General features: G+C 66.0%; 53 protein-coding genes (2 of these 53 only partly in view). 38 read left to right on the top strand and 15 right to left on the bottom strand.

Features of this window, described 5'->3' with window-relative positions; all coding sequences use genetic code 11:
- The 12 genes from BTH42_RS01075 to BTH42_RS01020 form a co-directional block, all read left to right on the top strand.
- Window positions 1–187 carry the final stretch of a ferredoxin--NADP reductase gene (locus BTH42_RS01075; protein WP_075294876.1) on the top strand. 584 nt of this gene lie to the left of the window's left edge, so 187 of the gene's 771 nt are visible here — the last part of the coding sequence; its start codon lies off the left edge, out of view; the stop codon is at window positions 185–187.
- Between the two features lie 414 nt (window positions 188–601).
- A complete protein-coding gene (locus BTH42_RS01070) occupies window positions 602–1468 on the top strand; it encodes a sensor histidine kinase (RefSeq protein WP_075294875.1) in 867 nt (288 codons plus the stop codon).
- Window positions 1469–1478: 10 nt separating this feature from the next.
- Window positions 1479–2135, top strand: coding sequence for a response regulator transcription factor RqpR (gene rqpR / locus BTH42_RS01065; protein WP_075294874.1), 657 nt, complete (start codon window positions 1479–1481; stop codon window positions 2133–2135).
- A 342-nt stretch (window positions 2136–2477) separates the two neighbouring features.
- Window positions 2478–3869, top strand: a complete 1392-nt coding sequence (locus BTH42_RS01060; RefSeq protein WP_075294873.1) for an amino acid permease — start codon at window positions 2478–2480, stop codon at window positions 3867–3869.
- A gap of 348 nt (window positions 3870–4217) precedes the next feature.
- Entirely contained in the window at window positions 4218–4751 is a 534-nt protein-coding gene (locus BTH42_RS01055) for a (2Fe-2S)-binding protein (RefSeq protein WP_075294872.1), read from the top strand.
- Between the two features lie 10 nt (window positions 4752–4761).
- A complete protein-coding gene (locus BTH42_RS01050; protein WP_075294871.1) occupies window positions 4762–7146 on the top strand; it encodes a xanthine dehydrogenase family protein molybdopterin-binding subunit in 2385 nt (794 codons plus the stop codon).
- Between the two features lie 20 nt (window positions 7147–7166).
- Window positions 7167–7964 (top strand): xanthine dehydrogenase family protein subunit M, encoded by a 798-nt coding sequence (locus tag BTH42_RS01045; protein ID WP_075294947.1) that lies wholly within the window; start codon window positions 7167–7169, stop codon window positions 7962–7964.
- Between the two features lie 11 nt (window positions 7965–7975).
- Entirely contained in the window at window positions 7976–8857 is an 882-nt protein-coding gene (locus BTH42_RS01040) for a MoxR family ATPase (protein ID WP_075294870.1), read from the top strand.
- A gap of 11 nt (window positions 8858–8868) precedes the next feature.
- Window positions 8869–10140, top strand: a complete 1272-nt coding sequence (locus BTH42_RS01035) for a VWA domain-containing protein (RefSeq protein WP_075294869.1) — start codon at window positions 8869–8871, stop codon at window positions 10138–10140.
- Window positions 10131–10724 (top strand): CoxG family protein, encoded by a 594-nt coding sequence (locus tag BTH42_RS01030; RefSeq protein ID WP_075294868.1) that lies wholly within the window; start codon window positions 10131–10133, stop codon window positions 10722–10724. The genes BTH42_RS01035 and BTH42_RS01030 overlap by 10 nt, the downstream gene beginning before the upstream one ends.
- Window positions 10697–11719, top strand: coding sequence for an XdhC family protein (locus BTH42_RS01025; RefSeq protein ID WP_075294867.1), 1023 nt, complete (start codon window positions 10697–10699; stop codon window positions 11717–11719). Before BTH42_RS01030 ends, BTH42_RS01025 begins: the two co-directional genes overlap by 28 nt.
- Window positions 11720–11897: 178 nt before the next feature.
- Window positions 11898–13802, top strand: a complete 1905-nt coding sequence (locus BTH42_RS01020; protein ID WP_075294866.1) for a DUF3857 and transglutaminase domain-containing protein — start codon at window positions 11898–11900, stop codon at window positions 13800–13802.
- Window positions 13803–13847: 45 nt separating this feature from the next.
- On the opposite strand, the gene BTH42_RS01015 is transcribed toward BTH42_RS01020, so the two are convergent.
- The gene (locus BTH42_RS01015; RefSeq protein ID WP_075294865.1) at window positions 13848–14894 is read right to left on the bottom strand and encodes a serine/threonine protein kinase; all 1047 of its coding nucleotides are present in this window, start codon (window positions 14892–14894) and stop codon (window positions 13848–13850) included.
- 37 nt (window positions 14895–14931) lie between these two features.
- Window positions 14932–15144 carry a hypothetical protein gene (locus BTH42_RS01010; protein WP_075294864.1) on the bottom strand — a complete coding sequence of 71 codons (213 nt, stop codon included), beginning with the start codon at window positions 15142–15144 and terminating at the stop codon, window positions 14932–14934.
- A gap of 380 nt (window positions 15145–15524) precedes the next feature.
- On the opposite strand from BTH42_RS01010, the gene BTH42_RS01005 reads away from it, so the two are divergent.
- Window positions 15525–16799, top strand: coding sequence for an MFS transporter (locus BTH42_RS01005; RefSeq protein WP_083654637.1), 1275 nt, complete (start codon window positions 15525–15527; stop codon window positions 16797–16799).
- Window positions 16800–17229: 430 nt separating this feature from the next.
- Window positions 17230–17412 (top strand): hypothetical protein, encoded by a 183-nt coding sequence (locus tag BTH42_RS01000; protein WP_008923386.1) that lies wholly within the window; start codon window positions 17230–17232, stop codon window positions 17410–17412.
- Window positions 17413–17544: 132 nt separating this feature from the next.
- Here BTH42_RS01000 and mgrA read toward each other — a convergent pair whose 3' ends face one another.
- Window positions 17545–18588, bottom strand: a complete 1044-nt coding sequence (gene mgrA / locus BTH42_RS00995) for an L-glyceraldehyde 3-phosphate reductase (protein ID WP_075294862.1) — start codon at window positions 18586–18588, stop codon at window positions 17545–17547.
- A 262-nt stretch (window positions 18589–18850) separates the two neighbouring features.
- On the opposite strand from mgrA, the gene BTH42_RS00990 reads away from it, so the two are divergent.
- The gene (locus BTH42_RS00990; RefSeq protein ID WP_075294861.1) at window positions 18851–19057 is read left to right on the top strand and encodes a DUF3185 family protein; all 207 of its coding nucleotides are present in this window, start codon (window positions 18851–18853) and stop codon (window positions 19055–19057) included.
- A 107-nt stretch (window positions 19058–19164) separates the two neighbouring features.
- Here BTH42_RS00990 and BTH42_RS00985 read toward each other — a convergent pair whose 3' ends face one another.
- Window positions 19165–19926 (bottom strand): phytanoyl-CoA dioxygenase family protein, encoded by a 762-nt coding sequence (locus BTH42_RS00985; protein ID WP_075294860.1) that lies wholly within the window; start codon window positions 19924–19926, stop codon window positions 19165–19167.
- Between the two features lie 471 nt (window positions 19927–20397).
- Between BTH42_RS00985 and BTH42_RS00980 the strand changes: the two genes are divergently transcribed.
- Window positions 20398–20760 (top strand): hypothetical protein, encoded by a 363-nt coding sequence (locus BTH42_RS00980; RefSeq protein ID WP_075294859.1) that lies wholly within the window; start codon window positions 20398–20400, stop codon window positions 20758–20760.
- Window positions 20761–20922: 162 nt separating this feature from the next.
- Here the strand turns inward: BTH42_RS00980 and metK are convergent, their stop codons facing one another.
- Entirely contained in the window at window positions 20923–22113 is a 1191-nt protein-coding gene (metK, locus tag BTH42_RS00975) for a methionine adenosyltransferase (protein ID WP_075294858.1), read from the bottom strand.
- A gap of 286 nt (window positions 22114–22399) precedes the next feature.
- Between metK and BTH42_RS00970 the strand changes: the two genes are divergently transcribed.
- From BTH42_RS00970 to hslU, 9 genes are all read left to right on the top strand, one after another.
- Window positions 22400–23284, top strand: coding sequence for a lipid A biosynthesis lauroyl acyltransferase (locus BTH42_RS00970; protein ID WP_075294857.1), 885 nt, complete (start codon window positions 22400–22402; stop codon window positions 23282–23284).
- 170 nt (window positions 23285–23454) lie between these two features.
- Window positions 23455–24378 (top strand): diaminopimelate epimerase, encoded by a 924-nt coding sequence (gene dapF, locus BTH42_RS00965; protein WP_075294856.1) that lies wholly within the window; start codon window positions 23455–23457, stop codon window positions 24376–24378.
- A 58-nt stretch (window positions 24379–24436) separates the two neighbouring features.
- Window positions 24437–25186 carry a DUF484 family protein gene (locus tag BTH42_RS00960; protein WP_075294855.1) on the top strand — a complete coding sequence of 250 codons (750 nt, stop codon included), beginning with the start codon at window positions 24437–24439 and terminating at the stop codon, window positions 25184–25186.
- Between the two features lie 36 nt (window positions 25187–25222).
- On the top strand, window positions 25223–26146 hold the full coding sequence (xerC, locus tag BTH42_RS00955; protein WP_075294854.1) for a tyrosine recombinase XerC: 924 nt from the start codon (window positions 25223–25225) through the stop codon (window positions 26144–26146).
- Window positions 26147–26252: 106 nt separating this feature from the next.
- Entirely contained in the window at window positions 26253–27455 is a 1203-nt protein-coding gene (locus BTH42_RS00950) for a class I SAM-dependent rRNA methyltransferase (protein ID WP_075294853.1), read from the top strand.
- A gap of 194 nt (window positions 27456–27649) precedes the next feature.
- A complete protein-coding gene (locus BTH42_RS00945) occupies window positions 27650–28753 on the top strand; it encodes a GTP-binding protein (RefSeq protein WP_075294852.1) in 1104 nt (367 codons plus the stop codon).
- A gap of 693 nt (window positions 28754–29446) precedes the next feature.
- Window positions 29447–29866, top strand: coding sequence for an RNA polymerase-binding protein DksA (gene dksA / locus BTH42_RS00940; protein WP_075294851.1), 420 nt, complete (start codon window positions 29447–29449; stop codon window positions 29864–29866).
- Between the two features lie 350 nt (window positions 29867–30216).
- Window positions 30217–30753, top strand: coding sequence for an ATP-dependent protease subunit HslV (hslV, locus tag BTH42_RS00935; RefSeq protein WP_013088078.1), 537 nt, complete (start codon window positions 30217–30219; stop codon window positions 30751–30753).
- A gap of 9 nt (window positions 30754–30762) precedes the next feature.
- Window positions 30763–32109, top strand: a complete 1347-nt coding sequence (gene hslU, locus BTH42_RS00930; protein ID WP_075294850.1) for an ATP-dependent protease ATPase subunit HslU — start codon at window positions 30763–30765, stop codon at window positions 32107–32109.
- A gap of 109 nt (window positions 32110–32218) precedes the next feature.
- On the opposite strand, the gene BTH42_RS00925 is transcribed toward hslU, so the two are convergent.
- Together BTH42_RS00925 and BTH42_RS00920 are read right to left on the bottom strand one after the other, a co-directional pair.
- Window positions 32219–32761: a response regulator transcription factor gene (locus BTH42_RS00925; RefSeq protein WP_075294849.1), complete on the bottom strand. Its 543-nt coding sequence runs from the start codon at window positions 32759–32761 to the stop codon at window positions 32219–32221.
- A complete protein-coding gene (locus BTH42_RS00920) occupies window positions 32758–34065 on the bottom strand; it encodes an ATP-binding protein (RefSeq protein ID WP_075294848.1) in 1308 nt (435 codons plus the stop codon). The genes BTH42_RS00925 and BTH42_RS00920 overlap by 4 nt, the downstream gene beginning before the upstream one ends.
- Window positions 34066–34185: 120 nt before the next feature.
- Here BTH42_RS00920 and BTH42_RS00915 point away from each other — a divergent pair, with 120 nt between their 5' ends.
- Window positions 34186–35832: a tetratricopeptide repeat protein gene (locus BTH42_RS00915; RefSeq protein ID WP_075294945.1), complete on the top strand. Its 1647-nt coding sequence runs from the start codon at window positions 34186–34188 to the stop codon at window positions 35830–35832.
- 123 nt (window positions 35833–35955) lie between these two features.
- Here BTH42_RS00915 and BTH42_RS00910 read toward each other — a convergent pair whose 3' ends face one another.
- Window positions 35956–36180, bottom strand: coding sequence for a cysteine-rich CWC family protein (locus tag BTH42_RS00910; RefSeq protein ID WP_075294847.1), 225 nt, complete (start codon window positions 36178–36180; stop codon window positions 35956–35958).
- A 264-nt stretch (window positions 36181–36444) separates the two neighbouring features.
- Between BTH42_RS00910 and argB the strand changes: the two genes are divergently transcribed.
- The 7 genes from argB to BTH42_RS00875 all read left to right on the top strand — a co-directional run bounded on the left by argB (window position 36445) and on the right by BTH42_RS00875 (window position 43858).
- The gene (gene argB / locus BTH42_RS00905) at window positions 36445–37344 is read left to right on the top strand and encodes an acetylglutamate kinase (RefSeq protein WP_075294846.1); all 900 of its coding nucleotides are present in this window, start codon (window positions 36445–36447) and stop codon (window positions 37342–37344) included.
- Between the two features lie 120 nt (window positions 37345–37464).
- Window positions 37465–38232 (top strand): pyrimidine 5'-nucleotidase, encoded by a 768-nt coding sequence (locus BTH42_RS00900; protein ID WP_075294845.1) that lies wholly within the window; start codon window positions 37465–37467, stop codon window positions 38230–38232.
- A 41-nt stretch (window positions 38233–38273) separates the two neighbouring features.
- On the top strand, window positions 38274–39044 hold the full coding sequence (gene slmA / locus BTH42_RS00895; protein ID WP_075294844.1) for a nucleoid occlusion factor SlmA: 771 nt from the start codon (window positions 38274–38276) through the stop codon (window positions 39042–39044).
- A 308-nt stretch (window positions 39045–39352) separates the two neighbouring features.
- On the top strand, window positions 39353–40498 hold the full coding sequence (locus BTH42_RS00890; protein ID WP_075294843.1) for a homoserine O-acetyltransferase: 1146 nt from the start codon (window positions 39353–39355) through the stop codon (window positions 40496–40498).
- Window positions 40495–41103 (top strand): methionine biosynthesis protein MetW, encoded by a 609-nt coding sequence (metW, locus tag BTH42_RS00885; RefSeq protein WP_075294842.1) that lies wholly within the window; start codon window positions 40495–40497, stop codon window positions 41101–41103. Before BTH42_RS00890 ends, metW begins: the two co-directional genes overlap by 4 nt.
- Before the next feature lie 14 nt (window positions 41104–41117).
- Window positions 41118–42512 carry an AmpG family muropeptide MFS transporter gene (locus tag BTH42_RS00880; protein WP_075294841.1) on the top strand — a complete coding sequence of 465 codons (1395 nt, stop codon included), beginning with the start codon at window positions 41118–41120 and terminating at the stop codon, window positions 42510–42512.
- A gap of 2 nt (window positions 42513–42514) precedes the next feature.
- On the top strand, window positions 42515–43858 hold the full coding sequence (locus tag BTH42_RS00875; RefSeq protein ID WP_083654636.1) for a M48 family metallopeptidase: 1344 nt from the start codon (window positions 42515–42517) through the stop codon (window positions 43856–43858).
- A 75-nt stretch (window positions 43859–43933) separates the two neighbouring features.
- Here the strand turns inward: BTH42_RS00875 and BTH42_RS00870 are convergent, their stop codons facing one another.
- The 5 genes from BTH42_RS00870 to gatC all read right to left on the bottom strand — a co-directional run bounded on the left by BTH42_RS00870 (window position 43934) and on the right by gatC (window position 49177).
- Window positions 43934–44713, bottom strand: a complete 780-nt coding sequence (locus tag BTH42_RS00870) for an exodeoxyribonuclease III (protein ID WP_075294839.1) — start codon at window positions 44711–44713, stop codon at window positions 43934–43936.
- A 52-nt stretch (window positions 44714–44765) separates the two neighbouring features.
- Window positions 44766–45605, bottom strand: coding sequence for a PPK2 family polyphosphate kinase (locus BTH42_RS00865; RefSeq protein ID WP_075294838.1), 840 nt, complete (start codon window positions 45603–45605; stop codon window positions 44766–44768).
- A gap of 145 nt (window positions 45606–45750) precedes the next feature.
- Window positions 45751–47226, bottom strand: a complete 1476-nt coding sequence (gatB, locus tag BTH42_RS00860; protein WP_075294837.1) for an Asp-tRNA(Asn)/Glu-tRNA(Gln) amidotransferase subunit GatB — start codon at window positions 47224–47226, stop codon at window positions 45751–45753.
- A gap of 5 nt (window positions 47227–47231) precedes the next feature.
- Window positions 47232–48728, bottom strand: coding sequence for an Asp-tRNA(Asn)/Glu-tRNA(Gln) amidotransferase subunit GatA (gene gatA / locus BTH42_RS00855; protein WP_075294836.1), 1497 nt, complete (start codon window positions 48726–48728; stop codon window positions 47232–47234).
- A gap of 149 nt (window positions 48729–48877) precedes the next feature.
- Window positions 48878–49177 (bottom strand): Asp-tRNA(Asn)/Glu-tRNA(Gln) amidotransferase subunit GatC, encoded by a 300-nt coding sequence (gatC, locus tag BTH42_RS00850; RefSeq protein WP_075294835.1) that lies wholly within the window; start codon window positions 49175–49177, stop codon window positions 48878–48880.
- 384 nt (window positions 49178–49561) lie between these two features.
- Between gatC and BTH42_RS00845 the strand changes: the two genes are divergently transcribed.
- The 5 genes from BTH42_RS00845 (at window position 49562) to rodA (ending at window position 56193) form a co-directional block, all read left to right on the top strand.
- The gene (locus tag BTH42_RS00845; RefSeq protein ID WP_004189550.1) at window positions 49562–50605 is read left to right on the top strand and encodes a rod shape-determining protein; all 1044 of its coding nucleotides are present in this window, start codon (window positions 49562–49564) and stop codon (window positions 50603–50605) included.
- Between the two features lie 154 nt (window positions 50606–50759).
- Complete coding sequence (gene mreC, locus BTH42_RS00840; protein ID WP_075294834.1) at window positions 50760–51956, top strand: rod shape-determining protein MreC; 1197 nt, start codon at window positions 50760–50762, stop codon at window positions 51954–51956.
- Window positions 51953–52465, top strand: coding sequence for a rod shape-determining protein MreD (gene mreD, locus BTH42_RS00835; protein WP_075294833.1), 513 nt, complete (start codon window positions 51953–51955; stop codon window positions 52463–52465). Before mreC ends, mreD begins: the two co-directional genes overlap by 4 nt.
- A 163-nt stretch (window positions 52466–52628) precedes the next feature.
- Window positions 52629–55034, top strand: coding sequence for a penicillin-binding protein 2 (gene mrdA / locus BTH42_RS00830; RefSeq protein WP_075294832.1), 2406 nt, complete (start codon window positions 52629–52631; stop codon window positions 55032–55034).
- A 10-nt stretch (window positions 55035–55044) separates the two neighbouring features.
- Window positions 55045–56193 carry a rod shape-determining protein RodA gene (rodA, locus tag BTH42_RS00825; RefSeq protein WP_075294831.1) on the top strand — a complete coding sequence of 383 codons (1149 nt, stop codon included), beginning with the start codon at window positions 55045–55047 and terminating at the stop codon, window positions 56191–56193.
- A 96-nt stretch (window positions 56194–56289) separates the two neighbouring features.
- Here the strand turns inward: rodA and BTH42_RS00820 are convergent, their stop codons facing one another.
- Window positions 56290–56943 (bottom strand): tetratricopeptide repeat protein, encoded by a 654-nt coding sequence (locus BTH42_RS00820; RefSeq protein WP_372237235.1) that lies wholly within the window; start codon window positions 56941–56943, stop codon window positions 56290–56292.
- 77 nt (window positions 56944–57020) lie between these two features.
- A protein-coding gene (locus BTH42_RS00815) for an HpcH/HpaI aldolase/citrate lyase family protein (RefSeq protein WP_075294829.1) crosses the window boundary here: on the bottom strand, window positions 57021–57208 show its final stretch. Its footprint extends 595 nt past the window's final position; only the last 188 of its 783 coding nucleotides appear in the window; its start codon lies beyond the right edge, outside the window — the gene reads right to left on this strand; its stop codon occupies window positions 57021–57023.

Below are 57208 nucleotides of genomic sequence, written 5' to 3'. Positions count from 1 at the left end.
CGAAACCGAAAAGCTGTTCGCCGACCTCGGCGTGCCGGGCTTCTCGCTCGAGAACGACCGCATCATGCTGTGCGGCAGCCCGCACATGCTGCGCGACACGCGCAAGCTGCTCGACGACATGGGCTTCAAGGAAGGCAGCAACAACGACCCGGGTCACTACGTGGTCGAAAAGGCCTTCGTCGGCTGAGCGACACACCCGTTTTCGCGGCCCGCGCGCCGCGAATCGCAGAAAGGAGCCTACGGGCTCCTTTTTTGTTGCCGGTTACAAATTGCCCTCGTCCGCTTGACATTCGGTGTCGGCATTTTTCTGACACGTCGGTCATGCAAAATACATCAAGCGATTTCTAATAAACCGTCGCTAAGCCTTGGTGTGACTGCACTTTTCTTTTTTTTTGAGATATCATCGCGCCGCAAGTTAGGACGAATTCGATGCCTCTCGTGGTCCGCCCGACTTGTTACTGAATGTAAATTTCGTTACCTTGAACCGTAGCAATTATCCGTCGCGCCGCGCCCGCGACGATCAGCTCGGAAAGGTTCGAAATTCGTGTTTTGCCATCCCGCCCGCTTTCGTCATCCACCCCGTTTCCTGAGAGGAATCTCCATGGATACGTCGACTGCCGTCCCATTCGACGCGCTGCTGGCCTCGCCGGCGCCGCGTGATGGCTTCGACGCCCCGTTGCGCGCCGCGCAGCGCGAGTTGGAACAATTGCGTGCGCGCGTGCGCGAGTTGTCGGCCGAACTGGTCGATGCGCAGGAGAGCGTGCGCCGCCACATCGCGCGCGAGTTGCACGACGGCGTCGGCGCCGAGCTGACCGCGACGCGCTTCGCGCTCGCCGGCGTCGAAACCTGGCTGGCGGCCGACGCGCCGCCGCAATGCACGACCGCGCTCGCGCTCGCCAATCGGTCGCTCGATGCGGTCTGCGCGGCCAATCGCGGGGCCGTCGCGCAGCTGCACGCGCCGTCGTTCGAGCTGGGCGTCGGTGTGGCGTTGCGGCAGTGGATCGATGAATTCGCCGGCCACACCGGCTTGCTCACGTCGTTCAGCTGCGCCGACGACGCGCGGCTCGCGCGCCTGTCCGGCGACGCGGCGCTCGCGGTGTTCCGGGTCGCGCAGGAAGCGCTGAACAACGTCGCGAAGCATGCGCGGGCGAACAACGTCGAGGTGCGGATCGAAGCCGGCGCGCGCCATCTGAAGCTGTCCGTTAGCGATGACGGAATCGGCATGTCACGCGGCGCGCAGAAAAAACAGGGCGGCCGGGCCGGCGGTCATTTCGGCCTCACCGGCATGCAGGCGCGCTGCGCCGCATTCGACGGCACGCTGCGCGTAAGCGCGCGACGCGCCAGCCGCGCACCCGATGCGCCCGATGCGCCCCAGCGCGGCACGCTGCTCCAGGCCCGCTTCGCGTGGGACGCGCTGCTCGCCCCCCTTCCCGCGCCGCGCGCCGCCCGGCGCGCGCTGCAAGCGTGAGCCGGCGATCATGAGCCTGCGCATCCTGATCGTCGAAGATCACGCGGTGGTCCGCCAGGGCGTGCGCCAGCTGCTGCTCGATCGCGGCATCGCGCGCGAGGTGGCCGAGGCGCAAAACGGCGGCGAAGCGCTCGAATCGGTCAGCCAGCAAAACTTCGACGTCGTGCTGCTCGACATTTCGCTGCCCGACATGAACGGCGTCGAGGTGCTGAAGCGCCTGAAACGCAAGGCGCCGCGCGTCGCGGTGCTGATGTTCTCGATGTACCGCGAGGACCAGTACGCGGTGCGCGCGCTGAAGGCCGGCGCGTCCGGCTATCTGTCGAAGACCGTCGACGCCGCGCAGATGATCCGCGCGATCCAGCAGGTCGCCGCCGGCCGCAAATACGTGAGCCCGGCGATGGCCGAGGCGCTCGCCGACTACGTGTCGTTCGACGGCGAGCAGCTGCCGCACGAAAAGCTCTCCGACCGCGAATACCAGACGCTGTGCATGCTCGCGTCGGGCAAGCGGCTGACCGACATCGCGGCGACGCTGTCGCTGTCGGTAAAGACGGTCAGCGTGTATCGCACCCGGCTGCTGGAGAAGATGAAGCTGCGCAACAACGCGGAGCTGACGTTCTACGTGATGAGCAATCGCCTCGTCGATCTGAATCCGGCGATGGCCGGCTGAGCACGCCGCTTCGGCTGTGCCGCGTGGCGCAGGCGGCCCGGCCGAAGCAGCCGCATCGCGCCACCCCGGCTGCGGCAACGCGCCGCCGAACGGCCGGCGTGGCGCGCGCGCCACGCGAGCGATTCCCTCCCCGTTAATCGCTTATCTCGGTAATCTTTATCGCCAGCTGCGGCCCGGAACCGCAAGGCCACCCCGAACGCCCGTCCTGGCGGGAGTTTCCGCCCGTCGTCGGCCCCCCGAAATCGCGTTAAACGGGCAGCCCGATCGCACGTATCCGCTAGAATTGCGGGTTTTCCCGACATTCGGCGCGCAACACGCGTGCACTACTGGAGACCCACGCCAATGTCCCTGTTTCGTAAAAAGAGCGTCGAGCATCTGCTCGCGACCAGCGCTCAGACCGTCGGCCTGAAAAAGGCTCTCGGCGGGCTGGACCTCACGTTCCTCGGCGTCGGCGCCATCATCGGCACCGGCATCTTCGTGCTGACCGGCACCGGCGCGGTCCAGGCCGGCCCCGCGCTGATGATCTCGTTCGTGATCGCGGCGATCGCCTGCGGCTTCGCCGCGCTCGCGTACGCGGAATTCGCATCGACGATCCCGGTCGCCGGTTCGATCTACACGTACTCGTATGCGACGCTCGGCGAACTGGCCGCGTGGATCATCGGCTGGGATCTGATGCTCGAATACGGGCTCGCCACCTCGGCGGTGTCGGTCGGCTGGTCCGGTTATCTGCAGTCGCTGCTGTCGGGCTTCGGCGTGTCGCTGCCGGTTGCGCTGTCCGCGGCGCCCGGCGCGATCCCCGGCGTGCATACGCTGTTCAACCTGCCCGCGTTCCTCGTGATGATGGCGATCACCACGCTGCTGTCGGTCGGCATCCGCGAATCGGCGAAGATCAACAACATCATGGTCGCGATCAAGGTCACCGTGGTGCTGCTGGTGATCGTGGTCGGCGTGTTCCACGTGACCCCGGCCAACTGGCATCCGTTCATGCCGAACGGCTGGAGCGGCGTGTTCGGCGCGGCCGCGGTGATGTTCTTCGCGTTCATCGGCTTCGACGCGGTGTCGTCGGCGGCCGAGGAAGTGAAGAATCCGAAGCGCGATCTGCCGGTCGGCATCATCGCGTCGCTCGGCGTGTGCGCGGTGCTGTACGTCGCGGTCGCGGCGGTCGTCACCGGCATCGTGCCGTCGAGCAAGTTCGTCGGCATCTCGCACCCGGTGTCGTACGCGCTGCAACTGGCCGGGCAGAACTGGGTCGCCGGCTTCATCGATCTGGGCGCGGTGCTCGGCATGCTGACCGTGATTCTGGTGATGGCCTACGGCCAGACCCGCGTGATCTTCGCGATGTCGCGCGACGGCCTGCTGCCGGCGAAGCTGTCGAAGGTGCATCCGCGCTTCTCGACGCCGTTCTTCACGACCTGGCTGGTCGGCATTTTCTTCGGCCTGATCGGCGCGCTGGTGCCGCTCAATGTGCTGGCCGAGCTGATCAACATCGGCACGCTGGCCGCGTTCTCGATGGTGTCGATCGCGGTGCTGGTGCTGCGCAAGACCCACCCGGACCTGCCGCGCGCGTTCCGTTGCCCGGGCGTGCCGGTCGTGCCGGTGCTCGCGGTCGCGTCGTGCCTGTTCCTGATGCTCAATCTGCAAGGCATTACCTGGACCGCGTTCGGGATCTGGCTCGCGATCGGCATGCTGGTTTATTTCGGTTATTCGCGCCGCCATTCGAAGCTGGCGAAGTGAGTTTGCCGGTTCGGGCCGGCGGCCTGAACCCGGTTTTCCGCTGATCTTTCGATACGCCCCGTCATGCGCCGCATGACGGGGCGTTGTTCTTTCTGCTCGCCGCCTGGTGCGCTCGCGCGCACCGACACACTTCCCCTCATAGCGCGCTCGCGCAATTTGTGATTTACTTTTCGGCAGCCTTATAAAACCCGTAGCACCCTCATCGGACCTTGCGAAAGAAGTCAGCAGGCAGTCGAAGGAAAGCAGGGGCAATAAAAATCACAGGTCCGGTCTTACCCACAGCGATACACGCATGGGACCGCAGCGAGCGTTGATGCGCCGACTGCGGTCGACAACGGAGACACCTTCATGGCGATCAGCATCAGTCTGACGGTCAACGGCGCACCCGTGAGCGCCTCGATCGATCCCGGCACCCTTCTAGTCCAGTTCCTGCGCGACCAGCTGCGCCTGACCGGCACGCACATCGGCTGCGATACCGCGCAATGCGGCGCCTGCACCGTGCATCTGAACGGCCGCGCGATCAAATCCTGCAACATCCTCGCCGCCCAGGCGGACGGCGCCGAAGTCACCACGATCGAAGGGCTCGCCAACAACGGCGCGCTGCATCCGATGCAGGCCGCGTTCAAGCACTGCCACGGTCTGCAATGCGGCTTCTGCACGCCGGGGATGGTGATGAGCGCGGTATCGCTGGTCGAGCGTCAGCCCGACCTCACCGGCGACGACGTGCGCGCGCAGCTCGACGGCAATCTGTGCCGCTGTACCGGCTATCACAACATCGTCAAGGCCGTGCTCGAAGGCGCCGAAGGAATGAAGGGCGCAGCGTCGGGCGCAAATGCGGGCAGCCCCGCCAATGCCGGCGCGGCCAACGCGCCCGCCGCCTGAGGAGCCGACGATGAACGCCCCCGATACCCAGAGCCTGATCGGCGCCGCCGTCGAACGTAAGGAAGACTATCGATTCCTGACCGGCAAAGGCCAGTACACCGACGACATCGTGCTGCCGCAGCAAACCTACGCGGTGTTCCTGCGCTCGCCGCACGCGCACGCGAAGATCAACAGCATCGACACCACCGCCGCGCGGCAGTCGCCGGGCGTGGTCGCGATCTTCACCGGCGCGGACCTCGCCGCCGAGAAAGTGGGCGGCCTGCCGTGCGGCTGGCTGATCCACAGCACCAACGGCAAGCCGATGAACGAGCCGCCGCATCCGGTGATCGCGCACACCAAGGCGCGCCACGTCGGCGACCAGGTCGCGCTGGTGATCGCCGAGTCGATCAAGGCCGCGAAGGACGCGGCCGAGTTGATCGACGTCGATTACGACGTGCTGCCGGCGACGGTCGACACCGCGCACGCGTCCGACGCGGGCCAGGCGGCGGTGCACGACGAAGTGCCCGACAACGTCTGCTACAACTGGGGCCACGGCGACAAGGCCGCGACCGACGCCGCGTTCGCCAAAGCCGCGCACGTGACCACGCTCGACATCGTCAACAACCGGCTCGTGCCGAACGCGATCGAACCGCGCGCGGTCAACGCGAGCTTCTCCGCGCAGGACGACAGCTACACGCTGTACGTCGCGAACCAGAACCCGCACGTCGAGCGCCTGCTGATGGCCGCGTTCGTGCTGTCGCTGCCGGAATCGAAGCTGCGCGTGATCGCGCCGGACGTCGGCGGCGGCTTCGGCTCGAAGATCTTCCTGTACGCGGAGGATGTCGCGCTGACGTGGGCGTCGAAGAAGATCGGCCGGCCGGTCAAGTGGACCGCCGAGCGCTCGGAAGCGTTCCTGTCCGACGCGCACGGCCGCGACCACGTGACCAAGGCCGAACTCGCGATGGACGCCGACGGCAAGTTCCTCGCGATGCGCGTGCATACGATCGCGAACATGGGCGCGTATCTGTCGACCTTCGCGTCGAGCGTGCCGACCATCCTGTACGCGACGCTGCTCGCCGGCCAGTACGCGACGCCGGCGATCTACGCGGAAGTGAAAGCGGTGTTCACCAACACGGTCCCCGTCGATGCATATCGCGGCGCCGGCCGGCCGGAAGCGACCTTCGTGGTCGAACGTCTGGTCGAAGCGGCCGCGCGCGACATGAAACTCGATCCGGCGGAAATCCGCCGCCGCAACTTCATCACGCAGTTCCCGTACGCGACGCCGGTCGGCCTCACCTACGACACCGGCGACTACAACACGCTGCTCACGCGCGCGCTCGAACTCGCGGACGTCGCGGGCTTCGCCGCGCGTCGGCAGGAATCCGAACGAAACGGCAAGCGCCGCGGCCTCGGCTACTCGTGCTACATCGAGGCCTGCGGGCTCGCGCCCTCGAACATCGCGGGCGCGCTCGGCGCGCGTGCCGGCCTGTTCGAAGTCGGCCAGATCCGCGTGCATCCGACCGGCTCGGTGACCGTCTTCACCGGCTCGCACAGCCACGGCCAGGGGCACGAAACGACCTTCGCGCAAGTGGTCGCGGACCGCCTCGGCATTCCGCTCGACAGCGTCGAGATCGTGCACGGCGACACCGGCCGCATCGCGTTCGGGATGGGCACCTACGGCTCGCGTTCGATCGCGGTCGGCGGCTCGGCGATCTCGAAGGCGCTCGACAAGATCGAGGCGAAAGCGAAGAAGATCGCCGCGCATCTGCTCGAAGCGTCGGCGGAAGACATCGAGTTCAAGAACGGCGTGTTCCGCGTCGCCGGCACCGACCGCACCAAGGCGTTCGCGGAAATTTCGCTCGCCGCGTACGTGCCGCACAACTATCCGCTCGACGTGCTCGAACCGGGCCTCGAAGAAAGCGCGTTCTACGATCCGACCAACTTCACCTATCCGTCCGGCGCGTATATCTGCGAAGTCGAAGTCGATCCGGACACCGGCGTGTCGCGCATCCAGCAGTTCACCGCGGTCGACGACTTCGGCAACGTGATCAATCCGATGATCGTCGAAGGTCAGGTGCACGGCGGCCTCGGGCAAGGGATCGGCCAGGCGATGCTGGAGCGCTGCGTGTACGACAACGACAGCGGCCAGCTGCTGTCCGGCTCATATATGGACTACGCGATGCCGCACGCGTCCGACCTGCCCGACTTCACCGTCGAAACCGCGAAGGGCACGCCGTGCACGCACAATCCGCTCGGCGTCAAAGGCTGCGGCGAGGCGGGCGCGATCGGCTCGCCGCCGGCGGTGATCAACGCGATCATCGACGCGCTCGCGCCGCTCGGCGTGACCGATCTGCAGATGCCGGCGACCCCGCATCGCGTGTGGTCGGCGATTCACGCGGCCAAGCAACCCAACTGATCCTGAGCGGAGCATTCGACATGTATTCATTCGAGTATCAACGCGCGACGGATCCGCAAGCGGCCGCCGCAGCCCTGTCCTCCGACCCCGAAGCGAAGTTTCTTGCCGGCGGCCAGAGCCTGTTGCCGACGATGCGGCTGCGGCTCGCGCAGCCGTCGCAACTGGTCGACGTGACGCGAATTCCGGCACTGAAGTCGATCACGGTCGACGCGAACAAGGTGACGATCGGCGCGGCGGTCTGTCATGCGGACGTCGCCGATCATCCTGACGTGCGGCGCGTGTTGCCGGCGCTCGCCGATCTCGCCGGCCATATCGGCGATCGCCAGGTGCGCGCGCTCGGCACGATCGGCGGCTCGCTCGCGAACGACGACCCGGCCGCATGCTACCCGGCCGCGGCGCTCGGGCTCGACGCGACGATCGTCACCGAACGGCGGCGCATCGCCTCGGGCGACTTCTTCGTCGGCATGTACGAGACCGCGCTGGAGCCGGACGAGCTGATCGTCGCGGTCGAATTCCCGGTGCCGGAGCGGGCCGCGTACGAGAAATTTCGCAACCCGGCGTCGCACTTCGCGCTGGTCGGCGTGTTCGTCGCGAAGTTCGCGAGTGGCGTGCGGGTCGCGGTGACCGGCGCGGCTTCGTCGGTGTTTCGCGCGACGGAGCTCGAAACCGCGCTGTCGGCGAACTTCACGCCGGACGCGGCGCGCGCGGTCAGCGTGCCGGCCGACGAGCTGAACGAGGACATGCACGCGAGCGCCGAATACCGCGCGCATCTGATCCCCGTGCTGGCCGCGCGGGCAGTGGCGAAAGCAACTGCTTAGCGGTCCTTGCGATGCAGCCGGCCTCGATCGACGACACCCTCGCGCAGCTCGCCACGCAACGCTATTTCGCGAGCCGCGAGCTCGCGACCGCGTTGTATCTCGCGCTGCGCATGGAGCGGCCGCTGTTCGTCGAAGGCGAACCCGGGGTCGGCAAAACCGAACTCGCGAAAGCGGCCGCCGGCATGCTCGGCACCACGCTGCTGCGGCTGCAATGCTACGAGGGACTCGACACCGCCAGCGCGCTGTACGAATGGGACTACCCGCGCCAGATCATGGCGCTGCGCCTCGCCGAAGCGAGCGGCGAGCGCGCCGATAACGACACGCTGTATCGCGGCGAATTCCTGCTCAAGCGCCCGCTGTTGCAGGCGTTGCTGCCGGACGAACACCATCCGGGCGCGCGCCGCGTGCTGCTGATCGATGAAATCGACCGCGCCGACGAGCCGTTCGAAGCGTTCCTGCTCGAACTGCTTTCGGACTTCCAGGTATCGATTCCCGAATACGGCACGGTGCGCGCCGCGCAACCGCCGCTCGTGATCATGACGTCGAACCGCACGCGCGAAGTGCACGACGCGCTGAAACGGCGCTGCCTGTATCAATGGATCGGTTATCCGGATCGCGAGCGCGAACTGGAAATCGTCGCCGCGCGCGCGCCGCAGACGTCCGAACAATTGCAGCGGCGCGCGGTCGATTTCGTGCACCGGCTGCGCGGAATGGATCTGTTCAAAGCGCCCGGCATCGCCGAGACGATCGACTGGTGCCGCGCGCTCGAAGCGCTGTCGGTGACCGAACTCGATCCGCAATCGGTGCAGAACACGCTCGGCGTGCTGCTCAAGTATCAGGACGATCTCGCGCGCGTCGACGCCGCGCAGATCGCGCAGTGCCTGTCCGCGTGAGGATCGTTCGGATGACCAGGCAAAGCGGCCCCGACGACAGCGACGACACCCACCCGCATCCGCCCGCCGCGCCGATGCTCGCGCGCAACGTGGTCCATTTCGTCCGCGTGCTGCGCGGCGCCGGCCTGCCGATGTCGCCCGCGCAGGCGGTCGACGCGCTCGCCGCGCTGCAATGGATCGACCTCGCCCGCCGCGACGACGTGCGCGCGGCGCTGGCCGCGCTGCTGGTCACCGCGCCCGACGAACGCGACCTGTTCAACGCCGCGTTCGAACTGTTCTGGCGCGACCCCGACTGGGAGGGCAAGCTGCGCGCGCTGCTGCTGCCGAAAGTGCGCGACGGCCTGCCGCCGCCCAAACGCAACAACCGTCTCGCCGACGCGCTCGCGGTCCGCATGCCGCCATCGCCGCAACACAATCCGGCGCCGGAAACCGAGCAGCACGAGTTGCACGCGCAGCTCACATTCAGCGCGGAAGAACGGCTGCGTCAGCGCGATTTCGACACGCTCAGCGCCGACGAATGGCGCACGCTGCGTCATCTGATTCGCGGCCAGCGTCTGCCGCTCGCGACCGAACCGACGCGCCGCCTGAAAGCGGCATCGCACGGCACCCATGCGGACCTGCGCGCGAGCGCGCGCCACGCGGTGCGTGCGGGCGGCGACTGGACCGTGTGGAAATATCGCGCGGTGGTCGAACGCAAACCGCCGCTGGTGCTCCTGCTCGACATCTCCGGTTCGATGAGCAACTACTCGCGCGCGGTGCTGTACTTCTGCCACGCGCTGCTGCAATCGCGCGAACGTCTACAGGTATTCCTGTTCGGCACCCGGCTCACCAATGCGACCCGCGCGCTGCGCGAGCGCGACCCGGATGTCGCGATCGCGACGCTCAGCGATCAGGTGGTGGACTGGTCGGGCGGCACCCGCATCGGCGCGGCGCTCGCCGAATTCAACCGGCGCTGGGCTCGCCGCGTGCTCACCGGCCGGGCCACCGTGCTGCTCGTCACCGACGGGCTCGACCACGACGCGATCGACGTGCTCGACACCGAAATGGCCCGCCTCGCACGTTTCGCACATCGAATCGTCTGGCTCAATCCGCTGCTGCGCTTCAGCGGTTTCACCCCGAAAGCGCGCGGCGTGCAGGCGATCCTCCCGCATGTCGATGCGCATCGTCCGGTTCATAATCTAGACAGTCTCGCCGCGTTCGGCCGCGACCTCGCGCAACTCACGCGCGCGCCCCGCCACGCCGTCGCCGCGACGACACCCGCAGGAGCAAGCTCATGGAATTGACCGAAACGCACACGCTGCCGGTTCCGCAGCAGCAAACGTGGGACGCGCTGAACGACACCGAAATTCTGCGCGCGTGCATCCCCGGCTGCGAAAGCATCGACCCCGACGGCGAGAACGCGTACCTCGTCGCGCTGAGCGCGGCGGTCGGGCCGGTCAAGGCGCGCTTCAAGGGACGCATGCAGTTGACCGACATCGACGCGCCGCGCACCTACACGATCGTGTTCGAAGGCCAGGGGGGCGCGGCCGGCTTCGCGAAGGGCAACGCGCAGGTGGTGCTCGAAGCCGACGGCGAGGCCGCGACCAAACTCAGCTACACGGCCAACGCGCAGGTCGGCGGCAAGCTCGCGCAGATCGGCTCGCGGCTCGTCGACGGCGCCGCGCGCAAGATTGCCGGGGAATTTTTCAGGCGCTTCGGTGCCCAGCTCTCGGGTGACAATAGCGCCGGCCCGGCGGACGGAGACACGGCAACCGAAGCCGCGTCCGCGGACACGCAACCGGAATCGAACGAGGCCGCGGACGGCAAGTCCGACGGCGACGCAAAGAAAGGGAAGAAATCATGGACAGCGTGGATCTCGAAGTCCTGAAATCCAGCGCTCGCTGGCTGGAAGACGGACATCGCGCGCTTCTCGTCACGGTCGTGAAGACGTGGGGCTCGTCGCCGCGCCCCGAAGGCGCGATGCTCGCGGTGCGCGACGACGGCCTCGTGGTCGGCTCGGTATCGGGCGGCTGTATCGAAGACGATCTGATCGAGCGGGTGCGCCAACGCGGTATCGAGCAGACGCACCCGGAGGCGGTGAAGTACGGCATTACAGCCGAAGAGGCGCATCGCTTCGGGCTGCCGTGCGGCGGCACGATCCAGCTGGTGCTGGAACCGTTGACGCCGGCCAGCGGGGTCGCCGAGCTGTGTCACGCGGTCGAGAACGGCCGGCTGCTCGCGCGCGAACTCGACATGGCGACCGGCGCGGTCCGGCTCGACGACGCGCAGGCGACCGACGGCGTGCATTTCGACGGCCAGCGCCTGCTGACGATCCACGGGCCGCGCTACCGGATGCTGGTGATCGGCGCGGGGCAGTTGTCGCGCTACCTGTGCCATATCGCGGTGGGGCTCGACTATCAGGTCACCGTCTGCGATCCGCGCGAGGAATACACCGAGGAATGGGACGTGCCGGGCACGAAGATCGTTCGCACGATGCCGGACGACACCGTGCTCGACATGAAGCTCGACGAACGCTGCGCGGTAATCGCGCTCACGCACGATCCGAAGCTCGACGATCTGGCGCTGATGGAAGCGCTGAAAACGCCGGCGTTTTATGTCGGCGCGCTCGGCTCACGGCGCAACAATCACGCGCGCCGCGAGCGGCTCAAGGAGTTCGATCTGAACGACGCCGAGCTGGCGCGGCTGCATGGGCCGGTCGGGATTTATATCGGCAGTCGCACGCCGCCGGAGATCGCGGTGTCGATACTTGCGGAAGTGACCGCGGCGAAGAACGGGGTGTCGCTGCCTACTTTGTTGCAGGTGGAAGGCGCGAAGGCCGCGCGGGAGATCGCGGCGTCGGGCGGGGCGGCTTGCAGCGTGTAGCGTTTGCGTAGAACCGGGCCGCTTGCCGCGGCAGCGGCTGCCCGACTGCACGACTAAGCGGCCGAGCCGCACCAATGCACGCGAATGCGCGGCAGCCGCTTGACATCCGCGCGGCGCGAACCGACGCTAGCTGACGATCCCCGATCCCGCCAACGTCATCGTTCGGATACCACCTGTCATGCGCCTGCACGTTCTGGTCCGCGTTGCCTCGCTCGGCTGGCTCGCCGGCATCCACGCCGCGAGCGCGAGCGTGGCGCTCAAGCTCGACGACCCGTACACGAACGAAGGCGAAACGCAGACCTTCACGGTCAACGCGGACGGCTCGTACGCGAAGCTCGATTCGATGACGCTGCGCGTGAACAACGAAGCCGGCGTCGGCCGGGTCGCGCAGCAGTATGTCTGGTTCAACCGCAACATGGCCGACGTGCAGATTCTGGAGGCCTACACGCTGGGCGCGGACGGCAAGCGTCACGACGTGCAGCCCGAACAGATTCGCGACGTGCAGGAAGCCCGTTCGTTCGACGCGCCGATGTTTCAGGACATCCAGGAAAAAGTGATCGTGTTTCCGGCGGTCGAACCGGGCGCGCGCGTGCATCTGACCTACCGCAAGACCCAGCGCCAGCCGATCGTCCCCGGCGAATTCAGCGACTTCACGCCGCCCGACCTCGCGCCGACCCGCAACTTCCGGCTGATCTACGACCTGCCCGCCGACAAGCCGCTATACGCGGACGCGCGCGGCTTCAGCGCGGTATCGCCGGTCACTCGCGACGGCCGCACGCGCTACGAATTCCGCTACGACAAGGCGCATTTCGACCGGCTCGAACGCGGCTCGATCGCGTACGTGTCGTATGGCGACCGGCTGATGGTGTCGACGTTTCCGAGCTATGCGGCGTTCGCCGCGTCGTATCGCGTGTCGGCGGCCGCGGACCCCGGCGCGCACGATACCGCGCTCACGCAGCTCGCGCGCCAGCTCACCGCCCACGACCGCACGCCGCGCGACAAGGCCAAAACGCTATACGACTGGGTGCGCCGCAACGTGCGCTATGTCGCGATCTACGTCGGTCGCGATGCGGTCGTGCCGCACAGCGCGAGCGCGATCCTCGCGAACCGCTACGGCGACTGCAAGGACCACGTCGCGCTGTACGGCGCGCTGCTCGACGCGGTCGGCGTGCGCAACGAGCCCGCGCTGATCAGCAACGGCACGATCTACACGCTGCCGAGCGTGCCCGGCTACGGCGTGATCAATCACGCGATCACGTGGCTGCCCGAGCTACAGCTATACGCGGATTCGACCGCGTCGAACGTCGAATTCGGCTATCTGCCCGCATCCGATATGAACCGACCGGTGGTGCTGGTCGACACCGGCGTGCTCGCGCAAACGCCGGCGACCGCGCCGATGACGCGCAGCACCGACCTCGCGATCAAGGTCGCGGCGGACGGCTCCGCGAGCTTCACCTATCGGCTCGAAGACGCCGGGCCGTACGCGGAACAGACCCGCGCGCGACTGCGCACGCAGACACCCGCACAGCGCGAGGAATCGATCCAGGCCGAGTTGCACAACGCGAATCTGCGCGGCACCGCGACGCTCACCACCAGCGACCTCGCCGCCACCGACGGCCCGCTCACGTTGACGATGCAAGGCACGCTCGAAGACCTCGTGGTGACCGGGATGACCGCATCGATTCCGGCGCTGACGAGTTTCGGCGGCGGCGTCGATGCGGACACCCGCTACTGGCTCGGCGAGCGCAAACGCACGCAGCCGTTCGTGTGCCACAACCTGGTGATCCACGAACGCGCGCGGCTGGAGTTGCCGGCTAATTTCCGCGTGCTCGACATGCCGGAAGCGCAGCGCACCGCGGACCGCTTCGTCGATTTCACGTCGCAGTACGCATACGATCCGCACGCCAACGTGGTGACGATGACGCGCGACGGCGCGACCCATTTCGACAGCGACGTCTGCACACCTGACGATTTCGCGCGGATGCGTCCCGCGATCGAAGCGATCGGACGGGACGTGCGCGCGCAGGTGATTGTGAGATCGACGCTGGTGGAGTCGTCGAGTGTGGCGTCGAAGGCGCCTTGAGAATTTAGGGCTATCTGAAACGACACGCGTACGCGTGGCGGGCCGTTACACCGGCCACAACGGCCCTTCCTGCATCGCGCCGATCTGCTCGCGCATCTCGAGGATGCGCTCCTCCCAGTAACGCTGCGTGTTGAACCACGGAAACGCGGCCGGAAAAGCCGGATCGTCCCAACGACGCGCAAGCCACGCCTGATAGTGAATCAGCCGCAGCGTACGCAGCGCTTCGACCAGATACAGCTCACGCGGCTCGAAGTCACAGAAGTCCTCGTAACCGGCAAGCAGATCGGCGAGCGCACGCGATGCTTCCACGCGCTCGCCCGGCAGCAGCAGCCACAGATCCTGAATCGCGGGGCCCATGCGGCTGTCGTCGAAGTCGACGAAATGCGGACCCGCGTCGGTCCACAGCACGTTGCTCGGATGACAGTCGCCATGCAGGCGCAGCGCGCGAATCTCGCCGGCCCGCTCGAACGCCTGCTCGACGCCTTCGAGCGCGAGATTCACCGCGGTTTCCCACGCGGTGCGCAAATCGTCCGGCACGAAACGATGCGTGAGCAGAAACTCGCGCGGCTCGTAACCGAAGGTCTCGATGTTCAGCGTCGGCCGCTCGGCGTAGTTCTGCGTCTGCCCGATCGCATGAATGCGGCCGATAAACCGCCCCAGCCATTCGAGCGTATCGCGCCGGTCCAGATCGGGCGCGCGGCCGCCGCGCCGCTCGAACACCGAGAAACGGAAACCGTCGAAGCTGTGCAGCGTGCGGCCGTCGAGCACCCGCGCGGTCACCACCGGAATTTCGCGCGCGGCGAGTTCGGCGACAAACGCATGTTCTTCGAGGATCGCCGCATCGCTCCAGCGCGCCGGCCGATAGAACTTCGCGACCACCGGCGGACCGTCTTCGACGCCGACCTGGTAGACGCGATTCTCGTAGCTGTTGAGCGGCAGAAGCCGGCCGTCGGTACGCACGCCGGCCGTGGCGAGCACGCCGTCGAGTGCGTCGAGCACGGTTTCCGGCGTGAGCCGCGCGAACGGCACGGCGCCGCCGGCGCCGGCCTCGGGATGGGAAGGATCGGGAATGGTGTCGTTCATGCCCCGCATTGTGCGCCGCGTCGCGGGGAAAGACGAGTCGGCATCTTCAATGCGTCTGCGCGCCGGCCGGACGTATCACGTCGCCGGTATCGATCAGATCTTCGAGGAAAAAGGGTTCGGTGTTCAGTAGCTGCGACGCGCCGGGCTCGCCGGCGTACCACGCGACCATCGCCATGTCGCCAAGAATGCGCATGACGATTCCGCGCGCGCCTTGCGGCACGGCGATATGTACCGAGCGGACAATGGAACCGACTTGCATGATATTTCCCCGTTTCCCTTAGCCGGCTTAGTGATATTTCCGCCGGTCGAGGTGATGATAAAAACGCCGCTTCGCATTGAACGTTGCCAGCGCACCTAAGCTACAGCGCCCTTTGCGCGTGTAAGGTTCGAACCATTGTTGCTGTTTTACGGGGCTTTGGGAAGCGCGAACAGAAGGCGCTTCAGCCGTCGTTTCGCGGGTTTCCTCGCGTGATTCAAACTACCCGGCGCACGGCGCCGATCGCGCCGCAACGCCTCGTAATGCGGACCATCATAAACCCTGCGCATGACACGCATCAAAAACAGGGAGCCGGCCCGAGTTCGTTTTTCAGCGTATCCTTCACACTTTTGCGCTTTTCGTGTGACCCAAGGAGTTCTGTTGTGAACCTGCCGCCGCAATCCCAGCGGACTGCATCTGCCGTTCCCTCCCCTGCTGTATCGACTGTTGCCGCCGGCGCCTCCGCCGTGTCGGATATCCCGTATCTCGAACGTGGCTCGCGCGCCTACTGGCGGGCCAGCGTCGCGTTGCTGTTCGCCGGCTACGCGACCTTCTCGCTGCTTTACTGCGTACAGCCGCTGTTGCCGTCGTTTTCCGAAGCGTTCGGCGTGACGCCCGCGCAAAGCAGTCTGTCGCTGTCGCTCTCCACCGCGGCGCTCGCGCTGGCGATTTTCGTCGCCGGTTTCGTCTCCGAAGGCTGGAGCCGGCACAAGCTGATGACGCTGTCGTTGACGGTGTCGGCAGTGCTGACGATCGGCGTGTCGATCGCGCCGCACTGGCATCAGCTACTGGTGCTGCGCTTTCTCGAAGGACTCGCGCTCGGCGGCGTACCGGCCGTCGCGATGGCCTATCTCGCCGAGGAAGTGCATCCCGACGGTCTCGGTCTCGCGATGGGGCTCTACGTCGGCGGCACCGCGATCGGCGGCATGGCCGGACGGGTGATTACCGGCGTGGTCGCGGATCTGTTTTCGTGGCGCGTCGCGATCGGCACGATCGGCGTGCTCGGGCTGCTGTCGATGCTCGCGTTTCGCGCGCTGCTGCCGCCGTCGCGCCATTTCGTGCCGCGCCGCGGACTCGGCTTCGCGCATCACCGCAAAGCGCTGCTCGCGCAGTTCAGGCGACCCGGCCTGCCGCAACTGTTCCTGCTCGGCTTCGTGCTGATGGGCAGCTTCGTCACGCTGTACAACTACATCGGCTACCGGCTGCTCGCGCCGCCGTACCAGTTGACCCAGACGGAGATCGGCGCGATTTTCGTCGTCTATCTGACCGGCGTGGTCGCGTCGCCGTGGTCCGGCCGCATGGCCGACACGTTCGGCCGCGCGCGTGTGTTGACCGCGAGCCTGCTGCTGATGGTGGGCGGCCTCGCGCTGACGATGCTGCATCCGCTCGCGGCGATCGTCGCCGGCATCGCGTGCGTGACGTTCGGCTTTTTCGCCGGGCACTCGGTCGCGAGCGGCTGGGTCGGGCGGCTCGCGAAAGAAGCGAAGGGCCAGGCCGCCGCGCTGTATCTGCTCGCGTACTACATCGGCTCGAGCGTGGTCGGCTCGTATGGCGGTCACGTGTGGGCCGGACATGGGTGGAATGGCGTGGCCGGACTCGTCGGCCTGTTGCTCGTGATCGGCCTCGTGGCGGCGACGCGTCTGCGCGGACGCGAATAACTCGTGCGAATGACCCGCGCGAATAGCCCGCGCGAGTAACTCCTGCGAATGACCCGCGCGAATAGCCCGCGCGAGTAACTCGTGCTAATGACCCGCGCAAGTAGCCTGCGCGAATGACCCAAACGAATAGCCGCCACGAATAGCCCGCGCGACCCAGCCCGCATGGATTTGCGGCGAAACGCAAGCCAAACGTAAGCGGCCGCTACATATTTTTCGCGCGCTTTGCTGCGCCGCGCCAACCGGCGAATGCCCTGCCGCGCCGGCTTCGGCGGCTTGCGAATAAACCTCGCGAGCCGCTCGCGCGCGATCATGCGTCACCACCGGTCTCCTATACTCGAATCGAACGCGCGTGCTGCCAGATTCCGCAGCCGCCGCCTTCGCCGGAACAACTCAGCAACCCGGCAGCATGGGTTCGACAATGGAGACGAATATGACGTACTTCACGATCGGCGATTTCATCCTCGTTATTCCGATGGCACTCGCGGGCGCGCTATTTGTCGGCGCGCTGCCGTGCAAGACCGAGTTGCGCCATAACGCGCTGCGCGTGCTGGGTGCGCTGATCGGCGTGATGTGCGCGGTCGCGCTGGTCGAGGGTCTACCGGCGCTGGTGTAGCGTTGCGCGCGGTACTGCCGCTGCAAACGCCCACATAAGTAAAGCCCCAATAAAAAAAGCCGCACGCCAATGCGTGCGGCTTTCTCTGTCCGCTTTCTCGTCCGTTAACCACACGGAGCCTGAATCAGATGATCAGATCTCCTGATCGGTCGACGGCTTTTCCCACAGATTGATCCCGCCTTCGGTCGCAAAGCGATCGATCTCCGCCAGCTCGTCCGCCGAGAACGCAAGGTTCTGCAACGCGCCGACGTTCTCGCGCACCTGCTCCGCGCGGCTCGCGCCGATCAGCACCGAGGTCACGCGTTGATCGCGCAACGCCCACGCGAGCGCCATCTGCGCGAGGCTCTGGCCGCGACGCTGCGCGATGTCGTTGAGCTTGCGCACGTGCTCGATGTTCTGCGCGCTCAGATGCTCGTCCTTCAGCGAACCGCCGCCCGGCTTGTTCACGCGCGCATCGGCCGGCACGCCATTCAGGTACTTGCCGGTCAGCAAGCCCTGCGCGAGCGGCGTGAATGCGATCGTGCCCGCGCCGACGTCGGCGAGCGTATCGAGCAGGTCGCGCTCGATCCAGCGATTGAGCATGTTGTACGACGGCTGATGGATCAGCAGCGGCACCTTGTACTCAGCGAGCAGCCTGGTCATTTCGCGCGTCTTCGCCGACGAGTACGACGAGATCCCGATGTACAGCGCCTTGCCCTGCTGCACCGCGCTCGCGAGCGCGCCAGCGGTTTCCTCGAGCGGCGTATGCGCGTCGAAACGATGCGAATAGAAGATGTCGACGTAATCGAGGCCCATGCGCTTCAGGCTCTGATCGAGACTCGCGAGCACGTACTTGCGCGAGCCGCCGCCCTGGCCGTACGGACCCGGCCACATGTCCCAGCCGGCCTTCGACGAAATCAGCAGTTCGTCGCGATACGGTTTGAAATCATCCTTGAACAGGCGGCCGAAATTGGTTTCCGCGCTGCCGTACGGCGGCCCGTAGTTGTTCGCGAGGTCGAAGTGGGTGATGCCCAGGTCGAACGCGGTCCGCAGGATGTCGCGCTGCGTGGAGATCGGCGTGGTGTCGCCGAAGTTGTGCCACAGTCCGAGCGACAGCGCCGGCAGTTTGAGACCCGACTTGCCGCAGACGCGGTATTGCATGTCCGAATAGCGTTCTGAAGCTGCTTCGTAAGCCATTGCTAGTGTCCTTGTCGATGAAAAATGCCCGGCTGGTGCGGGCATCGGGATTTCGCGCGGTGCGGGAGGCGTGCGGCTTGCGGAATTGTTATTTGTGGTGATGGTGCTGCGGGTGCTGCGGGTGCTGCATGGTGCCGCGAGTGCGGCCAGACCGCTATGTTAGCCAATCGACGCCGCGCTTGCAGGGACCCGATATGCGGGATGGACGCGCGCGAGACGCTCACCTACACTCTGGCCGGATCAAGAGCTTAGGGAGGATCAGATGACGAAAGCGATTTCGATCGCGCTGATTGTCGGCGGCATCGTGCTGCTGTATTTCGGCGGCCAGGCGTTCAATTCGGTGAGCAGCGACGTATCGCGCTTCTTTACCGGTTCGCCGACCAACAAGGCGATCATGCTGATCGTCGCGGGCGTGGTGGCGACGCTGGCCGGCTTGACCGGCGTCGCGATCTCGGGGCGCAAGCGCTGAGACAGAAGTCGTACGGAAGTCGATAAGCACGGCGCCGGTTGCGCGGGTTGGGATCACCGAACCCGCGCAACCGGCGCCGTTTTTCATGCAGCCGTTGTTTGCAGCCGTTAAAACGCGATCTCGGGCTTCGATGCCGAACGCGTGCCGGGCAGCGGCACGTTGCTCACGCCGTGATAGGTGTACACCAGCGAGAACTTCACCTGATCGCTGAGATTCTTGCCGGCCGAGTGCAGCGTGTTGCAGTGGAAGAACACGACGTCGCCGGCCTTCAGTTCGGGCGACACCGCGGTGCGGATCGCCGCCTCGTTCTCGGCGAGATCGGCGCGGAAAAATTTCGCGTCGTCGAAACGGTCCGACGTGAACGCGGAGCCGTGCGATTTCGGCACGAACCACAGCGCGCCGTTATCGACGGTTTCCGGGCCGACCGCGAGCCACACCGACACCAGATCGTCGCGCTCGAACGACCAGTAGCGCACATCGCGATGCCAGCCGGTCAGGCTGCCGTACGCGGGGTGCTTGGTCATCATGCAGTTGTGATGCACGCGTGAAAGACGCGGCTCCTCGCCGAAATACAGCTCCATCCAGCCGCGGATTTCCGGCGCGGTCGCCCATTGCGCGAATGCGGGATCGCGCCCGTACGCGTCGAGCAGACGACGCACCGTATGACCGCCCGGCGCATCCTTCGACGACGGCGCGCCCGGGTACTGCAGATCCGCTTCGAACTCGATCGGCGCCGCCGCTTCCTGTAGCTGCCGCTGCGCGATCCGCTTCAGCTCCGCGCAACGCTCGGGCGACACGAGTCCGGGCACGACGACGAAGCCCTGTTCCCGCAACGTGTGGATCTGTTCTTTCTTCGAATGGAGTGACATGGGTGATTCCGTGACTGTCGACTGACTTAAGCTTCGATTGTAAAACGCGCGCGATCAGGGTGCGTGGTTTCGCCGGCACGGTGCAGGCACGCACGCGAATCGACCGCAACGGGACACCGTCACGCAGACCCGCTTCGCACGCCGCGGAACACGGAAATCCGTAATCGCAGGGTAATAACGGACTTTCTGAGGTCACGATTCACGTGTAGCCTGCGGCTATGTCGATCGTCGCTTACGCACTTCGCTGCTGTGCGCGGGCCATCAGGGCTCGTGCCGCCGGTTTCTCCGCATTTTTCCGTCGCTGCCCATTGCGCCGCGGGTCACGCCAGCGTGTCCGCCGCGGCGATCTCCACCGAATTTACGGCTTGCGGGCTGTTCGTCGCCACCCCGTGATTGGCACACTTGGTGCTCGTTTTTTACGCACCGCCGATGCACGTGTCGACGTCCGCTCCCTCGCCCAACTGTGAAGCCATGCACACACTTCTGAGCACCCGTCTTACCCGCGCCGCGCTGAAAGCGGCGCGTCCCGCGCGCCGCCACGTAGTGCGGGCGCTGCGCCATCACGCCGCCCGCACCCGCGCGCTCGGCGAACAGTGGCGCGATGCGAAGGCCGTCGACGGCATCCGCACCTGGTTCAATACGTTCTTCTCGGCGCTGCGCCAGCAAGGCGGCACGCGCCGTCTGTCGCTGCGCACGCTGCTGCGCAAACCGACGCCGCTGCGCCTCGCGGTCGCGAAACGCACGCCGGCCGTGCGGGTCAACACGAGCCGCCGGCCGCGCCGGCTGTCGACCAGCAGCAGCGGCTGGTTTGCGTTTGCGTTCGCGAGCCGGTGAGAGCGGGAGCGTTGCTGGGCTGAGCCGCGCTTCGCGTTCGGCCCGCTTAGGCCCTCTTCCGCCCGCTTCGGCCCGCCCCCGAGCACCCAAACAAAAGCCCCGCCAGGCTCACACCTGGCGGGGCTTTTTGCTGCTTACTAACAGCGGGCGCTTAGCTCGCGCTTAGTCCGCGAGTGCCGCGACCGGCTCGGTGCCGGCAGCTTCGGCCAGCGCGAGCGCCTTGTCGGTGGCTTCCCACGTGAATTCCGGCTCTTCGCGGCCGAAGTGACCGTAAGCGGCGCTCTTCTCGTAGATCGGGCGCAGCAGGTCGAGCATCTGGATGATGCCCTTCGGACGCAGATCGAAATGCTCGCGCACGAGCTTCGTGATCGTCGCATCCGACACGCGGCCGGTGCCGAACGTGTTGACCATCACCGAGGTCGGCTCGGCGACGCCGATCGCGTACGACACCTGAATCAGGCAGCGCGACGCGAGGCCGGCGGCCACGATGTTCTTCGCGACATAACGGCCGGCATACGCAGCCGAACGGTCGACCTTCGACGGATCCTTGCCCGAGAACGCGCCGCCGCCGTGCGGCGCCGCGCCGCCGTACGTATCGACGATGATCTTGCGGCCGGTCAGACCGCAATCGCCTTGCGGGCCGCCGATCACGAAGCGACCGGTCGGATTGACGAGGAACTTGATGTCGCCCTTGATCAGATCGGCCGGCAGCGTCGGCTTGATGACCTCTTCGATCACCGCTTCGCGCAGCGTGTCCAGCGAGATGTCCGGCGAGTGCTGGGTGGACAGCACGACGGTGTCGATCGCGTGCGGCTTGCCGTCGACGTAGCGCACGGTGACCTGCGACTTCGCATCCGGACGCAGCCAGGGCAGACGGCCGTCGCGGCGCAGATTCGCCTGACGCTCGACGAGGCGGTGCGACAGGTGGATCGGCAGCGGCATCAGTTCCGGGGTTTCTTCGCACGCGTAACCGAACATCAGGCCCTGGTCGCCGGCGCCCTGATCGAGGTTGTTGTCGTGTGCGCGGTCCACGCCCTGGGCGATGTCCGGCGATTGCTTGTCGTACGCGACGAGCACCGCGCAGCCGCGGTAGTCGATGCCGTAGTCGGTGTTGTCGTAGCCGATGCGCTTGATCGTGTTGCGCGCGACCTGGATGTAGTCGACGTTCGCGGTCGTGGTGATTTCACCGGCGAGCACGACGAGACCGGTGTTGCACAGCGTTTCGGCCGCGACGCGGGAGTATTTGTCTTGCGCGAGGATCGCGTCGAGGATCGCGTCCGAGATCTGGTCCGCGACTTTGTCGGGATGGCCTTCGGAGACGGATTCGGAAGTGAAGAGATAGTCGTTTGCCACGTTGCGAACTCCTGTAGTGGTTACGGTTAGGTTTCACGTAGCCAGCTTCGGGAGTCTGAAGCGGCGACGCTTTAGCGGATTCCATTACCGGTGGGCACAGCGCGCATGAAACTCATGCGCCGCGCCTGCCGGCTTCGCCCCGCAAGTTGTCTATTAACTCGGCGAAGCCCGTATTATAGCGACTTCCCATGAATGTCACAGAGCGTCCACGCGTGCGGTATCCCGTCAATTTTTCCGCTTTCCCGTCACCAGCCGCCATTAGCCGCGACTCTTCGGCGGAGGCGGCATGCTGAGCCGCTTCGGTCCGAAGCTCGCGATCGGCCTGCTCAAACTGTTTGCGCTGCTGCCGTATGGATTCGTCGCCCGCCTCGGCGACGGGCTCGGCTGGCTGCTCTATCAGATCCCGAGCCGCCGCAAACGGATCGTCCACACCAATCTGAAGCTGTGCTTTCCGGAGTGGAGCGACGAGCGCCGCGAAGAAGTCGCGCAGAAGCACTTCCGGCACGCGATCCGCAGCTATCTCGAACGCAGCGTGCAGTGGTTCGGCTCCGCGAAGAAGCTCGAAAAGCTGATCCAGCTCGACAGCGCGATCGACCTCACCGACCCGAACCTGCCGCCAACGCTGTTCCTCGGCTTTCACTTCGTCGGCATCGAAGCGGGCTCGATCTTTCTGAACTATTCGCTCAAGCGCCAGTGCGGCTCGCTGTATCAGCCGATGTCGAATCAGGAGCTCGAGGAAGTCGCCAAAGCGGCGCGCGCGCGGTTCGGCGCGGACATGGCGAGCCGCGCGGACAGCGCGCGCATCGTGCTGCGCTGGCTGCGCGAGCGCAAACCGGTGATGCTCGGCGCGGACATGGACTACGGCGCGCGCAATTCGACGTTCGTGCCGTTCTTCGGCGTGCCGACCTGCACGCTGACCGCGGTCGGCCGGCTCGCGAAGGTCGGGCATGCGCAGGTGGTGCCGTTCATCGGCGAAGTGCTGCCGAACTACAAGGGCTATCGTCTGAAGGTTTTCAAGCCGTGGGACAACTACCCGACCGGCGACGACGATGCCGACGCGCGCCGCATGAATGAGTTTCTCGAAGAGCAGATTCCGCTGATGCCCGAACAGTATTACTGGGTGCACAAGCGCTTCAAGACGAGGCCGCCGGGAGTGCCGGGGGTGTATTGAGGCGGCGGCGGCAGCCCCGCCCCACCGCCCCGGTTTCCGCGCATCAACGTGTATCATTTGCTATTGGCCGCGCGCGGCCCGCAGCGGCGCGCCACCCGACGGACGGCCAGCCCCGCTTTCCGGCTTCGCCCGCGCGCGAAGCCCTACGCAGCAACGGATACACGGACAACGTGAAGCTCAAATTCACCAAAATGCACGGCGCCGGCAACGACTTCGTCGTGCTCGACGGCTACACCCAGCCGCTCAATCTGACCACCGCGCAGGTGCGCGCGCTCGCCAATCGCCATTTCGGCGTCGGCGCCGACCAGCTGCTGCTGGTCGAGAAACCGACCGTCGACGGTGTCGACTTCAGATACCGCATCTTCAATTGCGACGGCGGCGAGGTCGAGCATTGCGGCAACGGCGCGCGCTGCTTCGTCAAGTTCGTACGCGAGCGCGGCCTCACCGACCAGCGCAGTGTGCGCGTGCAGGTTCAGAAAGGCACCATCACGCTGACCATGCAGGAAAACGGCGAAGTGATCGTCGATATGGGCGCGCCGGTGTTCGATCCCGAGCGCGTGCCGTTCGCGACCAAGGGCCTGCAAGGCCGCCGCGAAGCCGCGGACACTTTGTGGCCGCTCGACGTGAACGGCACCACCCGGTGGATCTCGGTGGTGTCGATGGGCAATCCGCACGCGGTGCAGATCGTCGATGACGCCGAGGCGTTCCCGGTGCTCCTCGAAGGTCCGGCGATCGAGCGGCACACGCGCTTTCCGCAGCGGGTCAACGCGGGCTTCATGCAGATCGTCAACCGCGGAGAAGTGCGTCTGCGCGTGTACGAGCGCGGCGCCGGCGAAACGCTCGCCTGCGGCACCGGCGCGTGTGCGGCGGTCGCGGCCGGCATCCGGCGCGGCTTGCTGGACTCGCCGGTGTTGGTACACACGCACGGCGGCGACCTGACGATTACGTGGGACCACACGCGCGAAAACGAGCCGCTGCTGATGGCCGGCCCCGCGACGACCGTGTTCGAAGGCGAGATCGAGTTGGCCGACGATTTGGCCGGTGACTCGGCCAACGCCGCCGTGAACTCGCCCGCTACCGCATCCGCTGTTTAATTTCACCGACCGGCGTGCCGCGTGAGCGCGACCGCGCCGTAGTTCTCTCACCAAAACCATGAACGATCGCGAAGTCGCCGACTACCTGCTCGCCAATCCCGAATTCTTCGTCGACCACGCGGAAACGCTCGCCACGATCCGGCTCGCGAATCCGCACGGCAAAGCCGCGGTATCGCTGCAGGAGCGGCAGATGGAAATGCTGCGCGACAAGAACAAAGTTCTGGAGCGCCGTCTCGCCGAGTTGCTGCGTTACGGTCACGAGAACGACAGCATCGCGTCGAAATTCAATCGCTGGACGATTCGCGTGATAGCCGAGCGCGATCCGTACGCGCTGCCGCGCACGATCACGAGCGGTCTGCGCGACATCTTCGACGTGCCGCAAGCGGCGCTGCGCGTGTGGGACGTCGCCGAGCCGTACGCGCAGGCCGACTTCGCGCGCCACGTCAGCGAGGAAGTGCGGATTTTCGCGGGCAGTCTGACTACCCCGTATTGCGGCGCGAACACCGGTTTCGAAGCCGCGCAGTGGCTCGTGCCGGCGGCGAATGCGAATGCGGCGGCCAGCACGGCAAGCGCTACGCAAGCGGCGGACGAGACCGGTACGGCCGCCGCGGATAACGCGCACGCCACCGAATCGATCGCGCTGCTCGCGCTGCGCGACCCGGAAGGCGGCGAAAACGCGCCGACCTTCGGCCTGCTGGTGATGGGCTCGGCCGACGCGCGGCGCTTCCACGACGGCATGGCCACCGATTTCCTCACGCAGATCGCGGCACTCGCGAGCGCCGCGTTGAGCCGGCTGCTGCCGCACTGAGCGCGGCCACGCCAACTTCGACTCCCAACAACCACCGTGACCGCCGCCGCCCCGATCGCCACCTACCTGTCGCATCTCGAGCACGAGCGGCGGCTGTCGGCGCACACGCTGCGCGGCTACACGCATGAACTCGACGAACTTCAGCGGCTCGCCAACGGCCGGCCGCTCGAAAGCCTGACGCCGGTCGACATCCGCGGCGCGGTCGCCCGGGCGCACGCTGGCGGGCTCAGCGCGCGCTCGATCGGTCATCGGCTGTCGGCGTGGCGCGCGTTCTATCGCTGGCTCGCCGGCCGGATCGAGTTGCCGGCCAATCCGGTCGCCGCGGTGCGCGCGCCGAAGCAGGGCAAGACGCTGCCCAAAGCGCTCTCCGTCGACGACGCCAGCCGCCTGATGGACAGCCCGCCCGCCGCGTCGGCCGAAGGGCTGCGCGATCACGCGATGCTCGAACTGTTCTACTCGTCGGGCCTGCGCCTCGCCGAACTGGTCGGCCTCGACGTGCGCTTTACCGACGTCGACGGCTACCGCTCGGCCGGCTGGCTCAAGCTCGATTCCGGCGAAGTCGAAGTGCTCGGCAAGGGCAACCGGCGCCGCCTCGTGCCGGTCGGCAGCAAGGCGGTCGCCGCGCTGAACGCGTGGCTCGCCGCGCGCGACCAGATGGTCCGCCACGATCCGCATCCGCTGTTTCTGTCGGTGCGCGGCAACCGGCTGTCGCCGAACGTGGTGCGCGAACGCGTGAAGCGCGCGGCGCTCGCGGCCGGCATTCCGGCCAACGTGCATCCGCACGTGCTGCGCCATTCGTTCGCGACCCACGTGCTGCAGTCGAGCGGCGATCTGCGCGCGGTGCAGGAACTGCTCGGCCACGCCAGCATCACCGCGACCCAGGTGTACACGGGGCTCGATTTCCAGCACCTCGCGCGCGTCTACGACAGCGCGCATCCGCGCGCGAAAAAACGCGACTGACCAGGCGGCCCGCCACTCCTCACGCGACCGACGCCACGCGCCGGTCGCCCGCCTTTCACCCGCCGCGCCGGCCCGGCCGCGCGGCCCCTAGCCTGACCGACATCCGATGAATACCGTTACGCTCAAACCGTCGAAAGAAAAATCGCTGCTGCGCCGCCATCCGTGGGTCTATGCGAACGCGATCGAGCGCGTCGACGGCCGTCCCGAACCCGGCGCGACCGTGCTGGTGCGCGCGCACGACGGCCGCTTCCTCGCGCGCGCCGCGTATAGCCCGCACTCGCAGATTCGCGCGCGGGTCTGGAGCTTCGACGAAACCGAACCGATCGACCACGCGTTCTTCAAGCGCCGCGTGCAGCGCGCGCTCGCGCATCGTCGCGCGATGGTGCGCGACACCGGCGCGACGCGGCTGATCTTCGGCGAGGCGGACGGCCTGCCGGGCCTGATCGTCGACTACTACGTCGCCGAGGACGCCGGCCAGCGCAGCCAGGTGGTCTGCCAGTTCATGGCGGCCGGCGTCGAGGCGTGGAAGGAGGCGATCGTCGCCGCGCTGGTCGGCGCGACGGGCTGCCCGAACGTCTATGAACGCTCGGACGTGTCGATTCGGCAAAAGGAAGGGCTGGAGCAGATCACTGGCGTGCTGGCGGGCGAAGCGCCGTCGGATGCATTGATCGCGAGCGAAAACGGCGTGCGCTATCACGTCGACGTACGCAACGGCCACAAGACCGGCTTCTACGTCGACCAGCGCGACAACCGGCTGCTGGTGCAGCAGTTCGCGCAGGATCGCGAGGTGCTGAACTGCTTCTGCTACACCGGCGGGTTTTCGCTGGCGGCGTTAAAGGGTGGCGCGAAACGCGTGGTGTCGGTCGATTCGTCGGGCGAAGCTCTGACGATCGCGCAGCGCAACGTCGAGGCCAACGGCTTCGACGCCGAGCGCGCCACCTGGCTCGACGCCGACGCGTTCAAGACGTTGCGCCGTCTGTACGACGAAGGCGAGCGCTTCGATCTGATCGTGCTCGATCCGCCGAAATTCGCGCCGTCGCGCGAACACGTGGACCGCGCGGCGCGCGCGTACAAGGACATCAATCTGACCGGCCTGAAGCTGCTGCGCCCGGGCGGCCTGCTGTTCACCTACTCGTGCTCGGGCGCGATCGATCCGGAACTGTTCCAGAAGATCGTCGCGGGCGCGGCCGCCGATGCGCGCGTCGACGCGCGAATCCTGAAGCGGCTCGGCGCGGGCGTCGATCATCCGCTGCTGACCGCCTTCCCGGAAGGCGAGTATCTGAAGGGGCTGCTGTTGCAAATCGCCTGAGCGCCCTTATTTGTGGGCGATTGCCCGCGGCGGGCCGCTTCAGGATCCGCGTCAGCGCCCGCCAGGCAAATATGTTTCAATAACCGGCTAGACAGGGCAGCGCGCCATCCGGCTGCCGCGCCCGGCCTATGCATTCGGCTAGCCCCGCGCTAGCGTCCGATCACGCACCGACTCACGACTTACAGGCGACCCACATGATTCCAGTCACCATCCTGACCGGCTTTCTCGGCAGCGGCAAAACCACCCTGCTCAAGCGCATCCTGAACGAAAAGCACGGCATGAAGATCGCCGTGATCGAAAACGAGTTCGGCGAAGAGAACATCGACAACGACATCCTCGTGCAGGACAGCAACGAGCAGATCATCCAGATGAGCAACGGCTGCATCTGCTGCACGATTCGCGGCGACCTGTCGCGCGTGCTCGGCGATCTGGCCGCGAAGAAGCAGGCGGGCGAAGTGGACTTCGACCGCGTCGTGATCGAAACCACCGGCCTCGCGAATCCGGGCCCGGTCGCGCAGACCTTCTTCATGGACGACCAGATCGCCGGCGAATTCCTGCTCGACGCGATCATCACGCTGGTCGATGCGAAGCACGCGAACCATCAGCTGAACGAACACGAAGTGGTGCAGCGCCAGGTCGGCTTCGCGGACCGCCTGTTCATCACCAAGGCCGATCTGGTCGACGAAAAGCACATTGCCGATCTGCGCCACCGTCTGCTGCACATGAACCCGAAGGCGGCGATCAAGGTCGTCAATTTCGGCGAAGCGGACATCAAGGAAATCTTCGACCTGCGCGGCTTCAACCTGAATTCGAAGCTCGAAATCGATCCGGACTTTCTCACCGAAGACGAACACGCGCACAGCCACGCGCATGCGCACGACGAGCACGGCCACACCCACGGCGATCACGACCACGACCACGATCACGCGAACTGCGATCACGACCACGGTCACTGCGATCACGAAGGCCACGATCACGGGCACCACCACGCGCACCACGACGACAAGATCAAGTCGTTCGTGTACCGCAGCGATCGTCCGTTCGATGCGAACAAGCTGGAAGATTTCCTCGGCGGCATTCTGCAGATCTACGGCGAGCATCTGCTGCGCTACAAGGGCGTGCTGTATATGAAGGGCGTCGATCGCAAGGTCGTGTTCCAGGGCGTGCATCAGATGATGGGCAGCGATCTGGCCGCGAAATGGCAGCCGGTCGAGAAGAAGAACAGCAAGATGGTGTTCATCGGCATCGACCTGCCGCGCGACCTGATCACCGACGGCCTCGACGCCTGCCTCGTTTAAGCGGGCGGCCCGCGCGGTTCGCTCTCGTTGAAACGCACCGCGCGCGGCATGCGGCTTGCTCCGCACAAGCACTCGATACAGGCGCCGCGCGTGGCGGCCACGCACCCCACGGCGCTAATCGTCTGCTGAAAACGACTCGCGCGACGCGCGCAAGCTCGTCGAAGCGCGGCGTTCGAACACCGCTGGTGTGAAAAGCGCGTGAAAACCCTGCTGTATTAATGCGTGCACGACCATCGCTTTTTGAGCGTGTGCGCGTTATATTTTCGGGATATCGATGCGCCGCAGGCGGTTTTTAAGCAGTTGCGGTGCGCTATTGTGATTCAGTTACAATACGTGCCCACTGGAGAATGACAACGAATTGCCCGGTCGCGCGTATCCCGCGACGGGCCTGAAATGGCGCCGGAAAATCTTGTCCGGAGACACGCCGAAAACGCCGGTGGGCATGGCCTGAAAGGGCCCACGTTTGCCGGCAAGCGATGCCTCAGGAGCACTGAGAATCGGTTTCCAGAGGAGTTCGGCCCCGCAGCGGCGTAGCTAGCACGGCGCGAGGCGTGTGGGCGCGAGGCGCTTTGGCGTCACGGCAGCCCATCGCTCGTGACCACCTGCACCGCGCGTTAGCGCGACGCCTTTGCGGGCTATACGGGAGTGCGGGCACTTGTAAGAGTTTTGCCTCACATTGAAGAAGTAAGCCAGATGACGACGAAACGACTCTTGACCGAAGCCGAAATCCTGAAGATGAGCGACAAGGATTACATGAATGAGGATCAGCTCGCCTTCTTCAAGAACAGGCTCGAACAGCTGCAGGCGGACATTCTCCGCAATGCCGGCCAGACGACCGAGAACCTGCGCGAAACGGTAATCGTGCCGGACCCGGCCGACCGCGCAACGATCGAGGAAGAGCATGCGCTCGAACTGCGCACGCGCGACCGCGAACGCAAGCTGCTGAAGAAGGTGCAGCAATCGATCGCGCGCATCGACGCGGGTGAATACGGCTGGTGCGAAGAAACCGGTGAGCCGATCGGCATTCCGCGTCTGCTCGCGCGGCCCACGGCGACGCTGTCGCTCGAAGCCCAGGAGCGCCGCGAACTGCGCCAGAAGCTGTTCGGCGACTGATCGGCGGTGGCGCGGCTGCGGCCTCGCCCCGAAAACGCTGCTTCGTCGAGAGGCGCACGGAGAACCGTGCGCCTTTTCTTTTTGTGTCGCGCTTTGTGAACGCGCGCGGCTGTATCCGCCGCAATCTCAGCTGTCTCCGCTGTCTTTCCGCCCTCTCCCCCTGTCCCGCCTCCCCGCCGCAGTTTTTTTCCGTATGCCTTTTGGTGCATCTTGATATGAACGCGTGCGCCCTAAAATAGATCCGACATGCGCTCACGAGCGCGCCGGCCGGCGCGCCGTCCGCTGACAGGATTCATGCGGCACGCGCACCGCGCTGCCGTGTCCTACCCGCTTTGCAAAGAGGAACGCATATGGAGCAATTTCACGGCACGACGATCGTTTCCGTGCGCCGCGGCAACAAGGTTGCGCTCGGCGGCGACGGCCAGGTCACGCTCGGCAACATCGTCATGAAAGGCGGCGCCAAGAAAGTCCGGCGCATCTACAACGGCAAGGTGCTGGTCGGCTTCGCCGGCGGCACGGCCGACGCCTTCTCGCTGCTCGACCGCTTCGAGGCGAAGCTGGAAAAACATCAGGGCAATCTCACCCGCGCGGCGGTCGAACTCGCGAAGGACTGGCGCACCGACCGCATGCTGCGCCGTCTCGAAGCGATGCTGATCACCGCGGACGCGACCACCACCCTCGTGATCACCGGCAACGGCGACGTGCTCGACCCCGAAGGCGGGATCTGCGCGATCGGCTCCGGTGGCGCGTATGCGCAGGCCGCCGCGAAGGCGCTCGCCGACAACACCGAACTGTCGCCGCGCGACATCGTGGAGAAGTCGCTGGAGATTGCCGGCGACATGTGCATCTACACGAACCACAACCGCGTCATTGAGACGATCGAGTAAGGACCCACGATGAGCACCATGACCCCCGCCGAGATCGTCTCCGAACTCGACAAACACATCATTGGCCAAGGCCGTGCGAAGAAAGCGGTCGCCGTCGCACTGCGTAATCGCTGGCGCCGTCAGCAGGTCGACGATCCGCTGCGCCAGGAAATCACCCCGAAGAACATTCTGATGATCGGACCGACCGGCGTCGGTAAAACCGAAATCGCGCGGCGTCTCGCGAAGCTCGCGGACGCGCCGTTCATCAAGATCGAAGCGACCAAGTTCACCGAAGTCGGCTACGTGGGCCGCGACGTCGACAGCATCGTGCGCGACCTGATCGAGATTTCGGTCAAGCAGACCCGCGAAACGGAAATGCGCAAAGTGCGCACCAAAGCCGGCGATCTGGCCGAAGACCGCATCCTCGACATCCTGCTGCCCACCGCGCGTCCGGTCGGCTTCGGTTCGAGTTCGAGTGCGACCGATACCACCGACGAAGGCAGCACCACCCGCCAGACGTTCCGCAAGCGTCTGCGCGAAGGCCAGCTCGACGACAAGGAAATCGAACTCGACGTCGAGCAGCCGCAGGTCGGCATGGACATCATGGGGCCGCCGGGCATGGAAGACATGACCGAGCAGATCCGCTCGATGTTCGCCAACATCGGCGGCGGCAAGAAGACTCGCCGCAAGCTGAAGGTGAAGGAAGCGCTGAAGGTGCTCACCGACGAAGAAGCCGGCAAGATGCTGAACGACGAAGAGGTGAAGACCAAAGCGGTGCAGAACGTCGAACAGAACGGCATCGTGTTTCTCGACGAGATCGACAAGATCGCGTCGCGCAACGAAGCCGGCGGCGGCGAGGTGTCCCGTCAGGGCGTGCAGCGCGATCTGCTGCCGCTCGTCGAAGGCACGACGATCAACACCAAGTACGGGATGGTGAAGACCGATCACATCCTGTTCATCGCGAGCGGCGCGTTCCATCTCGCGAAGCCGAGCGATCTGATTCCGGAACTGCAGGGCCGTTTCCCGATTCGCGTCGAACTCGATTCGCTGTCGGTGAAGGACTTCGAGTCGATCCTCGTGTCGACCGATGCGAGCCTCGTCAAGCAATACCAGGCACTCCTCGCGACCGAAGACGTACATCTGGAATTCGCCGACGACGGCATTCGCCGCCTCGCCGAAATCGCCTATTCGGTCAACGAGAAGACCGAGAACATCGGCGCGCGGCGTCTGTATACGGTGATCGAAAAGCTGCTCGAGGAAGTGTCGTTCTCGGCCGGCAATCATTCGGGCCACACGGTGCAGGTCGATGCGGCGTATGTCGATCGCGCGCTCAATGAAGTCGCGGAAGACGAAGATCTGTCGCGCTACGTGCTGTAACGGCTCACGCCGCTGACGCGTAAAAAAACGGGCTGCCTTGCAAAAGGCAGCCCGTTCTGTTTTGGTCCGCTCGAAACGCGCAATGCGCCAGCGGCAGCCCGCGCGCCGCTTACTGCCTGACCGGCCGCTTCGCGAGCTTGCGCTGCAAAGTCCGCCGATGCATGTTCAGCGCCCGCGCGGTCGCCGAGATATTGCCGCCGTTCTCCGCGAGCACCCGCTGGATATGCTCCCATTCGAGCCGCGCGACCGACAGCGGTTGCGGCTTCTCCAGTGCCTCCTCGGCCTGCAGCGCGCTGGCCTCGCTTTGCAGCGCCGACAGAATCGTCTCGACGTTGGCGGGCTTCGCGAGATAGTTGTCGGCGCCGTCCTTGACCGCCTGCACCGCGGTCGCGATGCTCGCGTAACCGGTCAGCACCAGCATCCGCGCATCGGGCTGCAGATCGCGCAACGGCGCGACGAGCGTCAGACCCGAGTCGTTGCCCAGATGCAGGTCGACGGTGATCTCGCTGAACTTCTGCTGATTCGCGAGCCGGATCGCTTCGTCCGAGTTGTGCGCTTCGCTCACCGTATAACCGCGCCGCGTCAAACCGCGAGCGAGGATGCCGGAGAACACTTCGTCGTCGTCGATCACCAGAAAATTCTTTTCGCTCATGCCTGTTTCTCCGTGTTGGATGGCGCGGCGCCTTGATGGCTCGCTCCGGAAATAGTGCGCGCGGCGATCGGCAGTCGCAGCACCGCGCGCGTGCCGCGCGGTCGCGCCGCGCTGACGTCGGTCAGCTCGATCGATCCCCTCAGGCGCGCCGCCGCCGAAAACGCCAGATACAGCCCCACGCCATGACCGCCCTGGGTGCTGTCGACCGGCATCGCGCCGAGCGAGCCGCGCAACGCGGCCGGAATGCCCGGGCCCGCGTCGCACACTTCGAACACGATCTGGTCGCCACGCGCGGCGAGCGCGCAGGACAGCGTCACGTGATCGCGGCTCGCGCGCGCCGCGTTATCGAGCAGGATCGTCAGGATCTGGCTGACGGCGACCGTGTCGTCGAGACTGACGTCGACGGGCGGCGTACCCAGCCGCTCGAACTTCACGTGCGGATGACGCAGCCGCCACTGCTCGGAGAACGATTCGAGCCAGTTGTCCACCAGTTGGCGATTCGTCGTGGTCGCCCGGCTGCGCAGCCGCGCGAGCGCGGACGTGCACAAGGTCATTTGCTGTTCGAGCAGTTCGAGATCGGCGCTGTACGGTGCCAGCCCCGGGTCGGTGCGGGCCGCGTCGCGTAATTCTTCGGACAACATCGCGATTGTAGACAGAGGCGTGCCGATTTCGTGTGCCACCGTGGCCGCCTGCACGCCGAGCGCGACCGCCCGTTCGTCGTGAAGCAAGCGCTGCTGCGCGTCTCCGAGCGCTGCGTCACGTAGCCGCAGCGCCTTCGACATGCGCGCAACGAACCACGCGATCAGCCCGACGCTCACCATGAAGTTGACCCACATACCGGCGCGGTAGTATTCGAACAGGTTGGCGGGATTATCGAGATTGAGCGGGACCGAATCGAAGCTGAGCACCGCGTAGCAGGCCACCGCGAACGCGGCGAGCCAGGCCATCAGATACCACGGCAGCACCGCGGCGGCGATCGCCAGCGATGGCAAGTACAGCGAAACGAATGGATTGCTGGTGCCGCCGGACAGGAACAGCAACGCCGACAACGCGCCGAGGTCGACCCAGATCTGGCCGAACAGCTCCATGTTCGACTCGGGCCGCTGCTGCGACACGCGCCACCACGTGAGCGCGTTGAACAGCACTTCGAGCGCGATCACGAGCAGCATCGCGGGCAACGGCAGGTTCACGCCAATGAAGATCTGCACGAAGGCGATCGTCAGCAGCTGGCCGATGATCGCGAGGCAGCGCAGCCAGAACAGATGACCGAGGTTGACCCGGCCGGTCGTGGTGATCCGATGCATAACCTGAAGGGTCCGTATGCAGACAGGCCCTAGTCTACCCGCTCGGACAACCGCTACGGCCTACGAAGCCCCGCTGCCGGTAACATGACTGTCTTCGAGACAATGCCGCGCCACCCGTTCATGCCGCCCACCTCCGATCACCACGCCGACGTGTCGTCCGCATTCCTGACCTGTTTGCGCGACGCCGTGGCCGCGCGCGCCAGCGGCGCGACCGCGCACGAAGCCAGTTGCCTCGAAGCGGCGGCCAGACTGCAGCCGCTCGACGCCGCTTCGCTCGATGCGCTGGGCGCCGCGCTGCTCGCGCAGCAGCGCGTCGAGCAGGCGATCGAACTCGCCGAACTCGTCGCGCAACTCGATCCGCACAGCGCGCTCGCCCACTTTCGCGTCGGCTACGCGCTGCAGATGGCCAACCGCCACGCGGACGCGATCGCACCGTACCGCCGCGCGCTCGCGCTCGATGCGGCGCTGCCGCAGTTACGCAACAACCTGGCCAGCGCGCTGATGCTCACCGGCGGCGAACTGGACGAACAACTCGCGCTGCTCGAAAGCGCGGTGCGCGACACGCCACAGGACGGCAACGCGTGGATCAATCTCGCCAACGCGTATCGCCGCAAGCCGGATCTGCCGCGCGCGCTCGACGCCGGCGCGCAGGCCGTGCAGCATGCGCCGCAGAGTCCGCTGGCTTACAACAACTACGCGCTGACGCTGCGCGAGGCGCAGCGTTGGGACGAGGCCGAACAGGCCGCGACGGCGGCCTGCGAACTCGCGCCGCACGCCCCGACGATGCGCTCGAACCTCGGCATGCTGCAGCTCGTGCGCGGCAACTACGCGCAAGGCTGGCCATCGCACGAAGCGCGCTGGGAAGGCTCGCAGGAACTCGGCGGCAATCGTCCGGTGCTGCCCGCGCCCACCTGGCGCGGCGAATCGCTCGCGGGTAAAACGCTGCTGGTGTGGGGCGAACAGGGAATGGGCGACCTGTTGCAGTTCTGCCGCTACATCCCGCTGCTGGCCGAACGCGTGCATCGCGACGGCGGCCGGCTGCTATGGAATTCGTTTCCGCAGATGGGCGGCCTGCTCGCCCGCAGCCTCGCCGCGCACGTGGACGGCTATTCGGCCGGCGGCGGCGTCGACACGTTGCCGCCGATGGACTATGAGATTCCGCTGCTGAGCCTGCCGCTGATTTTCGATACCCGCGAGGACACGATTCCGGCCGCGTCGCCGTATCTGTTCGCCGACCCGGCCGCGTGCGAAGCATGGCGCCAGCGCCTCGCCGGCGATCCCGGCCTGAAGGTCGGGCTCACCTGGACCGGCAGCCGCGGCCATCAGCGCAATCCGTTTCGCAGCGTCGGCTGGCAGCGCTATGCCCGGCATTTCGCCGGCATCGAAGGCGTCACGTTCTACTCGCTGCAGCCTGACGCAACCGACGACGTCACCGCTGCCCGCGCGGCCGGCCTGCCGATGATCGATCACACCGCCAGTCTCGCGAGCTTCGACGACACCGCCGCGTTCGTCAGCGCGCTCGATCTCGTGATTACCGTGTGTACGTCAGTCGCGCATCTGAGCGGCGCGCTCGGGCAGCGCAGCTGGGTGCTGCTCGACGTCAATCCGCACTGGGTCTGGCTGCTCGAGCGCAGCGACAGTCCGTGGTATCCGAGCGCGACGCTGTACCGGCAGCCGGGCTTCGGCGAGTGGGAGCCGGCGTTGGAAGCGGTGGCACGCGATCTGCGCGCGCTGGCGGGGCAAAAGCGGGGAGCGGAGTCTAAGTAGCACACGCAGCAGAAGCGACACGAGCCGTGTGGAAGCGCAAGCCGCTTCAGCCGCTCAGGCCGCCCCCGGCATAAGCCGCGAAACCGGCGCACGTAACGCCAACAGCTACATCCGCCAGCCCGGTTAGACCGGCCCAGCCCCCGCACCCCCGCGCGCCGCCCGCGCAATCTCCGCGGCCAGACACTCCGGACACAAACAGGGACTCGCCGGATCGAGCCGTTCGGCCGGCAGCGGCGGCAACTCGCGACACCAGCACTGACCCGGCTCGGTACGCATCCCGCAGTCGAATGCGCGGCCGCAGCGCGGGCAGCGCGCGCTGCCCGCCGGGCGGGTGGAAGACGTTTTCATCGTGGGGAAAAGCTCGGACTGGGGAATCGGTCAGGCAATGATGCCACGCCCGCGCGGCCCGGCACAGTCGTCCGTTCGGCCGATGCACAGCCGTCACGCAAGCTCGCTAAGCTGGCCGCTCGACCCGTCCGGCAGGCCCGCGATCGCAACGCATGCCAGGGTCGTTTTGCCCGTCGCGCGCAGCGCTGCCGAAAACCCTGTTGCAGCGCGCCAGTCCTGTACAATTCGCGCTGTTTTAACTGTTCCGTGCCCGAGCCTGCCGCCATGTCCGAGCTTCCCGACCTTTCGCAGATTGCGCCCACCCTGAAAGCCGAAATTCTGGCCGAGGCGCTGCCTTATATCCGTCAGTACCACGGCAAAACCGTGGTGATCAAATACGGCGGCAACGCCATGACCGAAGAGCGCCTGAAGCAGGGCTTCGCGCGCGACGTGATCCTGCTGAAACTGGTCGGCATCAACCCGGTCATCGTGCACGGCGGCGGTCCGCAAATCGACGGCGCGCTGAAGAAGATCGGCAAACAGGGCACCTTCATCCAGGGCATGCGCGTCACCGACGAAGAGACGATGGAAGTCGTCGAATGGGTGCTCGGCGGCGAAGTGCAGCAGGACATCGTGATGCTGATCAACCACTTCGGCGGCCACGCGGTCGGCCTGACCGGCAAGGACGGCGGCCTGATCCACGCGCGCAAGATGCTGATGCCGGATCGCGACAATCCGGGCCAGTACGTCGACATCGGCCAGGTCGGCGAAGTCGAGTCGATCAACCCGGCGGTCGTGAAGGCGCTGCAGGACGACGCGTTCATCCCGGTGATCTCGCCGATCGGTTTCGGCGAAGACGGTCTGTCGTACAACATCAACGCGGACCTCGTCGCGGGCAAGCTGGCGGTCGTGCTGAACGCCGAAAAGCTCGTGATGATGACCAACATCCCCGGCGTGATGGACAAGGACGGCAATCTGCTGACCGATCTCTCGGCACGCGAAATCGACGGCCTGTTCGCGGACGGCACGATCTCCGGCGGCATGCTGCCGAAAATCTCGTCGGCACTGGATGCGGCCAAGAGCGGCGTGCGCTCGGTGCACATCATCGACGGCCGTATCGAGCACTCGGTGCTGCTCGAAATTCTGACCGAACAGCCGTTCGGCACGATGATCCGCTCGCATTGAGCGACGCGGCAAACCCGGCACAGGCCGCGCGTCCACGGCGACGCGGCGCCGGTGCCGGCCAAGCGGGCACGACGGCTGCGCCAATGCACGCATCCGTCGGCGCCTGAAGGCTTCCACACCATGCGCACCCTCACCTCGCGGCGCCGCCGTCCCGACATCGCGGGCGGCAAGCCGGTCTGGCTGTTCGACCTCGACAACACGCTGCACCACGCGTCGCACGCGATCTTCCCGGCAATCAATCGCGGGATGACGCAATACATCATCGACGCGCTGCAGGTCGACATCGACGAAGCGAACCGGCTGCGCACCGGCTACACGCTGCGCTACGGCGCGGCGCTGCTCGGCCTCACGCGCCATCATCCGGTCGACGGCCATGATTTTCTGAAGGTCGTGCACGACTTCCCCGATCTCGGTTCGATGATCCGCTCCGAACGCGGCGTCGCGCGTCTGGTCGCCTCGCTGCCCGGCCGCAAGATCGTGCTGACCAATGCGCCCGAAGCATATGCGCGCGCGGTGCTCGCCGAGTTGCGCATCGAGCGGCTGTTCGAGCGCGTGATCGCGATCGAGCACATGCGCGATCGCAGCCGGTGGCGCGCGAAACCCGATCACGCGATGCTGCGCCGCGCGATGCGCGACGCGAACGTCGCGCTGAAGGACGCGATCCTCGTCGAGGACACCCGCTCGCATCTGAAGAATTACCGGCGGCTCGGTATCCGCACCGTGTGGATCACCGGCCATCTGCCGCGCAAGCCGCACGCGGACGGAATCCCGACGCGCCTGCCGGGCACCGGCCGGCCGCACTATGTCGACCGCAGCATTCGTTCGCTAAAATCGCTACGACTGGGCACCCGCTCGGTTCGATGGAAAGGACGCAAGCCGGGACAGTAGGGACGCAAGCCGACAACGACAGCAGCCGGGGGACCACAGCCATGCAGCCGATCGACAAGCCTGACGAAGCCTTAGCCGAAGCCTCCCCCGCGACGCCTGGCGCCGCGCCTACCACTGCCTCTGGCGCCACCCGCGCGCCGCGCCCGAAGCCGGGCGAGCGCCGCATCCATATTCTGCAAACGCTCGCCGCGATGCTCGAGGCGCCGAAGAGCGAAAAGATCACCACCGCCGCACTCGCCGCCCGCCTGGGCGTCTCCGAAGCCGCGCTGTACCGGCATTTCGCGAGCAAGGCGCAGATGTTCGAAGGGCTGATCGAATTCATCGAGACCACGCTGTTCGGGCTCATCAATCAGATCACCGCGCACGAAAGCAACGGCGTGCTGCAGGCGCGCGCGATCGCGCTGATGCTGCTGAACTTTCCGGCGAAGAATCCGGGCATGACGCGGGTGTTGACCTGCGAGGCGCTGGTCGGCGAGCACGAGCGGCTCACCGAGCGCGTGAACCAGATGCTCGAACGGGTCGAGGCGTCGTTGAAGCAGTGTTTGCGGCTCGCGCAGACGGAGGCGATGGCGAGTGCGAGCGGCACGGCCGATGCCGGCGTCGCAGGCAGCGTCTACGTCGGCAATGGCAAAAACACGCCCGGTCCCGATGCGCTGATGTCCGCCCCGCTGCCCGCCGGCTACGATCCCGCGCTGCGCGCGAGTCTGTTGCTGAGCTACGTGATCGGCCGCTGGCATCGCTATGTACGCAGCGGTTTTGCCCGTCCGCCGGCCGAACACGCGGACGCACAACTGTTTCTGATTCTTCAGTAGCGCGGCTCGCGCAGCGCCCTTAAAGCCACGTCCGCGCCACGTCCACACCACGCCCGCGCCGCTGCCGCGCGGAATTTTCCGCTATACTTTGCGCCTGAATGCACCAGTAGCACCCACGCAGTACCCACTGCAGTAACCACTTTTCACGCGCCGATTTGCTGACTCGATTGCGGGCGCGCGAACCCCTGGCCACCGGCCCGCGGTTCACTATAAATGCGGCTAAAGAGGTCGTCAGCCGCGCACACTGCTTTCCCCTCCGTGCCTCGCCGACGCCGTTTAGCCGTCCTGTTGACTCAATGGCGGAATGAATGGACTCCATCGGCATCGTCGCTCCCCAGAAAATGCATTTCACCGAGCCGCTGCCCTTGCGCAACGGTACTTCGCTCGCCGGTTATGACCTGATGGTCGAGACCTACGGCACGCTCAATGCCGCGCGCAGCAATGCGGTGCTGGTGTGCCACGCGCTCAACGCGTCGCATCACGTGGCGGGCGTGTACGCCGACAATCCGAAGGACGTCGGCTGGTGGGACAACATGGTCGGCCCCGGCAAGCCGCTCGACACCAACAAGTTCTTCGTGATCGGCGTGAACAACCTCGGCTCGTGCTTCGGTTCGACCGGACCGATGAGCATCGATCCGGCGACCGGTCAGCCGTACGGCGCGACCTTCCCGGTCGTCACCGTCGAAGACTGGGTCAACGCGCAGGCGCGCGTGGCCGACGAGTTCGGCATCGAGCGCTTCGCCGCGGTGATGGGCGGCAGCCTCGGCGGGATGCAGGCGCTCGCGTGGAGCATGATGTATCCGGAGCGCATCGGCCATTGCATCGTGATCGCGTCGACGCCGAAGCTGTCCGCGCAGAACATCGCGTTCAACGAGGTCGCGCGTTCGGCGATCCTGTCGGATCCGGACTTCCACGGCGGCAACTACTACGCGCACGGCGTGAAGCCGAAGCGCGGCCTGCGCGTCGCGCGGATGATCGGCCACATCACCTATCTGTCGGACGACGACATGGCCGAGAAATTCGGCCGCTCGCTGCGTCGCGCGGAAGGCGCGCTCGACGACTACAACTTCAACTTCGATGTCGAGTTCGAAGTGGAATCGTATCTGCGCTACCAGGGCGACAAGTTCGCCGACTACTTCGACGCGAACACCTATCTGCTGATCACCCGCGCGCTCGACTACTTCGATCCGGCCAAGGCCTTCGACGGCGATCTGACCGCCGCGCTCGCGCACACCACCGCGAAGTATCTGATCGCGAGCTTCTCGACCGACTGGCGTTTCGCGCCGGCGCGCTCGCGCGAACTGGTGAAGGCGCTGCTCGACCACAAGCGCACGGTGACGTACGCGGAGATCGACGCGCCGCACGGCCACGACGCCTTCCTGCTCGACGACGCGCGCTATCACAACCTGCTGCGCGCCTACTACGAACGCATCGCCAACGAGGTCAACGCATGAACCAGCGAGCACTTGATTACCTGGCATCGCGCCCGGACTTCCGCGCGATCGCCCGCTGGGTCGAACCGCGCTCGACCGTGCTCGATCTCGGCTGCGGCGACGGCTCGCTGCTGTCGCTGCTGAAAGAGGAACTCGAGGTGCAGGGCTACGGCATCGAGATCAACGACGCTGGCGTGCTGGCCTCGACGCGCAACGGCATCAACGTGATCCAGCAGAATCTCGAAGACGGTCTGCGGCTGTTCGAGGACGGCAGCTTCGATTTCGCGATTCTGTCGCAGACGCTGCAAACCATTCATCAGACCGCCGCGATCCTGCGCGAGACCGTGCGGGTCGGCAAGGAATGCATCGTGTCGTTTCCGAATTTCGGTTACTGGGCGCATCGGCTGTCGGTGCTCAAGGGGCGCATGCCGGTGTCGAAGTCGCTGCCTTATCAGTGGCACAACACGCCGAACGTGCGCGTGCTGACGATCGAGGACTTCGAGGCGCTCGCGCCGGAGGTCGGTATCGAAATTCTCGATCGGGTGGTGCTGCACGACGGACAGGTGGTGCGTTGGGGCGTGAACTGGCGTGGTAGTCTAGCGGTCTATCGCGTCAAGCAAAGCTAACGTCACTTATCCACATGTCGAACCCGCCGCACGAGGCGCCCGCACTTACCGCTCACGAAGAACATCCCGGCTGGCGCGCGTTTCTGAATACGCGCATGCTGATCTGCGTGTTTCTCGGCTTCACGTCGGGACTTCCGTTATTTACGCTCGTCTATCTCGTGCAGGCATGGCTGCGCTCGGAAGGCGTCAATCTGAAGGAAATCGGCCTGTTCGCGCTGATCCAGTTTCCGTACACCTGGAAGTTCGTATGGGCGCCGCTGATGGATCGCTACGTGCCGCGTCTGCCGGGCTGGCGGCCGGGTCGCCGGCGCGGCTGGATGCTGGTCACGCAGATTCTCGTAGGCGGCGCGATCGCGACGCTCGGTTTCGTGTCGCCGCGCGAATCGATCTGGACGGTCGCCGCGTTGACCGCGCTGGTCGCGTTCTTCGGCGCGAGTTCGGACATCGTGATCGACGCTTACCGGCGTGAGCTGCTAAGCGATACGCAGCAAGGTCTCGGCAACGCGGTGCACGTGAACGCGTACAAGATCGCGGCGCTGGTGCCCGGTTCGCTCGCGCTGATTTTGTCCGATCATCTGCCGTGGAGCACGGTGTTCATCGTGACCGGCGCGTTCATGCTGCCGGGCGTGCTGATGACGCTGGTCGTGCGCGAACCCGAAGTGCACGGCAAACCGCCGAAGAATCTGCGCGAAGCGATCGTCGAGCCGTTCCGCGAATTCATTCAGCGCGACGGCTGGCGCGGTGCCCTCTTCGTGCTCGGCTTCATCTTTCTGTACAAGCTCGGCGATACGATGGCGACCACGCTGTCCACCTCGTTCTTCCTCGATATCGGTTTTTCGCGCACGCAGATCGGCGTGATCGCGAAGACGACCGCGTTCGGCGCGAGTCTCGCGGGCGGGATTGTCGGCGGGATCTGGCTGATGAAGATCGGCATCGGCCGCGGTCTGTGGATTTTCGGCGTGCTGCAGATGGTGTCGACGCTCGGCTTCGCGTGGCTCGCGCATCTCGGCCCGGATTCGCCCGGGCTCACCGCGATTTACGACATCGCGGTGGCCGTCAGTCAGGGCACCACGAAGCTGCTCGCGCTGGTCGGCATCGACTGGAGCGTGCAGCTCGAGCCGCGCTCGGTCGCGCTAGCGCTGGTCTACGGCTTCGAGACCTTCACCACCGGTCTGACGATGGCCGCGTTCACCGCGTATATCGCCAGCACCACCGATCCGCGCTACACGGCCACCCAGTTCGCGCTGTTCACGAGCCTCGCGTCGGTGCCGCGCACGCTTGCGTCGGCGGCGAGCGGCTACGTGGTCGCGCAGATCGGCTGGTTCGACTATTTCATCATCTGTACCGCGCTCGCGGTGCCCGGCATGCTGCTGCTGGTGCGGATCGCGCCGTGGAGGGCCCAGTCGTGACGATGCGGTTCCCGACGCGCGCGCGGCGTCACCCGGCGACTCGCGTGCTATCGAGCGAGTTGCGCGCGATTGCGCGGTACGTGGCGTGTGGGCTCGGCTGCGCGAGCGTCGTCGCGCTGGCGCTGCCGGCGCGCGCGGCCACGTTTGTCGCCGCCGCACCGGCTAACAGTGCCGCCAACAGCGCGGTGGTCGCCGCGCCGCCGGCGCCCGGCGCAACGACCGGCGCGACCGGCGCGACCGCGCCCGGCAACGCGCCGGCGGCCAAGGCCGCAACCGGCGCCGCCAGCGGCGAAAACGCGACCTCGGCGACGCCGGGCACGAACAGCGCCGGCGGCACCAGCGCGGGCGCCGGTGCGGGTGCGAACAACAGCGCGAGCAGCGGCACGGCCGCCCCCGCACCGGGCACGCCCGGTTCCGGCGGCAGCGGCGCGGCCGCCACCGCGCCGAATTCGGCGCCCAGCGCCGCGTCACCGTCCCCTGCCAAGGCACCGACCGCGACTTCCGCGCCGGCCTCCGCCCCGCCGCCGTACTACGTGAGCCCGCAGCTGCGCTACGGCGGCTACATGGTGTTTCGCAACCTGATCCCGTCTTCGATGCTCGAGGCGCAGGCCGCCGAGGAGTTCAACCAGATCGTCTACGGCGCGAGCCACGCGAACCGTCTGTATGCCGATAACGACGCGCGCGTCACGCGCGTGCGTTCGAGCGTCGACAAGATGGTGCCGTACTCGCTGAAATGGAACGAGCGGGCCAAAAGCTGGAAATGGGAAGTGGCGGTGGTGCGCTCGAACGACATCCGCATGTACTGCCTGCCGGGCGGCAAGATCGTCGTGTATAGCGGGCTGCTGGACCGGGTGCGCCTGAATGACAGCGAACTCGGCATGCTGATCGGCCACGAGATCGCGCACGCGTTGCGCGAGCATGCGCGGATGCGGCTCGGTCAGTTGCAGGCGAGCCAGCTCGATTCGTCGGGCACGATCCCGCAGCTGTTCGGGCTCGCCGATCTCGGCATGGCGCCGCTCGGCATCGGCTCGCGCCTGCTGGAAATGAAGTACGAAAGCACCGACGAAACCGAAGCCGACGTGATCGGCAGCGATATCGCGTCGCGCGCCGGCTTCGATCCGCGCGCGGCGGTCACGCTGTGGGACAAGCTCGCGCAAGCGACGCGCGGCAATCGCGAGCAGGGCTTCATCTACGTGCACCCGTACACGCCGGCGCGCCGCGAGGACATCATCAAGCGGCTGCCGGACATGCTGCCGCTGTACGCGAAGGCGATCGGCAAGAGCGTCGACGCGCTGCCCGATTACGCGGGCATGGGCCGGCCGACGCGCAAAACGGCGCGCGACTGAACCGGCCGATCCCGGACGGCGGCGGCGCTTTGTCTTTATCTGCGCCGAGCGCCGTGCGCCGCCACCTTCCGATGCTTACCTCTTGACCTTGTGGTCGTAGTCGACGGTCAGCGGCGCGTGGTCGCTGAACTTGATGTCGCGGAACACGTCGGTGCGCTTCGCGGTGCCCGCAATACCCGGCGTCGCGATCTGGTAATCGATCCGCCACCCGACGTTCTTCGCATACGCCTGGCCGCGATTGCTCCACCACGTGTACTGTTCGGGCCGCTGATCGAGCGTGCGGAACACGTCGACATAACCGACGTCGTCGAACAGCTTGTCGAGCCACGCGCGCTCTTCCGGCAGGCAACCGGAGTTCTTCTGGTTGCTCTTCCAGTTCTTGATGTCGATTTCCTTGTGCACGATGTTCACGTCGCCGCACACGATCACTTCGCGCTCTTTCGCCAGTTCGGCCAGATGCGGCATGAACTCGTCCATGAAGCGGAACTTGGCCTGCTGGCGCTCGTCGCCGCTCGAACCCGACGGTACGTACACCGAAATCACCGACAGCTTGCCGAAGCGCAGTTCGACATAGCGCCCTTCCGGATCGAATTCCTCGCTGCCGAAGCCGATCACCACTTCATCCGGCTCGTGACGGGTGTAGACGCCCGCGCCGCTATAGCCCTTCTTCACCGCGTGCTGGAAATAGCCGGTGAAGTCGTGCGGCGCGAGAAATTCCGGCGTCATGTCGTCCTGCGAGCATTTGATTTCCTGCACGCACAGCACGTCGGCCTTCTGTTCGCCGAACCACTCGAAAAAGCCCTTCTTCGCCGCCGAGCGAATGCCGTTCAGGTTGGCGGTAATCACACGCAACATGTTGTTCCTCTTGTGTTCAATTGGTTTGCGAAGCCGCAGTGCACGGCCTCGTTCACTCGACCTTCACGCCCTTCAGCGATTCCTTCGCGGGCGGATATTCGAGCTTGAGCCCCTCGAGCGTGCGCAGCAGCAGCTCGCCGACCATCACGTTGCGATGCGTCTTCGAGTCGGCCGGAATCACGTACCACGGCGCGTACTCGGTCGACGTCGCCGCGAGCGCGTCGCGATACACGGACTGATACGCGTCCCACTGCTTGCGCGCTTCGAGATCGGCCAGGTCGAATTTCCAGTGCTTGCTCGGATCGTCGATACGCGCCTGCAAGCGCTCGCGCTGCTCGTCCTTCGAGATGTGCAGCATGCATTTGACGATGGTCGTGCCGCTGTACGCGAGCATCTCCTCGAACTGCCGGATATGGCAGCAGCGCTGCTGGAACGCGTCGGCATCGAGCGCGCCGAGCACGGTCGGCACCAGCAGGTCTTCGTAATGGCTGCGGTTGAAGATGGTCAGCTCGCCGGCCGCCGGCGCCTGCGAATGCACGCGCCACAGAAAGTCGTGCGCGAGTTCGACCGGCGTCGGCGCCTTGAACGGGACGATCCGCAAGCCGAGCGGATCGACTTCGTGAAACACCGCGCGGATCGTGCCGTCCTTGCCGCTCGTGTCCATCCCCTGCAGCACCAGCAGCACGCGGCGCCGGCGTTGCGCATGCAGGCGCTCCTGCAGGTTGTCGAGTTGCATCCCGATCTCGGACAGCCGCGCGCGATCGTTCTCTTTCGAGCCGGACGAAAACGGCTTCGCGGCGGGATCGAATTCGTCGAGCGAGAAGCGATTGTTCTTCTTGCCGCCGTCGAAATACGGCACGCGGAAATCGTCGAGATCGGCTTGCTTCGCCATGCACACGCTCCCTGGTGAGTACTGATCGAGGTTTGAAGCAGATTCGAAGCCGCCAAACAAAACGGGCTGTTGCCCTGCTTTCAGTCCGGCAACAGCCCGTGGTAGACCGGGCGCGCACGCCCGGCCTGCGTAGATCCAACCTTAATCAGGACAGCTTCTTCTTCAGCAATTCGTTGACCTGAGCCGGGTTCGCCTTGCCCTTGGTCGCCTTCATCGCCTGACCGATCAGCGCGTTGAACGCCTTTTCCTTGCCGGCGCGATATTCGTCGACCGATTTCTGGTTCGCGGCGAGCACCTCGTCGAGGATCGCTTCGAGCGCGCCGCTATCGGAGATCTGCTTCAGACCCTTCGCGTCGATGATGCGATCGGCGGCGGCTTCGTCGGTGGCCTTCTCTTCCCAGATCGCGAGGAAGATTTCCTTCGCGATCTTGTTCGAGATCGTGCCGTCGGCGATACGTTGCAGCACCAGCGCGAGCTGCGCGGCCGACACCGGGCACTCGCCGATGTCGAGGCCTTCGCGATTCAGTTGCGACGACACTTCGCCCATCACCCAGTTCGCGGCGACCTTCGCGTTCGCCGCGCCGGTCTTTGCGACCACTGCTTCGAAGTACGCGGCGCTCGCCTTGCTCGCGGTCAGCACGTTCGCGTCATACGGCGTCAGACCGTACTGCGCCACGAAGCGCTGCTGGATCGCGGCCGGCAGCTCCGGCAGTTCGCCCTTCACGCGCTCGACCCACGCTGCGTCGATCACGAGCGGCATCAGGTCCGGGTCGGGGAAATAGCGGTAGTCGTGCGCGTCTTCCTTGCTGCGCATCGAACGCGTTTCGCGCTTGTCCGGATCGTACAGGCGGGTTTCCTGCACGACGGTGCCGCCGTCTTCGATCAGCTCGATCTGGCGACGCACTTCGTACTGGATCGCCTCTTCGAGGAAGCGGAACGAGTTCAGGTTCTTGATCTCGGCACGGGTGCCGAATTCCTTCTGCCCGACCGGCCGCACCGACACGTTCGCGTCGCAACGGAACGAGCCTTCCTGCATGTTGCCGTCGCAGATGCCGAGCCACACGACCAGCGTGTGCAGCGACTTCGCATAGGCGACCGCCTCGGCCGCGCTGCGCATTTCCGGCTCGGTGACGATTTCGAGCAGCGGCGTGCCGGCGCGATTCAGGTCGATACCGGTCATGCCCGCGAAGTCTTCGTGCAGCGACTTGCCGGCGTCTTCCTCGAGGTGCGCGCGAGTCAGGTTGATGGTCTTCTCGTACGCTTCCTTGCCGGCCTTTTCATTGGCCGGCACCTGGATCGTCAGTTGACCGCCCTGCACGACCGGGATCTCGTACTGGCTGATCTGATAGCCCTTCGGCAGATCGGGGTAGAAATAATTCTTGCGCGCGAAGATGCTGCGCGGCGCGACGGTCGCGCCGATCGCGAGGCCGAACTGGATCGCGCGCTCGACCGCGCCGCGGTTCATCACCGGCAGCGTGCCCGGCAACGCCAGATCGACGGGGCTCGCCTGGGTGTTCGGCGCGGCGCCGAACTGGGTGGCGGTGCCCGAGAAAATCTTCGACTGAGTCGACAGCTGCGTGTGGGTCTCCAGACCGATCACGACTTCCCATTGTTTGGTCATGGTGCTCACACTCCTGCCGGTGCCTGACGATGGAACTGGGTCACGCGCTGGAACGCGTCGGCCACCTGCAGCATCCGGGCTTCATTGAAATAGTTGCCGATGATCTGCAGACCGACCGGGCGCTGCGCGTTCGCGCCGGCGCCGAAGCCGCACGGCACGCTCATGCCCGGCAGGCCGGCGAGGCTCACCGACAGCGTGTAGATGTCGGCCAGATACATCTGCACCGGATCGTCGCCCTTCGCGCCGAGGTCCCACGCCACCGACGGCGCGACCGGTCCCATGATCACGTCGCACTGCTTGAACGCTTCCTGGAAATCCTGCGCGATGATGCGGCGGATCTTCTGCGCCTGCAGGTAGTACGCGTCGTAGTAGCCGTGCGAAAGCACGTACGCGCCGACCAGAATGCGGCGCTTCACTTCCGGGCCGAAGCCTTCGGCGCGCGACTTCTTGTACATGTCGAGCAGATCGCGATACTCGGCCGCGCGATGGCCGAAGCGCACGCCGTCGAACCGCGACAGGTTCGACGATGCTTCCGCCGGCGCGATCACGTAATAGACCGGAATCGACAGTTCGGTTTTCGGCAGCGAGACTTCGACCAGCGTCGCGCCGAGCGCTTCGTACTGCTTCAGGGCGGCGTCGATCGACGCGCGCACGTCGTCGGCCAGACCGGCGCCGAAGTATTCCTTCGGCAGGCCGATGCGCAGGCCGGCGAGCGGCTTGCCCGCGTTGCCGGCGTTATCCGCTTGCCACGGCTGGCCGAGGTAGCGCGTGTAGTCTTCATCAGCGCGCGCGAGGCTGGTCGAATCGCGCTCGTCGAAGCCGGCCATCGCGTTGAGCAGCGTCGCGCAATCGGCGGCGTTTTGCGCCATCGGGCCGCCCTGATCCAGCGACGACGCGAACGCGATCATCCCGTAACGCGACACCCGGCCGTAGGTCGGCTTGATCCCGGTGATGCCCGAGAACGACGCCGGCTGACGGATCGAGCCGCCGGTGTCGGTGCCGGTCGCGGCCGGCGCGAGACGCGCGGCCACGGCAGCAGCCGAGCCGCCCGACGAACCGCCGGGCACCGCTTTCACGTCCCACGGGTTCTGCACCGCGCCGAAGTACGAATTCTCGTTGGACGAACCCATCGCGAATTCATCCATATTGGTCTTGCCCACGCACACCATGCCGGCGTTCTGCAGACGCGCGACCACGGTCGCGTCGAACGGACTTTCGTAGTTCGCGAGCATCTTCGAGCCGGCGGTGGAGCGCCAGCCTTTGGTCACGAACACGTCCTTGTGGGCGATCGGCAGGCCGACCAGCGGGCCGGCGTGGCCGGTGTGCAGCAGCGCGTCGGCGGCTTTGGCCTGCGCCAGCGTCAGTTCGGGATCGACCTGGATGAACGCGTTCAGGCTCCTGGCCGCGTCGATCCGCTTCAGGTACGACTGCGCCAGTTCGACTGCGGAGCATTCCTTGGCCGCGAGCGCGGCGCGCAGTTCGGTCAGACTTTTTTCATGCATTGCGTTTTATCCTGGAAAGCGCGGCAGCGCGGTCACGCTGCCGTGGAGGCGTTCGGTTGCCTGCCGGCGGGCTCTTCGGCGCGGCGCCACCACGCGCGGCGCGATGGCTCGCGGCGGCGGCAGCCCGGCCGGGGCCTGCCCGGCGGGTCTTATTCGATCACCTTCGGCACGAGATACAGACCGTCCTGCACGGCCGGCGCGGGGCGCTGATAAGCCTCGCGCTCGACCGTCTCGGTCACGGCGTCGTCGCGCAGACGCAGCGCGACGTCTTCAATCTGCTCGATCGGATGGGCCAGCGGCGCGATGCCGGTGGTGTCGACGGCCTGCATTTGTTCAACGAGGCCGAAGAAATCATTGAGCTGGGTGAGGGTGTGTTCGGCGTCGGCGTCGGCCAGTTCTAGCCGCGCGAGATGCGCGATGCGTTTGACATCGGTCAGGGTCAGAGCCATGCGGTCACCGGAAATTGTGGTGGGCCGCCGCAACAGGAAAAAACGACGCTGCGACAGCAGGTTACGACGCAGGAAGGCGACCTCCGGAACGGGGCCGGCGGCGGCAAAAAGTGCCAGCCGTTTCCTGCAAAACATCCAAAATTATAAGGTATCATTACGCGTTCGACCCAAACCCGGACCGACTTACCAGGGCCTTACGGACGATTGCGGACAATTCCCAGAACGGTCCGGCGCTTTTCCGACCTGGCTTAGCCACCGCCTCCGGTAGACTCCCCCGCAGCTTCAAGCTCCTGTGGCGCGCTCGCCCGGTTGAGGCTGTTATTTTTCCGCTGCCGCCCTACGCATACGGTGCGAGGCCCGGCCCCCAGCGAGACAGGATTTTGAATGTTCGGTTTTTTGCGCAGCTACTTCTCCAACGATCTGGCGATTGACCTCGGCACCGCCAACACGCTTATTTACATGCGCGGCAAGGGCATCGTTCTCGACGAACCGTCGGTCGTGTCGATCCGCCAGGAAGGCGGGCCCAACGGCAAGAAAACCATCCAGGCAGTCGGTAAGGAAGCCAAACAGATGCTCGGCAAGGTGCCGGGCAACATCGAGGCGATCCGCCCGATGAAAGACGGCGTGATCGCCGACTTCACCGTCACCGAACAGATGATCAAGCAGTTCATCAAGACTGCTCACGAATCGCGCATGTTCTCGCCGTCGCCGCGCATCATCATCTGCGTGCCGTGCGGTTCGACCCAGGTCGAGCGTCGCGCTATTAAAGAAGCCGCGCATGGCGCCGGTGCTTCGCAGGTCTATCTGATCGAGGAACCGATGGCCGCCGCAATCGGCGCGGGCCTGCCGGTCTCGGAAGCGACCGGTTCGATGGTCGTCGACATCGGCGGCGGCACGACCGAAGTCGGCGTGATCTCGCTGGGCGGCATCGTCTACAAGGGTTCGGTGCGCGTCGGCGGCGACAAGTTCGACGAAGCGATCGTCAACTACATCCGCCGCAACTACGGGATGCTGATCGGCGAACAGACCGCCGAAGCGATCAAGAAGGAAATCGGCTCCGCGTTCCCGGGCTCCGAAGTCAAGGAAATGGAAGTGAAGGGCCGCAACCTGTCGGAAGGCATTCCGCGCAGCTTCACGATCTCCAGCAACGAAATTCTCGAAGCACTGACCGATCCGCTGAACCAGATCGTGTCGTCGGTGAAGATCGCGCTCGAACAGACGCCGCCGGAACTCGGTGCCGACATCGCCGAACGCGGCATGATGCTGACCGGCGGTGGCGCGCTGCTGCGCGATCTGGACCGTCTGCTCGCCGAAGAAACCGGCCTGCCGGTGCTCGTCGCCGAAGACCCGCTGACCTGCGTCGTGCGCGGCTCGGGCATGGCCCTCGAGCGCATGGACAAGCTCGGCAGCATCTTCTCGTACGAGTAAGCGAGCTTTTCTCTTATGTCAGTAGCGCGGATCTGGCACACGGCCCCTTGCGGGCCGCTTTGTCGTTGGCTGGCCCACCCAGCCGCCGCGCGCTGAGCGTGCGCGCGTCGCGCGCCGCCGTCTCACCCAATCGCATACGCCCCCGGCGCCGACCATGGAATACAGTCCGCCGCCCCTGTTCAAGCAAGGCCCCTCCGCTCTCGCACGACTGGTGTTCTTCGTCGTGCTGGCGCTCGCCCTGCTGATTTCCGATGCCCGCTTCCAGACGCTCGAAATCGTCCGCGGCGTGCTCGGCGCGGGTCTCTATCCGTTGCAGCGCGCAGCCCTCGTGCCGCGCGACATCTTCATGGGCGCCGCCGACCTCGCCGTGACGAGCGCGACGCTGCGCAACGAAAACGACAAGCTGCGCACGCGCGATCTGCAGATGTCGCAGCAAGCCAATACGGCTGCGTCGCTCGCCGCTGAAAACACCCATCTGCGTGCGTTGCTGCAACTGTCGCAACAGTTGAGCACGCAATCGCTGCCCGCCGAAATCCAGTACGACACGCGCGACCCGTTCACGCAGAAGGTCGTGATCGGCCGCGGCGCGCAGCAAGGCATCCGCAACGGCTCGCCGGTCGTCACCGAAGACGGCGTGATCGGCCAGATCACCCGGGTGTTCCCGTTGCAGGCCGAAGTGACGCTGCTCACCGACAAGGACCAGGCGGTGCCGGTCGAAATCCTGCGCACCGGCTTGCGCAGCGTGATCTACGGCACGCCGAAGGGCGACACGCTCGATCTGCGCTTCGTGCCGATCAGCGCCGACGTCCAGGCCGGCGACGAACTCGTCACCAGCGGGCTCGACGGCGTGTATCCGCCGGGGCTGCCGGTCGCGAAAGTCGTGCGCGTCGACAAGCAGGCCGATACCGCGTTCGCGCGGGTGATCTGCCTGCCGGTCGCGGCGGTGCGCGGCGCGCGCCAGTTGCTGGTGCTGCACGTGGTAAGCGACGTGCCGCCGCGCCCGGCCGACGAACCCGATCCGGCGACGGCCGCGAAGGAAGCCCGGAAGAAGGGCAAGAGCGCCGACGCGAAGGGCGCGGCGGACAAGTCCGCCGCCAAGGCCGGCGAAAAAGCGGCTGACAAGCCGGCCGACAAGGGCACGGCCAAGGCAGGCGAAAAGCCGGCCGCCGAAAAGCCCGCCACCGGTAAAGCCCCGGCCGAGAAGCCCGCCGCCGGCAAGGCCGCGGAAAAAGCCCCGGCCAAAGCCGCCGCGGAAAAGAAGCCCGCCGAAAAGAAACCCGCGAAGCAGGCCGACAAGCCCGCCGCCACCGAAACCGCCAAGCCGCAAACCGCGCCGGGGGCTCAGCCATGAACCGCCCGCAATACATCCTGCAGCCGGTCAACCCGTACTTCATCACCTTCAGCCTCGCCGCCGCGTTCCTGCTGAACCTGATGCCGTGGGGACGTCTGGCCGGCGTGCCCGACTTCGTCGCGCTGGTGCTGCTGTTCTGGAACGTGCACCAGCCGCGCAAGGTCGGCATGGGTATCGCGTTTTCCCTCGGGCTGTTGATGGACGTGCATAACGCCAGCCTGCTCGGCGAGCACGCGCTCGCGTACACGCTGCTGTCGTACGGCGCGATCACGATTCACCGCCGCGTGCTGTGGATGTCGCTCGGCGTGCAAACGTTCGCGGTGATGCCGCTGCTGGTCGTCGCGCAGCTGGTGCCGTTCGTGATCCGACTGCTGACCGGCGCGGCGTTCCCGGGCTGGAGTTACCTGATCGACGGTTTTGTCGAAGCCGCGCTGTGGCCGGTCGCGAGCATCCTGCTGTTGATGCCGCAACGCCGCCCGGCCGACCCCGACGACACCCGGCCGATCTGACGCCTATTTAATCCCGCCTCGGGCCCGCCGGCCGCTGCGTCGCGACATCTCGCGCGCAACCGCTGCCGCCGGCCCGCCCGATGCGCAACGCAGTTCCTGCCCCCGGCCGCGCCGGTTGGGCGCACACTCTTGATGGCCGCATGCCGGCCTTTGCAGAAATCGCATGACCGAATTCAAGGACACCCAGCAGCAGCTCACGAAATTCCGCCTGCGCGTCGCGGCGGCGGGCCTGTTCGTGTTCGTCTGCTTCGGGCTGATCGGCTTCCGCTTCCTGTTCCTGCAGGTGTGGCACTACAGCAAGTACTCGTTGCAGGCGGACGAAAACCGCATCTCGGTCGCGCCGATCGTGCCGAACCGCGGCATCATCACCGATCGCAACGGCGTCGTGCTGGCGAAGAACTACTCGGCCTACACGCTCGAAATCACGCCGTCGAAGCTGAACGACTCGCTCGATAACGTGATCGACAACCTCGCGACCGTCGTGTCGATCGACGCGCGCGACCGCCGCCGCTTCAAGAAGCTGCAGGAAGACTCGAAGAACTTCGAGAGTCTGCCGATCCGCACCCGTCTGAGCGACGACGAAGTCGCCCGCTTCACCGCGCAGCGCTTCCGTTTCCCCGGCGTCGAAGTGCGCGCGCGACTGTTCCGCCAGTACCCGCTCGGCCCGACCGCCGCGCACGTGATCGGCTACATCGGGCGGATTTCGCAGCGCGACCAGGACCGCATCGACGACGCCAGCGACCAGAACGACAGCGATCCGGACCACTACGATCCGCGCCTCGACGCGAACAACTACAAGGGCACCGACTACATCGGCAAGATCGGTGTCGAGCAGAGCTACGAGACCGAGCTGCACGGCCAGACCGGTTTCGAGGAAGTGGAAGTGACCGCCGGCGGCCGGCCGGTGCGCACGCTGTCGCGCACCCAGGCGACGCCCGGCAACAACCTCGAACTGTCGCTCGATATCGGCCTGCAGCAGGTCGCCGAGCAGGCGTTCGCCGGCCGCCGCGGCGCACTGGTCGCGATCGAGCCCTCTACCGGCGACGTACTCGCGTTCGTGTCGGCGCCGAGCTTCGACCCGAATTCGTTCGTCGACGGCATCGACCAGCAGACCTGGGACGAACTGAACAACTCCCCCGATCACCCGCTGCTGAACCGTCCGCTGCACGGCACCTATCCGCCGGGCTCGACCTACAAGCCGTTCATGGCGCTCGCCGCGCTGACGCTGCACAAGCGCACGCCGGGCTGGGGCTTCCAGGATCCGGGCTCGTACACGTTCGGCGGCCACACGTTCCGCAACGACGTGCGCTCCGGCCAGGGTTGGGTCGACATGAACCGCGCAATCGTGGTGTCGAACGACACGTACTTCTACATGCTCGCGCACGACCTCGGCGTGAACAACATCGCGAACTTCATGAAGCCGTGGGGCTTCGGCCAGATCACCGGCATCGACATCGCCGGCGAGGCGCGCGGGATCCTGCCGTCGACCGACTGGAAGCGCAAAGCGTATCGCCGCCCCGAACAGCAGAAGTGGTACGAAGGCGAGACCATCAGCCTCGGGATCGGCCAGGGCTACAACTCGTTCACGATCCTGCAGCTCGCGCACGCGACCGCGACGCTCGCGAACAACGGCGTCGTGATGAAGCCCCACCTCGTGCGCGACGTCGAGAATCCGATCACCAAGGCGACCCAGCGGGTGGTGCGCGACCCGAGCGACAAGATCGCGGTCAAGCAGCAGGACATCGACTTCATCAAGCGCGCGATGGTCAGCGTGGTGACCAACGGCACCGCGTCGAAGCTGTTCATCGGTGCGCCGTATCAGGCGGCCGGCAAGACCGGTACCGCGCAGGTCTACTCGTTGCAGGGCGCGAACTACAAGGGTCATGCGCTCGCCGAGCATCTGCGCGACCACGCGCTGTTCATCGCGTTCGCGCCGGCCGAGCAGCCGAAAATCGCGCTCGCGCTGATCGTCGAAAACGGCGGCTGGGGCGCGGAATCGGCGGGCCCGATCGCGCGCAAGGTGCTCGACTATTACCTCGTCGGCAAGAACAAGCCGGGCGCCGAGGAAGCGGCCGTCGCGGCGGCGGCTTCGGCGACGCTCGATGCGTCCGCGCCGCAGGTCGGCGACGTGCCGGCCGCGCGCGATACCGCGCAACCGCTGAGGATCGCGGCGGGCTTTACCGCGCTGCCGATGCCGGGGGCTGCCGCTGCTGCGTCGGCTGCTGCCGCGGCTTCGGGCGCTTCGGCTGCGGTCGGTGCGTCAGCGCCCGCGGCGGATGGCGCATCCGCGCCGGTGGGGGCTTCGGCCTCTACTTCGGCAGCCCGTCCGGCCGCCGCTTCGGCTACGGCCACCGCCAAGGCCAAAGCCAAGGGCGCGCAACCCGCATCGGCGGCCAAGCCCGCGTCCGCTACCGCCGCCACCAGAAAATCCGCGCCGCGTTCGTCCGACGCACCGCATCAACCCCGCCCGGCCAGCGAGCCGGCGCCGGCCGTCGCCGCGCCGTCGCGCGAGGACAGCGTGCGCGATACGTCGCCGCGCCAGCCCGCCACCGGCGGCATCGACGAATAAGGAGAAAGGCATGCAATTCGACAAGCGCGCCTGGCTCGACCGCATCAAGAAGATGTTCGCGGGCTTCGACCGCCCGCTCGCGCTGATCGTGTTCCTGCTGCTGTGCGTCGGCATCGTCACGCTGTACAGCGCGAGTCTGGACGTGCCCGGCCGCGTCGAGGACCAGCTGCGCAACATCCTGCTCACCTTCGTGCTGATGTGGGGACTCGCCAATGTGCCGCCCAATACGCTGATGCGTTTCGCGGTCCCGCTCTATACGTTCGGGATCGCGTTACTGATCGCGGTCGCGATGTTCGGCCTGACCAAGAAAGGCGCGAAGCGCTGGATCAACGTCGGCGTGGTGATCCAGCCGTCGGAAATCCTGAAGATCGCGACCCCGCTGATGCTCGCGTGGTACTACCAGCGCCGCGAAGGCGTGATGCGCTGGTACGACTTCCTGGTCGGTTTCGCGATCCTGATGCTGCCGGTCGGCCTGATCGCCAAGCAGCCCGACCTCGGCACCGCGGTGCTGGTGTTCGCGGCCGGATTCTTCGTGATTTATTTCGCCGGCCTGAGCTTCAAGCTGATCGTGCCGGTGCTGGTCGCGGGGGTGATCGCGGTGGTCTCGATCGCCGCGTTCCAGGACAAGATCTGCCAGCCCGAGGTGCAGTGGCCGCTGATGCACGATTACCAGAAGCACCGCATCTGTACGCTGCTCGACCCGACTTCCGACCCGCTCGGCAAGGGCTTTCACACGATTCAGGCGGTGATCGCGATCGGCTCCGGCGGCCCGCTCGGCAAGGGCTGGCTCAAGGGCACCCAGGCGCACCTCGAATTCATCCCCGAGAAGCACACCGACTTCATCTTCGCGGTGTTCTCCGAGGAGTTCGGTCTGGCGGGGGGGATCGTGCTACTCACGCTCTACATGCTGCTGATAGCGCGCGGCCTCTTTATCGCGGCCAATGGCGCAACGCTATTCGGGCGATTATTGGCCGGCTCGCTAACGATGGCGTTCTTCACCTACGCGTTCGTGAACATCGGGATGGTGAGCGGGATCCTGCCGGTGGTCGGCGTGCCGTTGCCGTTCATGAGTTACGGCGGCACCGCGCTGACGACGCTCGGCGTCGCGATCGGGCTGATCATGAGTGTCGCGCGGCAGAAGCGGTTGATGCAGAGCTAGCGGCGGGCGGCGGCTCACCAAACATACTCCGGAAAGAAGAAAGGGCGCTCGTGAATCACGAGCGCCCTTCTGTTTTGTGCCGGCCTTGCCGCGGTTTTACTGCGGCTTCACTTCCTTCTGATCGCGCAGCTGCGCGCTCAACTGCTGATACTTCAGACGCGCCGCCGGATCGCCCTGCGCCGCCGCGGCCGCGTAATACGCACGCGCAACGTTCAGATTGCGGTCGACCCCATCGCCGCCGCGCTCGTAAAACGAGCCGGTCACGTATTGCGCGGTCATATCGCCGCCCTGCGCGGCCTTCTTGTACCAGACGAACGCCTGCTTGTTGTCGCGCCCGGTGCCGCGGCCGTCGAGGAACTGGTTGGCCAGCGCGAGTTCCGCCTGCACGTGCCCCTGCTCGGCCGCCTTCAGAAACCAGCGATGCGCCTCCACCGGATCGCGCGCGACAAACTCGCCATCGTCGTACATCTTGCCGTACACGTATTGCGCGTGCGACATGTTCGCGTCGGCGGCTTTGCGCAGCCACTTCTTGCCTTCGTCGACATTGACCGGCGTGCCCTCGCCGTTCAGCAGCATCATCGCGTAATTGAATTGCGCGAGCCGGCTGCCGCGCTCGGCGGCCTGACGAAACTCGTTCAGCGCCGCGCCGAGATTGCCTGCGTTGTAGTCGGCGACCGCGGATTGCGTCTGCGGATCGTTCGACTTCGCGATGCGGTCCTGCGCGTGCGCGGCACCGATCGTGCCGCTCATGCCTCCCACGAGCAGCACCGCCGCGACGACCCCCGCCCGCAGCGCGATCCGCCCGGCGACGCCCTGCATTGTGCCGTTCATGACCTTGCCTCCTGTAGCGCCTGGCGGGTCGCGCGCAACATCCACATCACATCGGCGGCCAGCGCGACGAAGCGAAAACCGTCCAGCCGATACTGCCGCGCGCTCGCTGCGTCCATCGCGAAGATGCCGGCGGCGACGCCGGCCTTCTCCGCCGCATCGACGACCCGCGTCAGCGCGCCCACCA

The sequence above is a fragment of the Burkholderia sp. SRS-W-2-2016 genome, assembly GCF_001931485.1.
GTDB lineage: Bacteria > Pseudomonadota > Gammaproteobacteria > Burkholderiales > Burkholderiaceae > Paraburkholderia.
Note: the sequence above shows the minus strand (reverse complement) of the source record. Positions and strands in the feature narration are given on the sequence as shown.

Coding starts and splice junctions, on each gene's coding strand:
- BTH42_RS01070 (WP_075294875.1), top strand. CDS start 602: ATGGATACGTCGACTGCCGTCCCATTCGACGCGCTGCTGGCCTCGCCG.
- rqpR (WP_075294874.1), top strand. CDS start 1,479: ATGAGCCTGCGCATCCTGATCGTCGAAGATCACGCGGTGGTCCGCCAG.
- BTH42_RS01060 (WP_075294873.1), top strand. CDS start 2,478: ATGTCCCTGTTTCGTAAAAAGAGCGTCGAGCATCTGCTCGCGACCAGC.
- BTH42_RS01055 (WP_075294872.1), top strand. CDS start 4,218: ATGGCGATCAGCATCAGTCTGACGGTCAACGGCGCACCCGTGAGCGCC.
- BTH42_RS01050 (WP_075294871.1), top strand. CDS start 4,762: ATGAACGCCCCCGATACCCAGAGCCTGATCGGCGCCGCCGTCGAACGT.
- BTH42_RS01045 (WP_075294947.1), top strand. CDS start 7,167: ATGTATTCATTCGAGTATCAACGCGCGACGGATCCGCAAGCGGCCGCC.
- BTH42_RS01040 (WP_075294870.1), top strand. CDS start 7,976: ATGCAGCCGGCCTCGATCGACGACACCCTCGCGCAGCTCGCCACGCAA.
- BTH42_RS01035 (WP_075294869.1), top strand. CDS start 8,869: ATGACCAGGCAAAGCGGCCCCGACGACAGCGACGACACCCACCCGCAT.
- BTH42_RS01030 (WP_075294868.1), top strand. CDS start 10,131: ATGGAATTGACCGAAACGCACACGCTGCCGGTTCCGCAGCAGCAAACG.
- BTH42_RS01025 (WP_075294867.1), top strand. CDS start 10,697: ATGGACAGCGTGGATCTCGAAGTCCTGAAATCCAGCGCTCGCTGGCTG.
- BTH42_RS01020 (WP_075294866.1), top strand. CDS start 11,898: ATGCGCCTGCACGTTCTGGTCCGCGTTGCCTCGCTCGGCTGGCTCGCC.
- BTH42_RS01015 (WP_075294865.1), bottom strand. CDS start 14,894: ATGCGGGGCATGAACGACACCATTCCCGATCCTTCCCATCCCGAGGCC.
- BTH42_RS01010 (WP_075294864.1), bottom strand. CDS start 15,144: ATGCAAGTCGGTTCCATTGTCCGCTCGGTACATATCGCCGTGCCGCAA.
- BTH42_RS01000 (WP_008923386.1), top strand. CDS start 17,230: ATGACGTACTTCACGATCGGCGATTTCATCCTCGTTATTCCGATGGCA.
- mgrA (WP_075294862.1), bottom strand. CDS start 18,588: ATGGCTTACGAAGCAGCTTCAGAACGCTATTCGGACATGCAATACCGC.
- BTH42_RS00990 (WP_075294861.1), top strand. CDS start 18,851: ATGACGAAAGCGATTTCGATCGCGCTGATTGTCGGCGGCATCGTGCTG.
- BTH42_RS00985 (WP_075294860.1), bottom strand. CDS start 19,926: ATGTCACTCCATTCGAAGAAAGAACAGATCCACACGTTGCGGGAACAG.
- BTH42_RS00980 (WP_075294859.1), top strand. CDS start 20,398: ATGCACACACTTCTGAGCACCCGTCTTACCCGCGCCGCGCTGAAAGCG.
- BTH42_RS00970 (WP_075294857.1), top strand. CDS start 22,400: ATGCTGAGCCGCTTCGGTCCGAAGCTCGCGATCGGCCTGCTCAAACTG.
- BTH42_RS00960 (WP_075294855.1), top strand. CDS start 24,437: ATGAACGATCGCGAAGTCGCCGACTACCTGCTCGCCAATCCCGAATTC.
- BTH42_RS00950 (WP_075294853.1), top strand. CDS start 26,253: ATGAATACCGTTACGCTCAAACCGTCGAAAGAAAAATCGCTGCTGCGC.
- BTH42_RS00945 (WP_075294852.1), top strand. CDS start 27,650: ATGATTCCAGTCACCATCCTGACCGGCTTTCTCGGCAGCGGCAAAACC.
- dksA (WP_075294851.1), top strand. CDS start 29,447: ATGACGACGAAACGACTCTTGACCGAAGCCGAAATCCTGAAGATGAGC.
- hslV (WP_013088078.1), top strand. CDS start 30,217: ATGGAGCAATTTCACGGCACGACGATCGTTTCCGTGCGCCGCGGCAAC.
- hslU (WP_075294850.1), top strand. CDS start 30,763: ATGAGCACCATGACCCCCGCCGAGATCGTCTCCGAACTCGACAAACAC.
- BTH42_RS00925 (WP_075294849.1), bottom strand. CDS start 32,761: ATGAGCGAAAAGAATTTTCTGGTGATCGACGACGACGAAGTGTTCTCC.
- BTH42_RS00920 (WP_075294848.1), bottom strand. CDS start 34,065: ATGCATCGGATCACCACGACCGGCCGGGTCAACCTCGGTCATCTGTTC.
- BTH42_RS00915 (WP_075294945.1), top strand. CDS start 34,186: ATGCCGCCCACCTCCGATCACCACGCCGACGTGTCGTCCGCATTCCTG.
- BTH42_RS00910 (WP_075294847.1), bottom strand. CDS start 36,180: ATGAAAACGTCTTCCACCCGCCCGGCGGGCAGCGCGCGCTGCCCGCGC.
- argB (WP_075294846.1), top strand. CDS start 36,445: ATGTCCGAGCTTCCCGACCTTTCGCAGATTGCGCCCACCCTGAAAGCC.
- BTH42_RS00900 (WP_075294845.1), top strand. CDS start 37,465: ATGCGCACCCTCACCTCGCGGCGCCGCCGTCCCGACATCGCGGGCGGC.
- slmA (WP_075294844.1), top strand. CDS start 38,274: ATGCAGCCGATCGACAAGCCTGACGAAGCCTTAGCCGAAGCCTCCCCC.
- BTH42_RS00890 (WP_075294843.1), top strand. CDS start 39,353: ATGGACTCCATCGGCATCGTCGCTCCCCAGAAAATGCATTTCACCGAG.
- metW (WP_075294842.1), top strand. CDS start 40,495: ATGAACCAGCGAGCACTTGATTACCTGGCATCGCGCCCGGACTTCCGC.
- BTH42_RS00880 (WP_075294841.1), top strand. CDS start 41,118: ATGTCGAACCCGCCGCACGAGGCGCCCGCACTTACCGCTCACGAAGAA.
- BTH42_RS00875 (WP_083654636.1), top strand. CDS start 42,515: ATGCGGTTCCCGACGCGCGCGCGGCGTCACCCGGCGACTCGCGTGCTA.
- BTH42_RS00870 (WP_075294839.1), bottom strand. CDS start 44,713: ATGTTGCGTGTGATTACCGCCAACCTGAACGGCATTCGCTCGGCGGCG.
- BTH42_RS00865 (WP_075294838.1), bottom strand. CDS start 45,605: ATGGCGAAGCAAGCCGATCTCGACGATTTCCGCGTGCCGTATTTCGAC.
- gatB (WP_075294837.1), bottom strand. CDS start 47,226: ATGACCAAACAATGGGAAGTCGTGATCGGTCTGGAGACCCACACGCAG.
- gatA (WP_075294836.1), bottom strand. CDS start 48,728: ATGCATGAAAAAAGTCTGACCGAACTGCGCGCCGCGCTCGCGGCCAAG.
- gatC (WP_075294835.1), bottom strand. CDS start 49,177: ATGGCTCTGACCCTGACCGATGTCAAACGCATCGCGCATCTCGCGCGG.
- BTH42_RS00845 (WP_004189550.1), top strand. CDS start 49,562: ATGTTCGGTTTTTTGCGCAGCTACTTCTCCAACGATCTGGCGATTGAC.
- mreC (WP_075294834.1), top strand. CDS start 50,760: ATGGAATACAGTCCGCCGCCCCTGTTCAAGCAAGGCCCCTCCGCTCTC.
- mreD (WP_075294833.1), top strand. CDS start 51,953: ATGAACCGCCCGCAATACATCCTGCAGCCGGTCAACCCGTACTTCATC.
- mrdA (WP_075294832.1), top strand. CDS start 52,629: ATGACCGAATTCAAGGACACCCAGCAGCAGCTCACGAAATTCCGCCTG.
- rodA (WP_075294831.1), top strand. CDS start 55,045: ATGCAATTCGACAAGCGCGCCTGGCTCGACCGCATCAAGAAGATGTTC.
- BTH42_RS00820 (WP_372237235.1), bottom strand. CDS start 56,943: ATGAGCGGCACGATCGGTGCCGCGCACGCGCAGGACCGCATCGCGAAG.